General features: G+C 42.3%; 45 protein-coding genes and 2 tRNA genes (2 of these 47 running past the window's edge). 27 read left to right on the top strand and 20 right to left on the bottom strand.

What is annotated here, in order from left to right:
* The 6 genes from AC2SLO_RS12030 to rdgB form a co-directional block, all read right to left on the bottom strand.
* Positions 1-789, bottom strand: partial view of an MFS transporter gene (locus tag AC2SLO_RS12030; RefSeq protein WP_486541601.1) — the 5' portion only. It extends 426 nt beyond the left edge of the window; only the first 789 of its 1,215 coding nucleotides appear in the window; it begins with the start codon at positions 787-789; its stop codon lies off the left edge, out of view.
* A gap of 308 nt (positions 790-1,097) precedes the next feature.
* Positions 1,098-2,027, bottom strand: a complete 930-nt coding sequence (locus AC2SLO_RS12025; RefSeq protein WP_486541642.1) for an SDR family NAD(P)-dependent oxidoreductase — start codon at positions 2,025-2,027, stop codon at positions 1,098-1,100.
* A 487-nt stretch (positions 2,028-2,514) separates the two neighbouring features.
* Positions 2,515-3,792 carry an ATP-dependent protease ATP-binding subunit ClpX gene (clpX, locus tag AC2SLO_RS12020; protein WP_486541603.1) on the bottom strand — a complete coding sequence of 426 codons (1,278 nt, stop codon included), beginning with the start codon at positions 3,790-3,792 and terminating at the stop codon, positions 2,515-2,517.
* Positions 3,793-3,926: 134 nt separating this feature from the next.
* Positions 3,927-4,649, bottom strand: a complete 723-nt coding sequence (clpP, locus tag AC2SLO_RS12015) for an ATP-dependent Clp endopeptidase proteolytic subunit ClpP (protein ID WP_502318974.1) — start codon at positions 4,647-4,649, stop codon at positions 3,927-3,929.
* 430 nt (positions 4,650-5,079) lie between these two features.
* Positions 5,080-6,417, bottom strand: a complete 1,338-nt coding sequence (gene tig, locus AC2SLO_RS12010) for a trigger factor (RefSeq protein WP_486541605.1) — start codon at positions 6,415-6,417, stop codon at positions 5,080-5,082.
* Between the two features lie 412 nt (positions 6,418-6,829).
* Positions 6,830-7,489 carry an RdgB/HAM1 family non-canonical purine NTP pyrophosphatase gene (gene rdgB, locus AC2SLO_RS12005; protein ID WP_486541607.1) on the bottom strand — a complete coding sequence of 220 codons (660 nt, stop codon included), beginning with the start codon at positions 7,487-7,489 and terminating at the stop codon, positions 6,830-6,832.
* Positions 7,490-8,135: 646 nt separating this feature from the next.
* Here rdgB and sodB point away from each other — a divergent pair.
* The 6 genes from sodB to AC2SLO_RS11975 all read left to right on the top strand — a co-directional run bounded on the left by sodB (position 8,136) and on the right by AC2SLO_RS11975 (position 12,224).
* Entirely contained in the window at positions 8,136-8,765 is a 630-nt protein-coding gene (sodB, locus tag AC2SLO_RS12000) for a superoxide dismutase SodB (RefSeq protein ID WP_486541609.1), read from the top strand.
* 328 nt (positions 8,766-9,093) lie between these two features.
* Positions 9,094-9,339, top strand: coding sequence for a hypothetical protein (locus tag AC2SLO_RS11995; protein ID WP_486541611.1), 246 nt, complete (start codon positions 9,094-9,096; stop codon positions 9,337-9,339).
* Positions 9,340-9,378: 39 nt separating this feature from the next.
* A complete protein-coding gene (sodN, locus tag AC2SLO_RS11990) occupies positions 9,379-9,867 on the top strand; it encodes a superoxide dismutase, Ni (protein WP_486541613.1) in 489 nt (162 codons plus the stop codon).
* A 79-nt stretch (positions 9,868-9,946) separates the two neighbouring features.
* The gene (locus AC2SLO_RS11985) at positions 9,947-10,366 is read left to right on the top strand and encodes a S24/S26 family peptidase (RefSeq protein ID WP_486541615.1); all 420 of its coding nucleotides are present in this window, start codon (positions 9,947-9,949) and stop codon (positions 10,364-10,366) included.
* Between the two features lie 323 nt (positions 10,367-10,689).
* A complete protein-coding gene (locus AC2SLO_RS11980; RefSeq protein ID WP_486541616.1) occupies positions 10,690-11,859 on the top strand; it encodes a Na/Pi symporter in 1,170 nt (389 codons plus the stop codon).
* A gap of 83 nt (positions 11,860-11,942) precedes the next feature.
* Complete coding sequence (locus tag AC2SLO_RS11975; RefSeq protein WP_486541618.1) at positions 11,943-12,224, top strand: hypothetical protein; 282 nt, start codon at positions 11,943-11,945, stop codon at positions 12,222-12,224.
* Between the two features lie 227 nt (positions 12,225-12,451).
* On the opposite strand, the gene AC2SLO_RS11970 is transcribed toward AC2SLO_RS11975, so the two are convergent.
* Positions 12,452-13,300, bottom strand: a complete 849-nt coding sequence (locus AC2SLO_RS11970) for a DUF72 domain-containing protein (protein WP_486541620.1) — start codon at positions 13,298-13,300, stop codon at positions 12,452-12,454.
* 314 nt (positions 13,301-13,614) lie between these two features.
* Between AC2SLO_RS11970 and hemA the strand changes: the two genes are divergently transcribed.
* Positions 13,615-14,955 carry a glutamyl-tRNA reductase gene (gene hemA / locus AC2SLO_RS11965; RefSeq protein ID WP_486541622.1) on the top strand — a complete coding sequence of 447 codons (1,341 nt, stop codon included), beginning with the start codon at positions 13,615-13,617 and terminating at the stop codon, positions 14,953-14,955.
* 96 nt (positions 14,956-15,051) lie between these two features.
* Here hemA and AC2SLO_RS11960 read toward each other — a convergent pair whose 3' ends face one another.
* Positions 15,052-15,672, bottom strand: coding sequence for a rhomboid family intramembrane serine protease (locus tag AC2SLO_RS11960; RefSeq protein ID WP_486541624.1), 621 nt, complete (start codon positions 15,670-15,672; stop codon positions 15,052-15,054).
* Between the two features lie 498 nt (positions 15,673-16,170).
* On the opposite strand from AC2SLO_RS11960, the gene AC2SLO_RS11955 reads away from it, so the two are divergent.
* A complete protein-coding gene (locus AC2SLO_RS11955; protein ID WP_486541626.1) occupies positions 16,171-17,985 on the top strand; it encodes an OmpA family protein in 1,815 nt (604 codons plus the stop codon).
* Between the two features lie 189 nt (positions 17,986-18,174).
* Here AC2SLO_RS11955 and nagZ read toward each other — a convergent pair whose 3' ends face one another.
* Complete coding sequence (gene nagZ, locus AC2SLO_RS11950) at positions 18,175-19,245, bottom strand: beta-N-acetylhexosaminidase (RefSeq protein WP_486541628.1); 1,071 nt, start codon at positions 19,243-19,245, stop codon at positions 18,175-18,177.
* Positions 19,246-19,570: 325 nt separating this feature from the next.
* On the opposite strand from nagZ, the gene AC2SLO_RS11945 reads away from it, so the two are divergent.
* A complete protein-coding gene (locus AC2SLO_RS11945; RefSeq protein ID WP_486541630.1) occupies positions 19,571-21,778 on the top strand; it encodes a carboxy terminal-processing peptidase in 2,208 nt (735 codons plus the stop codon).
* A gap of 1,821 nt (positions 21,779-23,599) precedes the next feature.
* On the opposite strand, the gene ygfZ is transcribed toward AC2SLO_RS11945, so the two are convergent.
* Positions 23,600-24,340 (bottom strand): CAF17-like 4Fe-4S cluster assembly/insertion protein YgfZ, encoded by a 741-nt coding sequence (gene ygfZ / locus AC2SLO_RS11940; RefSeq protein WP_486541632.1) that lies wholly within the window; start codon positions 24,338-24,340, stop codon positions 23,600-23,602.
* A gap of 457 nt (positions 24,341-24,797) precedes the next feature.
* Here ygfZ and AC2SLO_RS11935 point away from each other — a divergent pair, with 457 nt between their 5' ends.
* Complete coding sequence (locus tag AC2SLO_RS11935; RefSeq protein ID WP_486541634.1) at positions 24,798-25,151, top strand: zinc ribbon domain-containing protein YjdM; 354 nt, start codon at positions 24,798-24,800, stop codon at positions 25,149-25,151.
* Between the two features lie 150 nt (positions 25,152-25,301).
* Here AC2SLO_RS11935 and AC2SLO_RS11930 read toward each other — a convergent pair whose 3' ends face one another.
* Together AC2SLO_RS11930 and AC2SLO_RS11925 are read right to left on the bottom strand one after the other, a co-directional pair.
* Entirely contained in the window at positions 25,302-26,237 is a 936-nt protein-coding gene (locus AC2SLO_RS11930) for an IS256 family transposase, variant Zn-binding type (protein WP_495637105.1), read from the bottom strand.
* A 204-nt stretch (positions 26,238-26,441) separates the two neighbouring features.
* On the bottom strand, positions 26,442-27,326 hold the full coding sequence (locus AC2SLO_RS11925) for a DegV family protein (protein WP_486543887.1): 885 nt from the start codon (positions 27,324-27,326) through the stop codon (positions 26,442-26,444).
* 434 nt (positions 27,327-27,760) lie between these two features.
* Here AC2SLO_RS11925 and ppk2 point away from each other — a divergent pair, with 434 nt between their 5' ends.
* A complete protein-coding gene (gene ppk2, locus AC2SLO_RS11920) occupies positions 27,761-28,873 on the top strand; it encodes a polyphosphate kinase 2 (RefSeq protein ID WP_486543886.1) in 1,113 nt (370 codons plus the stop codon).
* Between the two features lie 106 nt (positions 28,874-28,979).
* Here ppk2 and AC2SLO_RS11915 read toward each other — a convergent pair.
* The 3 genes from AC2SLO_RS11915 to cydD form a co-directional block, all read right to left on the bottom strand.
* Positions 28,980-30,199, bottom strand: a protein-coding gene (locus tag AC2SLO_RS11915) for an IS3 family transposase (protein WP_486541189.1) whose coding sequence is annotated in 2 segments (ribosomal slippage) — positions 28,980-29,863 and positions 29,863-30,199 — 1,221 coding nt in all. Because the reading frame shifts where the segments join, the coding sequence is not laid out codon by codon here.
* A 120-nt stretch (positions 30,200-30,319) separates the two neighbouring features.
* Complete coding sequence (locus AC2SLO_RS11910; protein WP_486543714.1) at positions 30,320-32,071, bottom strand: amino acid ABC transporter ATP-binding/permease protein; 1,752 nt, start codon at positions 32,069-32,071, stop codon at positions 30,320-30,322.
* On the bottom strand, positions 32,068-33,945 hold the full coding sequence (gene cydD / locus AC2SLO_RS11905) for a thiol reductant ABC exporter subunit CydD (protein ID WP_486543715.1): 1,878 nt from the start codon (positions 33,943-33,945) through the stop codon (positions 32,068-32,070). The genes AC2SLO_RS11910 and cydD overlap by 4 nt, the downstream gene beginning before the upstream one ends.
* A 667-nt stretch (positions 33,946-34,612) precedes the next feature.
* On the opposite strand from cydD, the gene AC2SLO_RS11900 reads away from it, so the two are divergent.
* The 16 genes from AC2SLO_RS11900 (at position 34,613) to AC2SLO_RS11825 (ending at position 52,541) form a co-directional block, all read left to right on the top strand.
* A complete protein-coding gene (locus AC2SLO_RS11900; RefSeq protein WP_486543716.1) occupies positions 34,613-36,211 on the top strand; it encodes a cytochrome ubiquinol oxidase subunit I in 1,599 nt (532 codons plus the stop codon).
* On the top strand, positions 36,204-37,340 hold the full coding sequence (cydB, locus tag AC2SLO_RS11895) for a cytochrome d ubiquinol oxidase subunit II (RefSeq protein ID WP_486543743.1): 1,137 nt from the start codon (positions 36,204-36,206) through the stop codon (positions 37,338-37,340). The genes AC2SLO_RS11900 and cydB overlap by 8 nt, the downstream gene beginning before the upstream one ends.
* Before the next feature lie 27 nt (positions 37,341-37,367).
* A complete protein-coding gene (gene cydX / locus AC2SLO_RS11890) occupies positions 37,368-37,523 on the top strand; it encodes a cytochrome bd-I oxidase subunit CydX (protein WP_486543717.1) in 156 nt (51 codons plus the stop codon).
* A 176-nt stretch (positions 37,524-37,699) separates the two neighbouring features.
* Positions 37,700-39,001 (top strand): glutamate-1-semialdehyde 2,1-aminomutase, encoded by a 1,302-nt coding sequence (gene hemL / locus AC2SLO_RS11885; RefSeq protein WP_486543718.1) that lies wholly within the window; start codon positions 37,700-37,702, stop codon positions 38,999-39,001.
* A gap of 513 nt (positions 39,002-39,514) precedes the next feature.
* Positions 39,515-41,035 (top strand): exopolyphosphatase, encoded by a 1,521-nt coding sequence (gene ppx, locus AC2SLO_RS11880; protein WP_486543719.1) that lies wholly within the window; start codon positions 39,515-39,517, stop codon positions 41,033-41,035.
* Positions 41,036-41,103: 68 nt separating this feature from the next.
* Entirely contained in the window at positions 41,104-41,913 is an 810-nt protein-coding gene (locus AC2SLO_RS11875; protein WP_486543720.1) for an acetyl-CoA carboxylase carboxyltransferase subunit alpha, read from the top strand.
* Positions 41,914-42,107: 194 nt separating this feature from the next.
* Positions 42,108-44,429 (top strand): FdhF/YdeP family oxidoreductase, encoded by a 2,322-nt coding sequence (locus AC2SLO_RS11870; protein ID WP_486543721.1) that lies wholly within the window; start codon positions 42,108-42,110, stop codon positions 44,427-44,429.
* A 4-nt stretch (positions 44,430-44,433) separates the two neighbouring features.
* Positions 44,434-45,420 (top strand): formate dehydrogenase accessory sulfurtransferase FdhD, encoded by a 987-nt coding sequence (locus tag AC2SLO_RS11865; protein ID WP_486543722.1) that lies wholly within the window; start codon positions 44,434-44,436, stop codon positions 45,418-45,420.
* A 170-nt stretch (positions 45,421-45,590) separates the two neighbouring features.
* A complete protein-coding gene (gene tilS / locus AC2SLO_RS11860) occupies positions 45,591-47,192 on the top strand; it encodes a tRNA lysidine(34) synthetase TilS (protein WP_486543723.1) in 1,602 nt (533 codons plus the stop codon).
* A gap of 140 nt (positions 47,193-47,332) precedes the next feature.
* Positions 47,333-48,181, top strand: coding sequence for a pyrroline-5-carboxylate reductase (gene proC, locus AC2SLO_RS11855; RefSeq protein ID WP_486543724.1), 849 nt, complete (start codon positions 47,333-47,335; stop codon positions 48,179-48,181).
* Between the two features lie 163 nt (positions 48,182-48,344).
* Positions 48,345-48,914 carry a YggT family protein gene (locus tag AC2SLO_RS11850; protein WP_495637078.1) on the top strand — a complete coding sequence of 190 codons (570 nt, stop codon included), beginning with the start codon at positions 48,345-48,347 and terminating at the stop codon, positions 48,912-48,914.
* Between the two features lie 242 nt (positions 48,915-49,156).
* A tRNA-Ser gene (locus AC2SLO_RS11845) sits at positions 49,157-49,246 on the top strand.
* A 162-nt stretch (positions 49,247-49,408) separates the two neighbouring features.
* Positions 49,409-49,485: transfer RNA gene (locus AC2SLO_RS11840), tRNA-Arg, on the top strand.
* 296 nt (positions 49,486-49,781) lie between these two features.
* On the top strand, positions 49,782-50,447 hold the full coding sequence (locus AC2SLO_RS11835) for an RDD family protein (RefSeq protein ID WP_486543726.1): 666 nt from the start codon (positions 49,782-49,784) through the stop codon (positions 50,445-50,447).
* A 237-nt stretch (positions 50,448-50,684) separates the two neighbouring features.
* Positions 50,685-51,176: a hemerythrin domain-containing protein gene (locus AC2SLO_RS11830; protein WP_486543727.1), complete on the top strand. Its 492-nt coding sequence runs from the start codon at positions 50,685-50,687 to the stop codon at positions 51,174-51,176.
* Positions 51,177-51,440: 264 nt separating this feature from the next.
* Positions 51,441-52,541 carry an alkene reductase gene (locus AC2SLO_RS11825; RefSeq protein ID WP_486543728.1) on the top strand — a complete coding sequence of 367 codons (1,101 nt, stop codon included), beginning with the start codon at positions 51,441-51,443 and terminating at the stop codon, positions 52,539-52,541.
* Positions 52,542-52,667: 126 nt separating this feature from the next.
* Here the strand turns inward: AC2SLO_RS11825 and AC2SLO_RS11820 are convergent, their stop codons facing one another.
* The 5 genes from AC2SLO_RS11820 to AC2SLO_RS11800 form a co-directional block, all read right to left on the bottom strand.
* Positions 52,668-53,402 carry a pantothenate kinase gene (locus AC2SLO_RS11820; RefSeq protein ID WP_486543729.1) on the bottom strand — a complete coding sequence of 245 codons (735 nt, stop codon included), beginning with the start codon at positions 53,400-53,402 and terminating at the stop codon, positions 52,668-52,670.
* 202 nt (positions 53,403-53,604) lie between these two features.
* Positions 53,605-53,979: a ribosome silencing factor gene (gene rsfS, locus AC2SLO_RS11815; protein WP_486543744.1), complete on the bottom strand. Its 375-nt coding sequence runs from the start codon at positions 53,977-53,979 to the stop codon at positions 53,605-53,607.
* 225 nt (positions 53,980-54,204) lie between these two features.
* Complete coding sequence (gene nadD, locus AC2SLO_RS11810; RefSeq protein ID WP_486543730.1) at positions 54,205-55,056, bottom strand: nicotinate (nicotinamide) nucleotide adenylyltransferase; 852 nt, start codon at positions 55,054-55,056, stop codon at positions 54,205-54,207.
* A 91-nt stretch (positions 55,057-55,147) separates the two neighbouring features.
* Positions 55,148-57,295 (bottom strand): phosphate acetyltransferase, encoded by a 2,148-nt coding sequence (gene pta, locus AC2SLO_RS11805; protein WP_486543731.1) that lies wholly within the window; start codon positions 57,293-57,295, stop codon positions 55,148-55,150.
* Between the two features lie 161 nt (positions 57,296-57,456).
* Positions 57,457-57,671 carry the final stretch of an acetate/propionate family kinase gene (locus AC2SLO_RS11800; protein ID WP_486543732.1) on the bottom strand. Its footprint extends 988 nt past the window's final position, so the window shows 215 of its 1,203 coding nt (coding positions 989-1,203); the start codon falls outside the window, past its right edge; it ends in the stop codon at positions 57,457-57,459.

Below are 57,671 nucleotides of genomic sequence, written 5' to 3'. Positions count from 1 at the left end.
AGCCAGTTGTCCCGTATCTAAATGGTAAGGCGTAGCGGCAAGGTGCAGGTTAATAAAGGTAAAGCAGCCGACCAGTGAGAAAAGCACACAAAAACCAAGTAAACCTGCCGATAGCACATAGCGATTGGTCAGGTGACCGGCTAGCGTTGTCAGTGCGGTACGAAACTTGGGACTGGGGATAAATTTTTTGGAGGCGGGAAGGGTCTTGGCTACCCACAGTGCTCCGGCAAAGGTTAAGGCCGCCATAATATAATACGCGATTCGCCAACCGACCCACTCATGCAGATGTCCTAAAATAAAACGCCCTGAAAAGCCGCCAAGCACGGTACCTGACACGTAATATGCCATGAGCTCAGCAATCGCTCCGCCTTTGAACTCCTCTCCAAGATAGGCAATGGTCACCACCGTAATACCGGGAACAGATAGCCCTTGCAAAAAGCGCCAAAAGGTCAAGACCTCCACGCTACTGCTATGCGCAATTAAGGCGGTAGGTACCGCTAAAAATAGTAATGCCGCCACGATAATGGGCTTGCGCCCCATGGCATCAGACAACATGCCTAAAAAAGGAGACATGATAGCCACTGCCATGACAGTCGCCCCAACCGCCATACCGACTTGTACTTCACTGGCCCCAAAGTCGACCATTAATACCGGTAAGATGGATTGGATAGAGTACACCTGTAAAAAGGCGAATACCGCAATTAGCATTACCGTGGCTTTGAGTACCCAAGTTGGTGGCGGTGTCTGAGAAGAGGTTGCCGTTTCGGTTTTAGAGGTGGGTGTTTGCATAAAGTGACCAATGATATCCAAAGCAAAAACACAATCGGCTGGCATGAGCGCAGTCGATTTGATAACTGTTAACTATCGGTTTAAAAAGAACACAACTGACGCAGAATTAGAAGCTACAGCAACTGGGGATATTTAGTTACACTGTCTAATGATGGTGCCAGACATTCAATAAAAAATACCTAATTGCCTTCAAGCGTTTAAAGTCCTCTATTAAAACCCACTATTTTATAAGGCTTAACTTAAATCGGCTAGCCTATTAATGTCTCTTTTGCGCCAATAAAATGCGTTCGATTCGTTTATTTAGCTGATTAACCCAGCTTACGCATCAGTGGATGTCTTTTTAGTTTGGAGATGGTCTTTGTTGCGCGGTTCATCACTTGCCCATAATTTGAGGGGAAAGCGCGCTGCACCAAATCAAATAATTTTGCATCATCACCAATCAGACAGCGAGGTTGATTATTGGCGACGGCCATCAATATTATTTTTGCGGCCATATCAGGGTCAAACTTCAATAATCTATTGATTTTCTCTAAACCTTTCGCCCCTGTGGTCATTCCAAGAGAACTCACACTGTCATGTTCTCTGGCATTATTAGCAATATTGGTTTTAATACCGCCAGGGTGTACAGATGTCAAAGAGACGCCACACTTTTGAATATCCAGCTCTTGACGTAAGCTTTCATTAAATCCACGAATGGCAAATTTACTGGCGTTATAAGCGGACTGGGCCGGTAGGGCGACAATACCAAACAAACTGGATATATTGATAATATGACCATGAGCTTGTTGATGAGTTTGCCTTTTAGAGTGAGCTTGTGGCTGGTTATTGGCGTCACTAACACTTTGTTTAATTAACGGTAAAAAGGCTTTGGTACCATACACCATGCCCCAGAAGTTTACACTCATGACCCATTCGATGTCCTCTATCGACTCGCCCTCGACAGTCGACGCTAAGGCTACTCCAGCATTATTAAAGATAAAGTTGACTTTGCCATGGTCTTTGAACACTTGATCTGCCCAAGTGAACACAGCCTCTTTATTTGCCACATCCAGCAGGGTTGCTGTTACCGTCACCTCATAGTCAGACAATAACTGCTCAGTTTCAGCCAGATTATCAGGATTAATATCAGCGAGTGCTAAGTCGCACCCTGTCGCCGCTAAATTTAAAGCTAGCGCACGACCAATACCAGACCCTGCACCGGTAATGGCTGCTACATGTCCTTGATAAAAGCGGTTCATTAGCGTTTGATCGACATAAGGGGCCATGAAGGGCAGGACAGGAGAGAGTCGGTTGATAAGAGTTTTTGTGGACGTAAGCTTTGTAGTCATAATTGGACCCATTAATTAAAATAATACCTTTTCTATAATATAAACTATCCTTGTTAGGCTTAATAAACCGAGTCTCTTTATTAGGCTTTTTAAACCTAATATATGTCACGTTTAGACTTGTCTTCCTCGATAGGTAAATCTCTAGATTTGGTATAAAGTAAGAATAACAATAAAGTTTATAAAATATTTAAGAGCTATTAGGCTGGTTAAGAAGTGTAAAGCGCTAGACATACTGACTATAATAGACCAGTTGCGAGACACCCACAATAAAAAACGCCTCTCTCATTGAGAAAGGCGTTCGTAAACTATTAAGTCCAATCGGCTAAATCAACCCGATAAAATGGAATAGAGCGGCGATGTCATTCGTACATTAGCCCCTTAGCTTGAAAACATTATACTAGGCGATTTTAGGTGTGACACCGTCATTGATAACCGTCTCATCAACCACTACAGATTTTGCATTTTCCATAGAAGGCAATTCATACATAGTGTCTAATAACGCGTTCTCAACGATCGAACGTAAGCCACGGGCACCGGTCTTGCGCTCCATCGCTTTATGAGCGATCGCCTTTAAACCATTCTCGGTAAAGGTCAGTTCAGCATCTTCCATCTCAAACAGATACTGATACTGCTTAACAATGGCGTTTTTAGGCTCAGTCAAGATTTGCATTAACGCATCTTCATCCAGCTCTTCAAGCGTTGCAATCACGGGTAGTCGACCGATCAGCTCTGGTATCAGACCAAACTTAATCAAATCTTCTGGTTCAACCTGCTTAAACAGCTCAGACAACTGACGGCCATCGTCTTTCGCTTTCACTTCAGCGTTGAAGCCAATCCCTGTTTTTTCAGTACGCTGCTGAATCACTTTATCAAGACCTGAGAACGCACCGCCAACAATAATCAGAATATTACTGGTATCGACTTGAATCAGTTCTTGGTTTGGATGCTTACGACCACCGTGTGGCGGAATGGCGGCAACCGTCCCTTCAATCAGTTTGAGTAGCGCTTGCTGTACGCCTTCACCCGATACGTCACGGGTGATTGACATATTCTCGCCTTTTTTACTGATTTTATCGATCTCATCGACATAGATGATACCTTGCTCAGCTTTCTCAACATCATAATCAGCCGCTTGTAGTAGCTTTTGTACGATGTTTTCAACGTCTTCACCCACATAACCGGCTTCGGTTAAGGTAGTTGCATCTGCCATGGCAAAAGGAACATCAAGCATACGGGCTAGCGTTTGAGCCAATAAGGTTTTGCCTGAACCTGTTGGACCAATCAACAAGATATTACTTTTTGATAGCTCAACCATAGCATCATCAGCGCCCAGCTTGGCTTGCTTAGCATCTTCTGCTAATTGAGCCGCTACTTTTAGACGTTTGTAATGGTTATATACTGCAACGGATAGCGCTTTTTTAGCGGTATCTTGACCGATGACATAACCATCTAAATGCTCACGAATCTCTTTTGGTGTTGGTAGCTTTTTGGATAACCAAGAGCTGGTTTGTTCACCGTCTCCCTCAGCACTGTCAATATCGCCATCTTCAATTAGGTCTGTGCATAGCGCCACACATTCATTACAGATATTTGCGTCATCGGCTGCAATAAGCTGTGCCACTTCATCTTTCTTTTTACCACAAAACGAACACTGTGGTGTTTTATCTTTAGCCATGCTTGGCGCTCCTTAATAATTACTCTAAAGCTATCTATATAAATTGCTCAATATGGTATCAGCAACGCCATTAATCAGTCATTAATGGACTAATTACCAGCATCACAGCCTTCAAACATAATGGGTTTAAAGGTTTACTTTTCGTCTTCTGGACGACGCTCTAATACTTCATCAACCAAGCCGTATTCTTTGGCTTCTTGCGCGTCTAACCAGTAGTCACGCTCAACGTCTTTTTCGATTTTCTCTAATGGCTGACCGGTACGCTCCGCTAAGATACGGTTTAGACGGTCACGGATTTTTAATATTTCACGAGCATTAATCTCAATATCCGTCGCCTGACCTTGTGCACCGCCTGAAGGCTGGTGAATCATCACACGTGAGTTAGCAAGCGCATAACGTTTGCCTTTTTCACCGGCTGCCAATAGGAATGAGCCCATGCTATATGCACCGCCCATACAAATGGTTGATACGTCAGGTTTGATAAAGTTCATGGTATCAAACATGGCAAGACCGGCGCTCACTGAACCGCCTGGCGAGTTGATGTATAAGTGGATGTCTTTTTCTGGGTTTTCTGCTTCTAAGAACAGCATCTGTGCCACGATTAGATTGGCCATGTTGTCTTCAACTTGACCGGTCAAGAAGATAACACGCTCGCGAAGTAGGCGCGAGTAGATGTCAAAAGAGCGCTCGCCACGGGCCGATTGCTCGACAACCATAGGTACTAGTGCAGCTTGCGGTACGCTAACAGTCGCGTCACGCATATCTCTTAATACGGCATCATGGGCAGCAACCAGCTTATCGAAATGAGGGTTGTTGATGATACGCTCGATATCTTGCTGGGTGTTTTGGTGATTCATAAATAATCCCTATGTTTGGTCAGTTTTACAATGTTTTAAATCGTTGTTTTTGATGTTAATGAAATTTTGGTGTTATTGAAATAAAGGCAACTAAGCTTATTTGCCGAACCCTCAATGTCTGCCTGCTTTAAGTCAATACTTAACTATCAAACGAGAAAAGGGTAGGCGGCTTACGCATACCTATATCATTGGTTTATATTTTGGGGTGTCTGGCAATAAATCAAGCGCTTAGCGCACATATCTTGCGTGATGACCCATAATTAACACATAGTTTAGCAATTTCTATAGGTCTATAGGCAAATTTCAACCTAAATAAAATCAGCAGAGACAAAAATGCCCCAACTTATCGAAGTTAGGGCACTTTTATTAAGCGTTATCCATCAGCTATTAACAGCAAAAGATTAGATGATTCATTTTATTGAAAAATGAATTACATCATACCTTGTTGTTGTGATGCTAGAAGTTCTTGATAGCTAACTTCTTTGTCAGTTACTTTGCTTTGATCAATTAGGAAGTCAACCACTTGATCTTCTAGTACGACAGATTCGATGTTAGCGCGTTGCTGTGCATCGTTTGTGTAGTATTCGATAACTTCTTGAGGATCTTCGTAGTTTTCAGCAGTTTCTTTAATGAAAGTATCCACACGTTCTTGATCTACTTTCATATCATTTTCTTCGATAATACGAGACACTAAGATGCCAAGGCGTGCAGCACGGATAGCTTGCTCTTCAAATAGCTCACGTGGCAACATATCTTTGTCGATGCTGTTAGCGTTGCCGCCGAACTGCTGCGCAAAGCGCTGCATCATTAGGTTACGCTGACGATCCACTTCTTGTTCAATCATAGCGCTTGGTACGTCAAATTCGTTTTTCTCAAGTAGCGCATCAAAGGCTGCTTGCTTAACTTGGTTGCGTGCTGCGTTTTTGATTTCACGCGTCATGTTCTTACGAACGTCTGCTTTAAGCTGCTCTACGCCGCCTTCTTTTACGCCGAATAACTCAAGGAACTCTTCGTTGATTTCTGGAAGCTTAGATTCTTCAACTTTTTTCACGTTGATTTTGAACTGTGCTGCTTTACCGGCTAGGTTTTCAGCTTGATAATCTTCTGGGAAAGTGACGTCGATGGTTTTTTCATCGCCAGCGCTCATACCTTTGATGCCATCTTCAAATCCTGGAATCATTTGGCCGCTGCCTAGTACAAGTTTAAAGTCTTCAGCTGAGCCGCCTTCAAATTTCTCGCCGTCGATAGAGCCTTCAAAGTCAAAGGTTACTTGATCGCCCTCATCTGCTGCGCCTTCTTTATCAGCAAATTCTTGACGCTGTTTGCGAAGGTTTTCGATCATAGTATCAACGTCTTCATCATTGATAGTGGCGTTATGACGCTCAACTTCGATGTCGCTGATGCCTTCCACTTTGATTTCTGGGAAGATTTCAACAGTCGCTTGATATACTAAGAATTCATCTTCAAGCTTAACGTCATCGATGTTTGGCATGCCAACAGCACGGACGTCTTCTGCTTTGATAGCCTCAAACACAGTGTCACGGATTACGTCGTTAATTACTTCTTGCTGAATACCAGCGCCATACTGGGCACGGATATGTGAAACAGGCACTTTACCTTTACGGAAACCATCAATTTTGGCAGTTTTTGCCACATTGCGGATACGGCCTTCCACTTTGTTTTGAATCTGTTCAACAGGAACTTTAACAGTCAGTTGAGTTTGATTGTCGTTGACTTTGTTAGTCGTGACTTGTAGATCTTTTGCCATGGTTATTAACCCTGTATATTAATCGTTTGATTGTAATGATAAGCAATGTCCACTTTACAACGAAAATAGACTTCGACTATAAAGTAGCGGATTGCCAAGAATATAACGCTAAACTGGTTTTAATAAATATCACGCATATTATAAAGCACAGTGGCTGCCGTGCACTCTCATTTTATCGCTTAGTTATAGCGTCAATACCGCCATTAGTAAGTTAAAACAAGGATATCCAAAGATATCGGATGCCACAGACGTCTGGCTAAATAACAGCAAAATACGCACAACTTGCTCGATAGCAAAGGTGAGTTTGGCACTGCTATAAAATTATAAAATTATAAAAGTAGAACAGTATAGTCTATCAGCCAGTTAATGTAAAAATAAAGTAAAAATTGCGCACCTACATGGCCAAAATTGGCTAAAAATCTGCTAACTGCGCCAATAACTGCTTCATCGCATGGCCGCGGTGACTGATTTGGTTTTTGGTAGCAGGGTCAAGCTCGGCCGCACTTTTATTAAAATCTGGCACATAAAACAGGGGGTCGTAACCAAAGCCGTGCTCCCCTTGAGGTGCCTCTAGTATCTCACCTTGCCACAAGCCTTGCGCAATAATGGGTAGCGGGTCATCAGCATGACGTACCAACGCTAGGACACACACAAAGTAGCCTTTAATAAGCTGGTCAGGATTTGGCTGTCGAATAGGTTGTAAGTTGTCAATTAACTTAGCATTATTCTTGGCATCATTGCCATGAACACCTGCATAACGGGCAGAGTGAATACCAGGGGCGTTACCTAACGCAGGCACACATAGACCAGAGTCATCTGCTACCGCAGGCAGTCCGCTAATACGACTGGCATGACGTGCTTTGATAATGGCATTTTCTACAAAGCTAAGACCATCTTCAATCGCATCTTCTATATTAAGCTCACCTTGAGGGATAATATCGATATTAAGATTGGCCTCGTTAAACAAGCGCTTAAATTCAGCCAGCTTGCCTTTATTGTTACTGGCCAGTACCCATCGTACAGTTTGTTGTGGAGTAGGGTTGGTGTTGGGTTTATTTAATGATGAGGTCATAAAGCTATCCTATAGTATCAAAAGATATTCAAATATTGGCGAGGAGCTGTATAGGTTGTATAGAAAGGGGCCACAATTAATTCAAGCTACTGTAAGCCACTTCGAGCTATTTTGAACCACTTAGTTGTCTGGCCGTTATCTAGTCATAGATAACAAACTATGATTCTATTATTGCCATATTTAAATGAAATCTCAGTTAATGATTGATTTTATTTATCATAGTGATTAATAAATTAACGCAGTGATATAACATTCGGTAACTGAGTTTGCCGCATTGCTTTGCTATAGTATATAACAAGACTTAGTAATCAAACTTTTAACAGACACTCATGTAACCACTTAGTACAGTTAAGTGGAATAAATGATGTTTAAAAAGTATTTGAGGATAAGGATGTGGGCCTAATTGATTTATGCCAATAAAGGATTAAGTCTGCATATGTAGCAATTTAATTATCAGATATTGGCTTGTCTGTTTGAAACAGATGGCTAAGCGAATAGTTTGATAATTAACGAGTTGTACGATTTTAGGATTTTAATAACAACAAGCCACTTTAGCCTTAGTTGTTTACGACGAGTATGTCGCCTGTTCGAATATTGGCCTACTCTGAATAGTCAGTAAGGTTAAACCAGCCAAGGATAAAATAATATGTCAAATATCACATTACCAGAACTACCTTATGCAAAAGACGCACTTGAGCCACATATCAGTGCAGAAACTTTAGAATTCCACCATGATAAGCATCACGCTGCCTACGTTAACAAGCTTAATGATTTGCTTCCTGGTTCAGGTCTAGAAGGTAAAGAATTAGATGAAATCATCAAAGCAACGGCTAAAGATGACAGCAAACAAGGTATGTTTAACCAAGCTGCTCAAGTTTGGAACCATACTTTCTACTGGAACTGCATGACTCCAAACAATGGTGGCGGTGAACCTACTGGTGATCTTAAAGCTAAAATTGAAGAAGATTTTGGTTCTTACGACAAGTTCCGTGAAGAGTTTAAAAATGCAGCAACGTCTCAGTTTGGTTCAGGCTGGGCATGGTTAGTTGCTGATTCAGTGGGTGGTAAACTGTCAATCATGAAAACGGCGAACGCTGATACGCCACTGGCTCATGACAAAACAGCAGTATTAACCTGTGATGTTTGGGAGCATGCATACTATATCGATTATCGTAACCGTCGTCCAGATTACGTGGATACCTTCCTTGATAAATTAGTAAACTGGGACTATGCCAATGCTAAATATAAAGGTCAAGACGCAGGTGTTGAAGAGTAATTTACAATAAAGCTTATTGTTTAAAAGACTTATTTTGTGAAATATCAGTCTTTTAATTATTAAAAAAGGATGCTTCGGCATCCTTTTTTGTTTTCTATCATTCATACAATAGTCGAATGCCATATACCCCATCTACCAGCCTATAACTCAATATTTAAATAATAATGATTTTCATTTACATTTTATAAGAATCAGGTTAAGGTATTTTATGTTCCAATTAAAACTATCTTAATGACCTATGAGATACCGAAATGACTTAGCGTCATTTACGCGGTATAACCACCTAAGACTCACTATTTCCTTAAACCATTAGTATGGAATAAACCTTATGAAAGAATCAGCTGGTAGTAAAGTTTTAAATAAACCCAATGTACTCAATTCGTTTCCTACAGCAGTGATGGCTTTGTTTACTATCGTCTTCACGACGAATAGTGCAATGGCACATCCTGGCCATGATCATACTGCGAATGAATCTATGCTGATGCATGTACTTTTTTACGGCTCCATTGTTATTGCTTTAGCCGCCTGTATTTGGGTAGCCTATCGTCAGTTTACTAAGCAAAAAGACAAATAGAACTCAAATCAACGTTTAACTATTTATAAGGAAGTTAATATGTTACATACGCTATTACAAAAAATGGATAAAGTGCGTGCTTTTCCAACCCTATCAGCACATTGTGATATTCCTTGCGGTATTTATGACACGACTCCGGCTCAAATCTTCGCGTTAAGTGTTTTACGATACTGTCATCAGATTGATAGTCTCAGTGACAGCCGTGAAGATATGGCTAAATTTATTCGGTTAGTTGAAAGTAAAGAGAAACATGCTGAATCAGTTAAGCATGAGATACGCATTATTTGGGGTGATTATTTTAAAGGTGAGCTACTTGAGAAATATCCAAATATTCATAAATTAACGCATGATATTATGCTAGCGGGCTCTGCAGCTAAACAGCACCTCAGTGTTGAGAAAGCCGAGAAATTAGTTGAATTAGTTAATGAATTTTCTGAAACCTTTTGGGATTCAAAAGGGGTAGAGACGTATCGAGCGATTTGTCCTTATGAGCCAAAAGTCGAAACGGTTTATCCTAAACTAGGCTAAACGTGTTGTTTCTTTAGCGCAAGCTAAAAACTTATGAAGCTTAAGGTTATGAAGCTAAAAACTTATGAAGCTGAGAGTTATGAAAGTAACTGGAAATAGTATGCACCCGACTCTTGAGTCGGGTGCATTTGTATTGATATGGCACTCAAAATATCTTTATGAACAGCCGCACTTGATTGGCAAGGTGCCATATTTTGGTCAGCTTATATTGAATACTATGACTCTTAGGGCAGGCCATATTGTGGCTGTCAATCATCCAAAATATGGTCAGATAATTAAAAGAATAGTTCAGATTCAAGTGCAAGCAGAGCCGCCTATCGGGTCTAAGAGTCTTAATAAAAATCAACTAAGAGTTAGCCCCTATTATAGTCACTCTGTACGACTAAAACTAAGGGGTGATAACTGGGATGAAAGTGTCGGTATGGAAGCTTTGGGTTGGGTAGAAATTAAAGATGTCATTGGGAAAGTAATTTGTAAGGTAAGTCCAAAGAGCCATTGATTAAAAATCAATGACTCTTTTTTTAGATTTCATTTTAACTATCATTCAGTAATTAGCTCGATAATCGATTCTATAACACATAGTGTATAAGTCCCATATAAATGTCTACTATTGATAACTACTCTCAAGTTCTTTAAAATTATATTGTCTAAATTTAGTTAAACTATGTGATGTTTTATTTAGTTTTTATAAAAAATGTAACTATGGTGTAATAACCCTAATTTATAATCCGATTTTTAGTTTTGTTAAAATCATCAATTGACGTTATATGGTTTCAGGCTAGCCAGAGTAACTCGATAAATATTATTCATTAGGGAGTTTTTATGTCTGAAGCTATAAGCTCAATACCTAAACAGGGCGGCAATATGGCAGCTCGGTGGGTATTAGTTGCTGCATTAGTATATACGTTGATTTGTGCCGTAGGCATGATTGGTTCTGGCTTTAAAGGCGCGACGGCTGGCGAAGCAAAAGAGTTGTTTGCTTTTGCAACGAACCCATTTATGGGTCTGATAATCGGTATTGTTGCCACTGCTTTGATTCAATCATCTTCAACCGTCACCTCGATTATCGTTGGATTGGTTGCAGGTGGATTGCCTGTTGAACTGGCAGTTCCAATGGTGATGGGCGCTAATGTTGGTACATCAATTACCAATACGATTGTTTCGATGGGGCACATTACCAATAAGGAAGAGTTCAAAAGAGCTTTTGCCGCTGCTACGATACATGATTATTTCAACTTACTCTCCGTGGTCATCTTCTTACCGCTTGAGATTATGTTTGGCTTCTTAGAAAAAATAGGCACTTATTTTTCAACATTTATCGTGGGTTCAGCAGCGACAGACGGTGATGCTGTTTCCGTAGGATCATTTAACTTTATTAAAGCCGCTACTGCCCCTGTTGTTAATCTATTTAAACACCTGACAGGTGTACTCGATCAACCGTTAGCAGGTATAGCGTTAGCCCTTTTGGGTATTACACTAATATTTGTATCGATTACCTATATCGGTAAGTTATTAAAACAATTAATGGTAGGTAAAGCCAAAGATATTATGCATACCACAGTGGGCCGTGGTCCGATTAGTGGTATAGCTTCCGGCACCATCATTACTATTTTAGTTCAGTCTTCATCGACCACAACCTCATTGATGGTCCCTCTGGCAGGCTCAGGTACGTTTAGTTTAAAACAAATTTATCCTTTTACTTTGGGCGCAAATATTGGGACCTGTATTACAGCACTCCTAGCATCTTTTGCAGTGGAAGGTAATATGCAAGCTGCTGTAACGATTGCATTAATTCACTTAACCTATAATGTGATAGGCGTCGTGGTTATTTATGGTATCCCTTTCTTGCGTGACATACCTTTGAAATTAGCTGGCTGGTTGGCAAACTTTGCCTCAGAAAAGAAAGTATATGCGTTAGCTTATATACTTGGGGTGTTCTTCGTTATTCCTCTTTTATGTGTTGGTGTTTCATATTCAGTAGGGTCAATGTAACAGAGGTAATATAGCCGATATAACTGTCGTTGATATCATGTCACACTGCACATTTATAATTTAAAGTTAATAGGATGGAAAAAATGATGGATGCAAGGGATAAAAGTACAACAGAACAAATAAGCACCTTAGATTCTATCGCAGAAAATGTCGCTATCAAATCTTCTGAGGAAATTAATCAGCTCATTAAAGAGACGGAAGAGACGCTATCAGCATTGATGGAGGAGCTTAAACGTCGTCAACAAGATAACATGCATAAAGAGATTGATCATCTTGAAGAATATATGGAAGAGGCGGACACCAGCTTTAAGAACTTAAGAAAGTTTATTGCGATGGCACTTGCTGAAATTCGTGGTGGAAAATAGGTAAAGTATTTTCCTTAAATTAGCACAGACGTATTGAAATTATGTGATCTTATCTATAGTCTTAGCCAAACTAAAGAGCTACAGCGTTAACCTCACTAAGCCTACTAGAGTAGTACTTGCACTCGGTTGCCTTGTATCTCATTTAGTTGCCTATGACTATATTATCGGTATATGTATTATTAAAATAAAAAATCGCTGCGTTGTCAGCGATTTTTTATGTTCTTAATTTATAAAACCTTAAAATTGAGCGCCATTAAAGCCTCTCTTAGCATTGCAATGTTGTAATAGGCATGGGCATTGGTAGAGTTTTGGAAAAAGATATAAAGCTCATCAAAGTGTTGGCGCTGATTGGCTATTGCTTGCGCCCAAGCCTGCATCTCCTCTACTGAATAACGGTAATCATGGCGCTCACTGGCTGACATTGAATCCCACCAGTTCAAATTATTACCATGCATACGCAAGTAGCCAGTGCGTTTAGCACCTTGTTGAACTGTAGAACACTGAGACGTTTGGGTAAATAACAATCGTGATTGTGGTAATCCACTAACTTTGGGATAGTCGACACTACACCAAATAAGCCCATGCTTTTGGAAGCTGTGCTCTACTTGCGGGATATGCCAACTGGCATGGCGAAACTCTATCGCTAGGGGATAATCAATGAACCAATCGGTTAATTTAGCCAAATACAGACGATTTGAAACCGTTCTGTCAAATCCATGCGGAAACTGAATCAATAAAGGCGCCAGACAATCGGCCTCAATAATAGACTGCAAAGCTTCTATAAAGGCTGAGGCATGTTGCGCAGTTGCCGTTTGAGTATGGCTAAAATCTTGATGCAACTTTACCGCAAATTTCACTTGACCGTCAGACTTTCTAAGCATCCCCTCAAACGCTTTGTGACCTAGTGGCGCATAAAAGGTACTATTAATTTCAACGGCGCCATAATGTTTGGCGTATTCTGCTAAAAAATCTGTCTTTTTTGTACCCATGGGATACAGTGTACCCAGCATATCGGTATCGCTATATCCACCGGTACCCAAATAAACGGTAGGCGTTTGAGAAAGTGTCTTTGTCATAGGTTACCGCGTCAGAGTTATAGGCCAAAAAAGAAGATAGGTTAATATAATAATAAGCGGCCTTTAGCGTGTATTTATTAGCTCAATCACACTATTATATCGGATTGAACACAGTATCCGTGATTGCATATGCATTCGATGATATAATTCACGGTTTAATACATTAATTGTACTGGGGCGTTTTCTTATTCGTCCTTTATAATTGATGCGCACGCCTTATTACCTATTAATATAATCCATCTCGTGGACAATCATTGTCAGATTGTGCTCCTTTATTGAAACGGTTTAACGTCTATTAAATTGGTAGAGTTTACATGAACCTTGTTGTCATCGGTGTTAACCATAAAACAGCCCCCGTTGCTTTGCGCGAACGGTTGGCTTTTGTGGGCGACGACATTCAGGCCGCGCAAGCCCAATTACAGAAGATAACCGCCGGTAGTGTGATTATCTCTACCTGTAACCGTACCGAAATTTATGCGCTTGCACCCAATACCTATACCGCGAATGATCCGGCATATGTTACACAATCGGCGCAGCTAAAGACCGTATCGGCTACTGCACTTGCTGAGCAACTTATCAATTGGCTGGCTGAGTTTAAAGGCCTGCCTGCCAATGAAATACGTCCTTATTTATATGACTTTATTGATGGGCAAGCGCTAACCCATTGGCTGCGTGTAGCGGCCGGTCTGGACTCCATGATTTTGGGTGAGCCACAAATCTTCGGTCAAATTAAGCGCACCGTTAGCCAGGCCAAAGAAACTGGCTACTTGACCAATCATTTAAATTGGGTAGTAGAACAGATATTCGCAGCAGCCAAACGTGTGCGTAATGAGACGGATGTAGGTACACAAGCCATCTCTTTAGGATTTGCTGCGGCAAAATTAGTTACTCAGATATTTGATAAACCAGAAGATACGACCTTATTGGTGATTGCTGCTGGCGAGATGAATCGTCTGGTCACTCAGCATATTGCCGCGCTGGGCGTGCGCCGTATTCTGATTTGTAATCGTACCCCTGAGCGTGCTCAATTATTGGCAGAAGAGCTGCAGCGGCCGGGTTTGACTATCGAGGTGCATCCGCTTACTGTGCTAGACACGTTATTGTATCAAGCCGATATTGTGAGTAGCTGTAGTGGGAGTATGGATATGCTAATCGATAAATCCATGACCCGTAGCGCACTCAAAAAACGCCGTTATAAACCAATGCTAATGGTTGACTTAGCAGTACCAAGAGACATTGATTCAAAAGTTGGTAAGCTTGATGATGTGTATCTGTACTCTATTGATGACTTACAGCATGTGATTGCCGGTAACTTAGAGAAGCGTCGTCAAGCTGCTGTTGAAGCGGAGTTATTGGTCAGCCATTTGGTGGTTGAGATTGAGCGTCGCTATCAAGTACGTAAAGTCGGTCAAGACATTCATGATTATCGTCAGTTAGCAGAGCAAAAAGCGGAAAAAGTACTACAAGAAGCCTTGCATCAATTGAGAAATACAGACGCACCGGCAGAAGATGTGTTGACTGAATTAACCCGACGCTTAACTCAGACGCTATCTCACGCACCCTCATTGTTAATGCGCCGTGCTGCGCGCGATGGCGACGCAGAAGCACTGGATATGGTGATTTCTGGTCTAAAAGAAGCGTACCGCGCTAAATAAATCGTACACATTAAAAAGCCCGTCATTCAATTAAATGACGGGCTTTTTAATGTGTGATGTTTTAAATTATCAAAACGTCGCAAGTATCAGTGTGTTTTAGAAGCGCGGATGTAATAACGCATTTAAGAAATGAGGAATCACATTGGGCTCAAGTAATATAGTTGCTAACACGCCGAACGCGCCGCCCCATAAATGCGCAAGATGGTTCACTGATGAGCCGCCTTTATTATTGGCATACACACTATAGGCCACATAGGCAATGGCGAAGACAATCGCAGGGATAGGAACGACGGCAAATAAATACAGCATACTCCAAGGCGCCATCAAGATATAGGCGAACAAGATAGCAGAGACCCCACCTGAAGCACCTAGACTACGGTAGCGGGGGTCATCTTTATGCTGTAAGTAGCTCGGAATCATCGCTGCAATAATCGCAATCAAATAAACGGCAATAAATCCAAAGCCGCCTAAGTATTGATTAAAGAATCGTTCGACCACACGCCCGAAAAAGTACAAGGTAAACATGTTAAATAATAGGTGTGAGCCATCGGCATGGATAAAGCCATGAGTAATGAAGCGATACCATTGCCCCTTATTAACCGCAGGCGGATAGAAAATCAGTCGACCCATCAAAGCGGTATTTTGCCATGCTAAAAAGCTAATAATGACCGTAATGGCAATAATTAGCGTCGTATGGTTACTCAATAAACTGTTCACTGTTATTCCTTAGTACATTTAGATGGGTATAAAGCAGTTCTTAATACTGTTTGTTATCGTATCTCAGGTGTATTATATAGAGTAACAACTGCGTCGACAGCCTTAAATGGTGGTGTTGTCTATATTTATCATGGTTTCAATTTATAGTTTTAGCATGAATTATTATCAGTTTGTCACCAATTCACATGTCTGTAACACGGTTTAACTGATAATTTACCTTAATATAACGGAGTTGTTTTCAAGATAGGGTAGTGTAGTACACAACTGCGGTAAAGAGGTAACTCTCTCGTATGATTTGGACGCTTTATATATTAATTATCGTGCAATTGTGTATTAATTAACGTGTAATAAGGATAAATTCAACAGTTTGTTGTGTTTAACTAATTATAAAAAGCACGGGTTATACATCGTTTATAAAAGCAAAGCGGTTTATAAAAGCAAAGCGTAGGATGAGGGAAATAAATTATCGTATATTTTTAATTTTTTAGGAGGATTGTTATGGATATTATTGGTCATTTAACGCGTACAGTAACGCCTGCGGTACTAGGCGACAACCGTACCCCAGAAAACGAAAATTTATTACAGCAGTTCTATGCTCTTTTTGTGAGCAGCTTAACTGATCAAGAATCATATGGTCGTATTGGCGATCAAGAAGTTCGCGGTGATGATAGTGGTTTCTTTGATCGTTTTTGGCATGATGAGCGTAAAAGAAATAGCTTAACGCGTGAACTTTCAACAGCAAACCACGTTGATAAAACAGAAGCTCAAGCTTTAATGTCAACTGCATCACCATTAGCATTTAACGAGATTAAAAGCTTAGCGGGTACTACGCCAGTGCCTCAGTTCTTGCGTGATAACCTATCTTCTTATCGTGATCATATCCCTGCATGGGCTGCGATGAGTGGTCTAGTACCAGCAGGTTTATTAGCGGCAAACAATGCTAAGAAAGAAGCACCTGCTGCTGCAACTACGACGACTACTGAAGCGCCGAAAGCAGCGACAGCTGCCACCACTGCTGCTGCTCCAGCTGGCGCCGCTGCTGCTACCTCTGGAACCGAGCCAAAACCAGGTCATCGTATCTCTGATACAACAAGTACTGAACCCCTTCATCGTAAAGAAGAAGAGGGCGGTAGCTTCTTAAAAGCATTATTACCTATTATTGGTTTAATTATTTTAGCAGCGCTAGCTTGGGCACTATTAAAAGGTTGTCAGGACAATCCAGAGCCTGTAGCAACGCCACCTCAGCAAGTAGAGCAATCTGCTGAAAATGCAGTCGTTGCTGATAATGCAGAGGTAGAGCCTGCCGTATTATCTTTATCGAGTGGTGAAGGTAATCAATTATATGCTTGCCGCATAAGTGCAGGTAATGACGCTTTAAACGATACAATCATGTCTTCAATGAATGAAGTGTTTGCTGATGAAGCCGATAAATGTCGTGCTGATATTGATGACAACTTTGCAACTGATATGCCAGCCGCAGAGTACTTAGGCGCAATTTTACCGCTTATTAAGAATACGCCTAATGCGAACGTTATTATTAAAGGTGAGGACATCATAGTTAACTCACCAGATGATGCGCAACTACAGCAATTGGTTTCAGACTTGAAAGCAGCAGCGCCTGGTCTTAATGTTATGGCTGAAGGTCCACTTGATTTGCAAGGTGAAATTGATCGCAGTATCACCGAAGCGAATGCTGGACTTGATGCATTAGGAGATAACCCAGAGCCTCGTGACGTTGCACGCGCATTAAGTCGTCAAGTGGTTAATTTCGAATTTGATGATTCTGCTATCCCAGACGTTAATAAACCTGTTCTAGACCGCGCTGTAGAAATTATGAAGAAAACGCCTGATATGGAATTATTGATCATTGGTCATACTGATGCAATAGGTACCAATGAGTATAATATTCCATTATCTCAGCGTCGAGCTCAGTCTATTAAAGACTACATGGTTTCTCAAGGTGCTGATGCTGATCGTTTAAAAATTAAAGGTATGGGTGAATCTGATCCAATCGCGACTAATGAAACGGACCAAGGTCGTTTCCGTAACCGTCGTATTGAATATGTCGTATATGATGAGTCGATGGGTCAAGCCGATGAAAACGGTATTGTGGTAGCACCAGATTCAGAAATTCGTGAAACTGAAGTGAAAAATAAGGGTACTTCATCTCCTGAAGCTTCTGCTCCTGCGGCCACTCATGACGATGGGTTAGAGTTAGATCCTGACTTAAACCTATTAGATGATAATAATGATGATTTAATGCCAGATGGCGATGATCATTTATTGGTTCCTGAGTCTGATACTGCACAATAAATATCATCATTCCACTAACTTAGAGTAGTTTAAATAAAAATACCGTCCAAATTGGGCGGTATTTTTTTGAGAAAATTAGGAACTATGTATAACCCCTAAATATCAATATTTGACGAGGGAGGCTAACGCTGTCCTTTTCAGTTTACCTAAGTCTTTAGTGTTTGAATCGGCGTGTTTATACGGACGCTATTATTTTAAATAATTGGTCGGATCTTTATCTAAATTAGCGGTTATAGACTCCTTAAAAAAAGCCTCACTAATATTGTGCTTAGCTTGCGCCCAGTAATCAAACTGAGCACAGGTAGCCTCCAAACTTCCTTGCCACTGTGGAATGATACTACGCATGGTATGTAAACGCTGTTGATTGGGCTGTGGCAATTGCTCCGCCATCTCAATGGCTTGGATGGCGGCAGTGCGGTCATTACAAATCAGTGCCATATCACAACCTGCACTAAGCGCAGCAGTGACTCTCGCTGTGATATCCCCTGCAATATGAGCCGCTTTCATAGACAAATCATCTGAAAATAAAACACCTTCAAAGCCTAACTGCTTACGGGCGATGTCCTGTAGCCATGTTTTTGAAAATCCAGCAGGTTTATCATCTATTTGCTTAAAGATAACGTGTGCCGGCATCAAAGCATCCAGCCAAGGTAGGCATTGAATAAAAGGCTGTAAGTCAATTTGTTTGATTTCGTCTAAACTGCGTTCATCAATCGCATCAGCCACATGGGAGTCTGGAGCTATTGAGCCGTGACCTGGGAAGTGTTTGCCTGTAGTTGCCATACCGGCAGTTTTCATACCGCGCATAAATTGAGTAGATAGCGCCACAATGGCTTCGGTACGCGCATGGAAACTGCGGTCGCCAATAACTTTACTGACGCCGTTGATATCAAGTACCGGTGCGAAGCTAATATCAATCCCCACAGCTATAACCTCAGCTGCCATTAAATAGCCGCAATCATAGGCCAACGATAAGGCCTTGATGGGATAGGTATTGAATAAATCACCTAATTTGCCCATGGCAGGAAGCGGGGTAAAGCCTTGACGCAAACGAGCAACGCGGCCGCCTTCTTGATCGGCACCAATGATAATATCTGGCTTTATTTGGTGAATCTCATCACACAGCGCACGGACTTGCTCAGGCGTCTCTACATTACGAGCAAACAGAATAAGCCCGCCCACCTCTGCTCGACTTAATACTAAGCGGTCCGCCTCAGTGAGCTTGGTACCTGCTACATCAATCATTAATGCCCCGTACATACGCCACCCCATCTTTTAAAGTGTTTTAAGCTAAAAGTTAATCCGTTATTATTACAGTAAATGAGCCCAATACCAACCTTATCGTGAGCATCACTATGGATGCTATTAAGCATCTTGTTATTAGTGGTTGTTAGAGCAGGGAAGACGCTTGAGGTTGGTAAGTATAATTACTTGCCTGATATTAACCATGAATGCTGTGATAAATAGGCTCTAAGATATGCAAAGGTAAGAATGCATATACAGTTTTAGACAGTCAGCAGTGGTTTGTTATGCTAATATCGAGGCACCATACCCATAATGTAAAAAGAATAAGCGAGAACATTTTATGAGATTTCAACCAACACAGCTGGTGCTCGGTGCTGCCGCAATTGGTGTCGCAGGGATAGTCTTTTCACACAGTTACTCTGAAGCGGTTGCCGCAGATCATAAAAACTTCAAGGTAACACCAGAACAACAGTTAACGACTCGCCAAGTCGCTGCTTTGCTTGATAGAGCCCATTATTCTAATCAGCGTCTTGATGAAGAGATGGGTCGTAAGATCTTAGCGATGTATGTTGATCGTTTAGATGCCAATCACACGTTATTTCTGCAATCAGATATCGATGAGATGACTCGCAAATATGGGTCAAAATTTGCCTCATTATTAAAACGTGGCGACTTAAGTGCAGTGCAAGATATTTTTAATCGTTATACGCAGCGCTCAAATGAGTATTATGATTTTGCTGATAAGTTCTTGACAAAAGAGATTGATCTGCACCGTAATGATTCGGTGGTGTTAGACCGTGAAGAAGCACCAAGATTTAAGAATGCCGCAGAGCAAAAAGCCTATTGGGAACGTCAGTTAACGCTACAGGTTATCAATCTAACCTTGGGTCAAGAAGAAGATAGAGCACGTGATAATCTGTATCGTGAAAACCCTGAGCTCACCAAGGGCAATGATTTAATTTTAAATGAAGACAGAAGCCCTGCTGAAATTCTATTAAATCGTCTGCATCGTCAGCAAGAGCAGTTAGATCGTATTAAGAGCGACGAGATCATGGAGTCAGTACTTAATAGTGCGACGCTGACCTATGATCCGCATAGTAATTATTATGCGCCGGTACAAGCGGTAGAGATGCAGGTTCAGTCTAACTTGCAGCTAGAGGGTATTGGCGTATCGATTCGTCCCTATCGCAAGAATCCAGATTATACTCAAATCGTAACACTGGTTGATGGTGGTCCTGCGGCGAAGTCGGGACAGATTCAACCGAATGATTTGATTATCGCAGTTGCTAAAGACGGCGAGAAGCTACAAGACGTGGTGGGCTGGTCGACACGTGAAGTGGTGTCTTTAATACGTGGTGAGCGCGGCACTGATGTGATTGTCAAAGTAAAACAGCCCAATAGCCCTGACGCAGCTGCTCGTACTATCGTGATTACTCGTGATATAATCGAGCAAGAAGATGCGGGTGTCACTCATCGTGTGATTACGGTCAAACCGGAAGGCAGCGATGAAGAAAAACGTATTGGTGTGTTAGAGATTCCAAGCTTCTATCTAAACTACCGTGCGCGCCGTAGTGGTCAAAACTACCGCAGCGTGAGTATCGATACGCAAAATGAGCTGAAAAAGCTGAACAAAGAAAATATCGATGGTCTCGTGGTTGATTTACGAAATAATCCAGGTGGCTCATTAGATGAAGTCGCTAAAATGTTGGGACTGTTTATTAAAGAAGGGCCTTTAGTTCAGATTCGTGATAACCGAGGTAATGTTCAGGTTTATCAAGATGAAGACGGCGGCAAACAGCTGTATTCAGGCGATATGGTGGTGATTACCAACTTAGCATCAGCATCAGCATCAGAGATTTTTGCAGCAGCGATTCAAGACTATGGCCGCGGCTTAGTGGTGGGTAGCACCACAACCGGTAAAGGTTCAGCACAAGTTCAGTTAGATAGCTTGGCATTAGGCTCAGCAACATTGACCCAGCGTAAATTCTACCGAGTGACCGGTGGTAGTACCCAGAATAAAGGTGTTGTTCCTGATGTAGAGCTGGTAAATATCTATGATGGTGCCGAGTTTAGTGAGCGCGACCAGAAATATGCGATGGCTTGGGATACCATTCAGACCTCGCCTTATAAACCTGAAGGCAGATTCAGCAGCGATACGCTAGCGACGCTTAACCAGCAATCCAAAATCCGCCAGACGACGAATCCTCAGTTTGTCTATTTAGACACATTGAATAAAATCCGTGATATGGAAGATGATAAGAAAGCGGTCGTGCTTAATATTGACAAGCGCCGTGCGCATCAGAAGCAAGTAGAGCAAAAAACGCTGCAAGCAGAAAATGCCCGTCGTCAAGCTGAAGGTAAGAAGCCTTATCGAAGCTGGACTGAGTATCAAGCAGCGACTGAGGCCTTATTTGAAGAGCGCAGTCGTATGAAGACAGGTGAACGTCCTAAGTTGCCAGAGAGTGAAGTGTTTGTCACCGAAGCAGCCAAGATTATGCTCGAGGCTAACAAGCTTAAAAAGCTCCAAGAATTACGTGACGCACGATAAGTAAGTTTGGGTTAATCCACCTTAAGCCTATCTCTTAAGCTTAGATAGTCCAGTCCCAAATGGCGTAACCACTCAAGTTTTATTAAACTTGAGTGGTTTTTTAGCTTATTTTTAGTCAACTATTTTGTTTTAAGTATTAAAAATCACTTTATTTACCAAAATCTGAAAGATTATTTATGTAACTGTGTGTGGTTTTTTTGCCTATATTTCTGGCTTGTTTTTGACCAAGAGTTTGTCTGATTCTATATAGAATAAGGCTTTAGGAGTTTTAATTCATTGATATCATTATATTTTATTTTTGAACTTTCTTAAAAATCACGCTTTTGTAAGCATATGCTTACACCACTAGACGCTATAGCGACTTACATAGTCTTACCTAATTTGCGATTATAGCTTTACGGCATCAAGGATGATGACTCAAAGGATTGAGTGCTTAACGTATCAGCTTAGGTTGATAAAGAAAGTTTCCGTATTAGGGATGAATAGCTATGTATAGGTTGGATGTATTTCTAATTTGAAACCATAGCGCTTATGAGTCAACTATCTAGCTTGATAGAAGGCCATAAGTAAAGTAGGGACACATGACCAGACATCAAAGACGATGTTTAGGGCGCAACACCAGAGCAGGATGCTCGCTATTATTCGCTCATCTAGGATGGAAGTGGGAATAATAAATAGTTAGGATGACAAACAATTAAAGCCGCATAGCGAAAGTTATGCGGCTTTGTTGTGTCTGGAGAATTTGAAGAGGCTAAATAAACGTTCAAATAAATAGTTTTCAAAATGGATTTTGGCAGATGATTTATTTAGCAAATATTTTATTTGAATATAAATTTAGCAGGGTTCTACCGCCAAATATAAGGCAGCTCATTACCTAGCCCTTATAGTCAAAGGTTTAAGCTAGCATAAGTTGTTAAAAACGCAATAAAAGTTTGGCCGAAATAACTCAAATGTAAGCATATGCTTACACGACTAGACGCTATAGCGACTTACATAGTCTGATGTAATTTGAGACTATAGCTCTACGGCATCAAGGATGATGACTCAAGGATTGAGTGCTTAACGTATCAGCTTAGGTTGATAAGAGAAGCTTCCGTATTATGGATAGGCCGCTATTGCTAGATTTTAATGAAAATTGGAATCGTCACGATAGCATCTATGAACAGAGTGTCTAGATTGATACTGTGTCATGGGTTAAGCAAGGATGCATGACTGTGATAACGCTGCTAGGATGGACAGGATTATCACAGTAACGGTATGAATAGAGCAGGATGCTCGCTGTTATTGGCTATACTAGGATGGTGTAGAAAACAACAGAGCTTTGGATGGCTTATGATAAAAGCTGCATAGCGAAAGTTATGCGGCTTTGTTGTGTTTGGTAGATAATAAATCTTACGATAGAAGCGACTGTTGACTTATAGGTGAAATAGGCCAATCAAGTTTGATAATCATCAGCTTAAAGTATTGGCTAGTAAGATAACCTCTACAATCAGGCCGGTAGTGCCATCTGTGCGCTTATTGGCTTTAATATGACCCTGATGCGAGCCAATCACTGCATGGCTGAAGTGTTTAGGTAATCACGAAAGGTGCTTAATTTGATAAATGGTTGGAAGATAAGCTCGGTAGGGTACTGACTATAAAATGATCTTTTGTATAAACTAAGCGTACGATATTCGGTATCCGTTATTGATATGGATAGAAAATTAACATTGAAATTAGTAATTAAAAAAAGCGACATCTTGAAAAAGATGTCGCTTTTTGCTTTATTTCAATTAGCGATGCTCTAAAAGCAGTCCGTTATTAACAGTAACAATAAGCGGGTTATTCAGCGTTACGTGCCACGTCGGCCTGAAGGGCAGGCGGTAAGTCTATTACCTGTAAATCTGATTCTTCTATTTTTTCCGGACGGGCCACAACTAATGCTTCAAATCCGCCTTCGGTAGCAAGGGCATTGACCACCTGAATTTTATCCAAACTCTCACCAGCTTCTGGCACATCGCCTTCGCCTTTCACGCGGTGCAAGAACGCTTTCGGTGATGCTTTGAAGTAGATGCGCGCAATCACTTCTTGGCCTAAGTAGCAGCCTTTATTATAGTGTACGCCGTCACGTTGATGTAAACGCAGCTCTTGTGGTTGGAATTGACCTCGCGTAGCCTCTGTAATCCAGTAGTTACCGGTCGCAATACTGCGCGCCATCCACTGCTCTGGATCATTTTTATCAGCATCGAGACTAAAGCTTGGTTTTTGGGTCTCATCGCCCTTATCTAATACGCAAGGATAGATATCGACAGGTTCTGAAAGGGTCGCTTTATAAAAGGCGCCGTATTTTTTGAAGTGGGCTTGAAACGCTTCTTCGCAATCAGCACTAATCACGATATCAAATTGATTTTCCTCTAGTTTTTTTACCCAAAGACCGAAATCAATACGGCCTTTGATATTGGCAATGGCAGTCGGACGATAATCTGCATCTAATAGTTTAATATTAACAGTAACTTGGCCTTGCAAGAATTTGGCAGCATCTTCGCCTTGTAACGTCATTTGTTTGAATGAAACCGTTGTCATAGTGTATACCTTTTTATTATCGAACAAAGATGGTTTGAGTGATTCTGTAATAGGTTATAGGAGTACTAGTATTTGCTATTTGCACAGCTTTTGAAAGGCAGCTTATTTTATTTAAATTTTAATGGCTAAACATAGAGTAAAGCAGGTAACTGGATTGATAAAGTGTCATCTTGTTTATAGTGGATTGATTAGGGTGTTGCGCGCATATTTCAATGATGAGCAATTGACTGGATGTCTCTTAATTGAAAGTGCGGTTAATAAACTGGCTAGGTAAAGCAAATTTGGGCGTGGTAGGGTACAATATAGGGGCATAAATGACTTACGTTTTCTATTTAATTGATGAGTATTCGGACGTGGTTTTACAACGGTAATTGTTTCTTTGAGTCTAGATGGCCGGTAACAATAAGGCGGCTCAGAGACAACCGTATAAAATGATGTCCCTACCAATGAGGATAAAATGAGCTTACCTAATTGCCCAAGTTGTGATTCTGATTTGACCTATGAAGACGGCGCTTTATTGGTGTGCCCAATGTGTGCCCATGAGTGGACCGCTGAAGAAGCCGACAATGCAGCATCAGAAGAATCAGAAGCTGTGATTCGTGATGCGGTTGGTAACGAGCTGCAAGATGGCGATGCAGTGACTGTGATTAAAGACTTGAAAGTAAAAGGGTCATCAACTCCGATTAAAGTGGGTACCAAAGTAAAAAGCATTCGCTTATTGCATGACGCGCCAGATGATCACGACATTGATTGTAAAGTCGATGGTTTTGGCCAAATGAAATTAAAATCATCGGTTGTGAAAAAAGCATAATTATTATTCCAGCGCTTTAGCTACTAATAAAAAGGCCTCGTATTTTAGATACGAGGCCTTTTTTAGTTAATAATGTATAGCAAATGATGGTGTAATGGACAAAATTCAGGCTAAAAACGAGCGGTTAGTCTCTAATGGACAAAATTCAGGCTACCCTTCAGAGTATGTCATTAAAAAGTTGTTAATAAACTTAAGCTTACGTTGTTTATTGAGCCCATTATGACTACTTAATTGTCGTTTTAACTCGCTAAACAAACCTTCTAGAGAATTAGTTGTATTTGGAATGTTTAAGTCATCTAATTTTCTAGAAGTGAATAACCAATCACTATTTACTCGCAAGCTTCTATAGGCACTTCTAAGACGCTTATGGGTGTACCAAGTCTTACCAGTATCTATATTGGTACTACGTTCATTTAAGTAGTCCTCATGAGTTAAATACCATCTATCCAAGTCCTGAATGAACGTTGTCTTATCATAATCCTTTATATTTAAAGCTAGCTGTCTAAGTGCAATACTTGCGATATTTTGAGGCCTACGAGTTAAGTATCGAGTGATGATCTGTAGCTGATGAAACTGGCACATTTGTATCGGTATATCTTTAAACAAAGCATTAAGACCTCGTCTTCCATCGCAAGTAATGCTAGTGATATCAATGCCTTGTGATTTTATATGCTCTATTCCCAGTTTATACAGAGCGTTGGTCTCATAGTGAATAATACGGTGGTGTAATACCGCTTTGCTTGTATAGTCGAGAAATACCATTAAGCCAAATGTTCTACCAAAGTAGGTCGTGTCCATCACTATGTTGGCACGAGTAGGTAGCTTATTAAGTGACTTTATCTCAATAGTATCTAGTCGCCTTTGTATGGTCTTTATGCTACAGCCATACTTATGAGCAAGTTGTTTATAAGTCTGTTTACCTTGAGTATATTCTTGCCACAAAGTTGTATTATTGAGCCGCCTGCCACCTAAAAACTGCCGATTACAAACAAGGCATTTGTACTGCTGTTTCCCTGATTTATAACCATTCTTTTTCGTGTGTTTTTCACCACAAAAAGGGCAGTTTTTTGATTCATGGCTTTCAATCCTTGCAAATACTTATAGTATATAGCTTTAAAGGGGGTGTCAGCCTGAATTTTGTCCATTATACCCAAATGATTTATAGTTGCCATCAGGTAAATGAGGTACAAGGCAACTGAGTGCAAGCACTACTGTAGTAGGCTTAGCGAGGTTAACACAGTAACGCTTTTATATGGCTGTGACTATAGATGAAGTATGACGCGCTGAATATCACATAGTCGGACACAGGTTAGCAGCGTAAGGTATATCGCCTTCAAATACACATAAACCCAGTCCACTTGGGCCATGGTTTGCCAGTGAAATTGACGATACGGGCAATACCGCAATTTTTTCAATCCCTGTTTTTTGCTTTAACATCTGCAAAAAGCGGGCGTCCAAATCAGGACGACCAGCACTTAACATATACGCAAAAGAGTCTTTACGCTTTACCGTATCACTCAATTGCTCAATTACGTAATAAAAGGCCTTGTCAAGTTTGCGAATCTTGATAATCGGCAGTACTTCACCTTCATCAGATACTTTAAGTACCGGCTTAATACTAAAGAAAGTCGCAAAGAATCCTGCTGGAGCAGATACTTTTTTGTTCTTAATCAAATAAGATAAATCATCTGCCACAAATAGCATTTTGTGACTGCCACGAATCGTATCCAAACGTGCAGCGATATCTGGCATAGTATGACCTTGCTGCATTAACCGGTCAGCCTCTAGCGCTAACAAGGCCTCGCATGCATTTAAATCTTTGGTGTCATAAACGTAGACATCCATGCGGTCTTTAAAGGTCTGTGCAACGCGGCTGATAATGTTATAGCTTTCACTAACATGTGAGGAGAGCGTGGTGATAAATACCTCTTTAACACCCTGCTCATGCAATTTACTAAGCTGCATCGCGACTTCTTCTGCAGGGGCAGGCGAGGTGTGCACAGGCGAGTGGCTGACCTCGTTCATTAAGCGCTGTAGACGGGTACTATTGATGTTTCTGCCATCAGTAAATTCGACATTATTAACGTGAATACGTAAGCGAATAAGCTCGACATTATGTTTGATATCCATATCATCAAGCCCAGAGGAGGATGTACTTAAAACCTTGCGACTCATACTTGGGCACCTAGTATCTTTATGGCGGTATGCTTTTAAAACAAAGCATACTCTAATTTTTGAGCATTTTACAAATGCATTATTCACTCGATTATAGAGGGATAATTAGGCTTAGGATAGTCAAAACCGCAGTTAATTGTAGGGACAACAGTCATTTAGCACAGAATAAGAGTTTGTTTATACTTATTGGAAGGTGAAAGTGATAACTAATACCTGTTTTTAGATGCTCAACAATCAACATAAAGTCAATAAGAATATAGGAATAACACACAGATTATAGGAATACACATAACTTTTTTAAGGTGTTATTTAGTATTGATGAAAAACAATTAATGGGTCACGAATTGCCGCAGATAACTGACCTGATTATTGCTATACTTAATTTAAAGACAGCTATTTTAGTATAGTATTTTACTTAATAATGGGAGCGGAGTATGTCAAAGAAATCCAAAAAGCCTGAGCAAGTTTCGGACGAGTATGTCACTAGTGAAAAAGACATCGAGAAATACGAAACCAAAAAGAAAAAACAAGGCAGCCGTATCAAAACCAAAGAGGTAATTGATCAAGTTATCCTCAAGGACTTGGTAGAAGGTAATATTGAAGGCATCTCTGAAGACCTACAAGCACTGATTCATGATGCCGCTCCTGATGATTTGGTTAAGCTAAAAGATTTGTTTGCCAAACATGCACTGGCCAATCAAGTGAAAACGGGCAGCAAAAGAGACGATGAGCTGTCTGATAACTGGCGCGAGGGTGGCTATCCTTACAAAAATCGCTTGTCGCGCAAAACTTATGAAAAGCAAAAGTATCACTTGCAAGTAGAGCTGTTAAAGCTACAGCGCTGGGTACGTGATACCGATCAAAAAGTTGTTATCCTCTTTGAAGGTCGTGATGCGGCTGGTAAAGGGGGTTCAATTAAGCGCTTTATGGAGCACTTAAACCCACGTAGTGCGCGCGTTGTAGCACTAGAAAAGCCAACAGAGCGTGAAATGGGTCAGTGGTACTTCCAGCGTTATATTCAGCACTTACCTTCAGTCGGTGAGATGGTGTTATTTGACCGCTCTTGGTATAACCGTGCTGGCGTTGAGAGGGTAATGGGTTTTTGTACTGATGAGCAATACCAGACCTTTATGAAGCAAACGCCAGAGTTTGAAAAGCACCTGATTGACTCAGGTATTCATCTTATTAAGTTCTGGTTCTCAGTGAGCCGTGATGAGCAGCGTCGCCGTTTTAAGCAGCGTGAAGCGCATCCATTAAAGCAGTGGAAGCTGTCACCAATTGATATGGCATCACTGGATAAATGGGATGATTACACCCTAGCTAAAGAAGCGATGTTCTACAATACAGATACTGCTGAGTCGCCTTGGATTGTGATTAAATCTGACTGTAAAAAACGTGCGCGTCTAAATGCTATGCGCTATGTGTTAAACAAACTTCCGTACGATGGCAAAGACAAGAAACAAGTGGGTAATGTCGATCCATTAATCGTGGGCCGTGCTGGTGCGCTTTATGAGCTTGGAGAAAAAGAAGACCTTGCGGTTGAATAAACGCTAGTTGTCTTAGTCTACTGCTTAAACAGTCTATGATTTTGTCTCGTCCTAAAATAGGTTGATGATTTAAAACAAGCCAGATACCCCGTGTATCTGGTTTTTTCTATGCAGAACACCCATAACTTTGATGAAACTCGAAAGGCGTTCTCATATTCAAACTTAAATGCGGTCTCATATGATTATAAATATAAACCGACTCATCAACGAGCACTCTTAGCTCATCTAACGTATTACACTGATGAATTAAAAACTCATCCTTTAAAATGCCATTAACGCGTTCAGCTAAAGCATTTTGATAACAGTCATAGCCATCTGTCATAGACGGTCTAATGTTGTTCTTCTCAAGCACGTCTTGATACTCTTTAGCACAATACTGTAAACCTCTATCAGAATGATGAATGGCATCATGCTGATAGCATCTTGATCTAACCGACATATCTAATGCTTTAACCACTTCACCAACTGGCATCGTATCACTGACATGATAGCCCATAATTCGTCTTGAATAAGCATCTGTCACTAAAGATAGATAATGCGTACCTTGCCTTGAGCGCACATAGGTTATATCTGCAACTAAGGTTTGTTCTGGTCTGACAGGCGCTGGTGCGTCTTTCGTTAAGTTAGGATGCTTTTTCATCCAGTGCTTGCTAAACGTCGTTTTAGTATAGCTTCGTCTAGGCTTTACTAATAGTTTGTGCACTCGTAGATAGTCAAAGAATGCATCACGACCCATCTTTATCTTTTGTGCGATAAGTTTAGGTTTGATCAGCCAGTATAGCTTTCTGCCACCTAATCGAGGCATAAACATTCGATAGTCTTGTACCCACTGCTTGATACAAGATAGCTCTTGCGCTCTTTTATAACGACGCTCCCGATACTGGTAAATAGCTTGAGGGCTGATGTTTAATATACGACATCCTTCGGCTAGACTCATTTGCTTGTCTTCTTTGAGTTGCCAGAGGATGTCGTAGGTGACTTTTTTATTTTGTTGACTCCGTTTGTACTCTCTAGCGCTTCAACTATCTTGCCAAGTAGTAGCGTACGTTTTTTTTCATCAGCCAGTTGTCGCTCAAGTCTTTTTATGATTTGGGCTGGGGTTTCTTTGTGTGGCATTCTTAGGCTCTTTGGCGGTGTATTCCAGTCTAATGTACCATGTTTCCTAAGCCAAGTTAGGACGGTACTACGTCCTTGTATGCCATAGTGCTTTTGGGCTTGTTTGTAGGTCATGTCGCCTTTTTCTACTTGCCCTACCACAGCTAATTTAAAGCCTAGTGTGTAATCTTTCTGTGTTCGTTTAATCCTTGATCTTTCTGCTTTGTCCATTTATAAGCTTCCTTTTCGTAAACTTATTTTAGGACGGGACATTTATATAAAAAAAGCCTCCTAATATATTAGGAGGCTTCTTTTATGGAATCGAACAAAGGTATTATTGTTAGCGCTAGGTTAAGTTAAATGCAAAGTTTGGTGTGGCCCCATATCCCATTCATGATGGCTAACGATAATTAAAATATCATTTTGTTGGTGAGTGCGGACACTTTGCCAGACTTGCTCTCGTGTCTGAACATCAAGACCGGCAAAGGGCTCATCTAATAGTAAGACCCGATGCGACTTTAAAAGTAGCCTTGCTAGTGCAATGCGCCGTGCTTGACCACCTGAAATCGCAGTACCATATTCACCTAAAGGCGTATACAGTCCTTGCGGCTGTGCAACCAGCCAATTGCCCAAACCAACTTTATCTAACACCTCAATTAATTCTGAGTCACTGGCATCTGGCTTACCCAAGCGTAGATTAGCCGCCAAACTTTGATCGAAGATATCCAACTGCTGCCCCAAATAGCCCAATTGATCTTGCCAATCATAATCAAACCAAGATTGACCGTTTAATAACACCTCACCTGAGAGCGGGGCCAATTCACCTGATAGCATGAGTAACAGTGTCGATTTACCGCAGCCGGAAGGCCCTTTAATCAAGAGTGGTGTGCCAGAAGTGATATCAGCGTTGACATCTTGTGCGCCAACAAGCGCTGTCGGGATTTTGGCGGTGACTTGATTAAGCTGAGCATGAAGTGCGCCCTTAGGCAGAGGTAAATCATGATGTTGACGATGACTATCAGTAGAGGCTTGGGTGGGATCAACATTTTGGTTAAGTAGCGCATTCAATCGCTCTTTTGCGGCGATGCTATTGCCAAGCGCCAGATAATGCTGCCCTAATGGTACGATAATCTCTTGAATACCTAACAATCCTAAAGTTACGGCCAAAATGAGAGGCACATTAATCTCAGCTGTGAACGAGCCCTGCGTCATATGGAGAATGGCAAATAACACGACCAACACAACAGCATAAAACAGCCACTGAATAACAAGCATATAAATAGAACGCAGCTTTTGCGCTTGCCATTCAAGCTGTTGCAAGTGGTCGTCTTGTTTCACATAGCCTTGTGTCTGAGGATGCCACTGTCCCCATAATAATAGCTGCGTAATAATCGCTAGCGGAGAGAGTAGCTGCTGCCGGCGTGATTCAGCAACTTGGGACAAGACTTTGGCATGGCGAATACCGCGAAGCGTCGATAATAGAGGTAGTGCTAGACTTGCCGCTAATAAGCTGTAAATAATTAGCTTGGTAGCAGGGTTAACCGGCAACGCCCAACCAATAAATAGTGCTAACAGCAGTACAGACAAGCTGCCAATAAGCCAAGGCGACACCACACGTAAGATAAACTCATCGAGCTTATCAATGTCACTCACCAAACGGTGCATATATTGTGAGGTCTGCAGCGTATTACGTTGCTGAGTTAACGGCAAAGCGGCTAAGCGTTTAAAGAATCGTAAACGCAGCGCTTTTAATAAGTTGAATACCGCATGGTGGGACACCATCAGCTCGCCATAGCGCCCCGCAGTACGTGCCATGGCGAGCATACGAATGATGCCAGCCGGTAGCATATAGTTAAAGCTGTGCGAGCCCACGGCAATGAGTCCGGCCAAGGCAGCACCCGTGATAAACCAGCCCGATATCATCAGCAGCGCAATCATCGAGATAGCGGTCACCAGTCCAAGTAGCCAAGAGATGAGCCATAAATCAAATGAGGGCTTAAACATATCGCGTAAGCGGAAAGTCGGCGACTCTGGGGCAGCAGATCTAGAAGGCTCAACTACTGAGGATTTAGCTAATGGTTTATGAACCTTTGGATCCGTCATCGTTGCTCTCCTTGTACAGCGGCTTTTGGTAGAGACAGCTTAACCACCTTATCTAACCAATTTAGCTGCTCGTGAGCATGCGTTACCCAAATGACGGTCTTACCGCGGCTGACCTCTTCTAATAACTGGTGAATATGCTGCGCTGTATCGGGGTCTAGATGCTCGGTTGGCTCATCAAGCAGCCATAAGCTATCGTCTCGTAGTAATAATTGCGCAATGCCTAGGCGCTGCTGTTGCCCGCCTGATAAGCCCTTGCCACGCTCGCCAAGTTTGGTATTTAATCCCTCAGGTAACTGCTCAATCAGCGACCACAGCGATACTTGCTGTAATACGGCAATTAACTGCTCATCACTGGCATTTGGGCTGGCAAGACGTAAGTTTTCAGCGATGGTGAGCGGCATTAGCGCTACTTGCTGCGCAAGATAACCCATATGTTGACGTAATTGCGATTTGCTGACATCGAGTAGGTTAATATTACCAGTCGTTGAGTTGTTCTGGTTAGAGGGTGATGAAGCTTGGATCGTCTTTGAAGTGACTAGGTTTATCTGACCTTGATAGTCGACAAAGCGCATAATGGCTTGTAGCAAGCTTGATTTTCCACTGCCACTGTTGCCGATTAAAGCCACACGCTCGCCTGCGTTTATCTCAAAACTGATAGGCGCTAATCGAATACGCGTTAAGCTTGGCTGCGCAGGCTGATCTATAGCAGCCGGCATGTCTTCTGTATTCACCTGTATGTGTGTGGTCTCAGTACTGTCTATATTGATTACAGGCGCATCAATACGAACCTCTGAGAACTGCAAGCCAAAGGCGTGTGATAAATCTATATTGGATGTTGATTGGGGAGCTTGTTGCTCGGTGCTCAGCTGAGCGGCTTGAACAATAGGCAGCAGACTTTGTACCGCGCCTTCTGCTTGAGCTTTGGCATGGTAATCTGCGCCCAATTGACGTAGCGGCGCATAAAACTCTGGTACTAATAATAGGATAAATAGTGCGCCGAAATACGGAACTGGCACGTGGCCTTTATCCCACGGCAAAATACCCATCAGGCCAAAACCAAGATACACCGCTACCAGAGCAATACTCAACGCGGCTAAAAGCTCTAACACTGCGCCATTCAAAAAGGCGATTTTTAATACATCCATAGTGCGGCGGCGATAATCCTCGCTACTATTGGCAAGATCGCGCTCTGCAATGTGTATCGCTTGCAAACGTTTAAGTGTCGGCATACCGCGTATCCAATCTAAGAAGCGTCCACTTAATTGCGACAGCGCTTCAAATTGTGCGGCACTTTTACGTGCGGTTAGATGACCGATTAAAATCATAAAAATAGGCACCAATGGTGCAGTCATAAACATCAGCGCTGCGGCAAACTTACTTTGCCAAGCCACGGCAATCAGCAGAATAATCGGAGTGCTCACCGTAACTTTTTTTTGTACGCTAAAGCGGCTAATAAACCCATCTAGTGCATCGGTCTGATCAATAATTTGACTTGATAAACTACCGTCATTGCCAAAATAACGTAAGTTTGGCCCCAGTGTGGCCATTGTCGTCAGTAAAGACTCTCGTAATTCACCGCGAACCTTTAAACTGGCTTTTGTACCCAGTAATTCACGCCCTGTGTTAAGCACTGGACGCAGCATAAAGCAGAAAACAAGTCCCCAATACCAATTTAAAGATACCCCTGTAGATAATGGTTGCTGCTGAAAATAATTATTCAGCCAAGTGCTAAACAGACTGGCAAGTAGCCATGCTTGCCAAACAAACATCAGACAACTAATAATCGTCAATAACCAAGCCATGTTCAGTGCTCGACGTACCTTATTAATTAGCTGTTTTAAAAAGTCTTTTTCAGCATGAGAAAGTGTTGCCATAGGGTTATCTGTCTTAGGTAAGGGAAGCGAAAGTTACGAGATACAAAAGGTAAAGGAGGGGAGTAAAAATTAGGTATAAGCTTATGTAAACATTCTAAGCCTTACAGCAATGAAAAGCCAATAGCTGACAACCTCCTTATCAAAGTGGAAACACAAGCGTATGATTTAATAGTATGGCCTAGTTTGATATCACCGATAAATTAGGCTAGCTATGATGGCTAAAACAATCACGTTAAGATATTATAGGGTTAATTAAACCCATAGTTATATTATGGTTTTATTAATATTCTCGCAGTCAACTATTTCTTCGAAAAATATTAATTATTAGATTTTATCAATTAATAAGCTATACCTGAGTATATTATATATAATAGTATACAAATAATTTATGACTGTCTCATCTGCTAAAAAGTGGATAAGTCACAGATAAAGTCGTTTATATTTATAGGATAATTTATTTGCTGGCATCTTTTGGGTTCACAAGATGTTAAAAATTATGGGTAATGCAGGATTAATCGCTCAACTGATTTAATAGTACGTAAAAGCGGATGAATAGGGATGTGAGTCATAAATGTTGCCATCATTGATGACGGCTTGCTTGTTACTGCCTTGTACTATGTCAATCAAGTAATGATGTGGCTTAATCCTTCTTTTTAGGAGGTTTGGTATGATTACTGAACATCTCGTTGATATATCCCGTTTGCAATTTGCGGTGACGGCACTGTACCACTTTTTATTTGTGCCTCTGACATTAGGTATGGTCTGGATTCTGGTTATTATGGAATCAGTCTATGTCACCACAGGTAAGCAAATCTGGAAAGACATGACGAAGTACTGGGGCAAGCTCTTCGGTATTAACTTTGCTTTAGGGGTGACCACTGGGATTACGATGGAATTCCAGTTCGGTACCAACTGGGCATACTATTCACATTACGTGGGCGACATCTTTGGTGCACCGCTCGCTATTGAAGGCCTTATGGCATTCTTCTTAGAATCAACTATGGTTGGCCTTTTCTTTTTTGGTTGGGATAGATTATCACGCACTCAACATCTGATAGTCACCATGTTGATGGCACTGGGTACTAACCTTTCAGCGTTATGGATTTTGATTGCCAACGGCTGGATGCAAAGTCCGGTTGGGGCAGAGTTTAGTTATCAGACCATGCGTATGGAGATGGTAAGCTTCTCTGAAATCCTATTCAACCCAGATGCGCAAAATAAATTCGTACATACGGTCTCTGCCGGTTATGTGACCGCTTCTGTGTTTGTGTTGTCTATTTCTGCGCTTTATCTATTACGTAAGCGCGATGTTGATTTTGCCAAACGTAGTTTCCAAGTGGCCTCGGCTTTTGGTATCGCCTCTATCTTAAGTGTGATTATATTGGGCGACGAATCTGGGTACTCAATCGGTGCGGCTCAGCAAACCAAGATGGCAACCATTGAAGCCATGTGGCATACCGAGCCTGCACCAGCAGCCTTTAACCTAATTGCAGATATCAATGAGGAAGAAGAGAAAAACGATTGGCAAATTCAAATTCCTTATGCCATGGGTATTATAGGTACCCGCTCGTTTGATAAAGAAATTCCTGGTATTCACGACATTAAAGAAGTCAACCGCGAGCGTATTCAGCACGGTATCGTCGCAGTTGGCTTGCTCGAACAGCTGCGTGAAAATCCGAATGATGACACGCTAAAAGCTCAGTTTGAAGCAGTAAAAGACGACTTGGGCTTTGGTTTATTGGTTAAAAAATATACTGAAGATGTCTCTCAAGCCACGCCTGAAATGATTCAAAAAGCAGTGGATGACACCATTCCATCAGTCAGACCTATGTTCTGGTCATTCCGCGGTATGGTGGGTCTTGGCTTCTTAATGTTGGCACTGTTTGCAGCAAGTATGTGGTATACCGTCAAGGGTACCTTCGCTGAGAAAAAATGGCTATTAAAATGGGCGGTGGTTATGCTACCTGCACCTTGGATTGCCATTGAGCTTGGTTGGTTCGTTGCTGAGTATGGTCGCCAACCTTGGACTATTTATGGCGTGTTACCGACCCATTTATCAGTGACTAACTTTAGCGTAGCCAACGTATATGGCTCATTAGCAGGCTTTGTTGGTTTCTACACTATTTTACTGATTATTGAAGTTTATTTGATGGTCAAATACGTGAAGTTAGGCCCTGCAAGCTTAGGCACAGGGCGCTACGACGGCGAGACACCACGTGATGTCACACCGGTTGGCAGCAAGAAGGAGGTGGACCATGTTGTTTGATTATGAAACGCTAAAAATGATTTGGTGGTTACTGGTCGGCGTCTTATTGATTGGCTTTGCTATCATGGATGGTCATGATATGGGCGTGTGTACGCTGCTGCCTTTTGTGGGTAAAGATGACGACGAGCGCCGTGTGATTGTCAATACGATTGGTCCACACTGGGAAGGTAACCAAACTTGGTTTATCACTGCCGGCGGTGCGCTATTTGCAGCATGGCCAATGGTTTATGCGCTAGCCTTTAGTGGCTTTTATTGGGCAATGATGGCGGTGCTTTGGGCGTTGTTTTTCCGCCCAGTGGGCTTTAAATACCGTAACCTAATTAAAGATCAAAGATGGCGTAACGCTTGGGACTGGGGCCTGTTTGTTGGCTCATTTATCCCTGCCGTGGTCTTTGGTGTGGCGTTTGGTAACTTATTCTTAGGCGTGCCATTTAGCTTTGATAACACCATGCGCTCAACCTATACCGGTAGCTTCTTTGAGTTATTAAATCCATTCTCTATATTATGCGGATTGGTGAGTGCGACTATGCTTATCATGCAGGGCGGTACTTACCTTGCTCACCGTACTGAAGGTTTGATTCAATCACGTACGGTGAGATACACCATGATGGCAGCATTAGCGATGGTGGTATTATTCGTCGGTGCAGGCTTCTGGATTCAGTCAATCGATGGCTATGCTATTGTTTCTCAGATTGACCCCGCTGCGCAGCCAAACCCATTAACTAAAGAAGTGGTGGTACAGCCAGGCGCTTGGATGGCGAACTATGAAACCTATCCTTGGGCATGGGCATTCCCAATCTTGGGTGTGGTAATGCCATTATTAAACATGGCGCTGTTAAAAATCGGCAAAACATTAACGGCGTTTGTTACTTCTAGTATTGCGGTGCTGGGCGTAATTATGACAGCGGGTATTTCACTATTTCCGTTTATTATGCCATCGTCATCACATCCTGATGCCAGCTTGACCATTTGGGACAGTGTTTCGAGTCACTTAACGCTCATGATTATGTTGTACGTGGTGGTACTACTGCTGCCTATCATTGTTTTCTATACCAGCTGGGCGTATAGCGTCATGCGCGGTAAAGTAACGGTCGCTTATATCCGTGAAAACGATCACACAGCGTATTAAACGCACGACTAATTTTAGGAGAACACTATGTGGTATTTTGCATGGATATTGGGATTGGGCTTCGCCGTATTACTGGCGATTGTCAATGCGATTTGGCTTGAGTATGGGCAAGATCGTATCGATGCCTTCCATCCAAAACCTAAAGAAACCAAAGATCCAAATTTAGAGAAAACGCCTAAATAGGATTTAGCATTCCAATAGGTCTTATAAAAATAAGGCTACAAAGTGGGCTCATCAGAGCCCGCTTTTTTTTGTTAAGATAGTCACCATAAGTGCTATCCCCATTTTCTAGAGTCGTAACCTTTATAATCAAAAAAGATAACAAGGTTTTTATTCATCTGTTAAATAGAGTCATTATTATGAGTACTAAAAACGAACAACTATTCTTACAAGCCAAAAAACACATTCCAGGCGGCGTAAACTCGCCAGTACGTGCCTTTGCCGGTGTCGGTGGTACGCCTATCTTTATGCACAAAGCGGCCGGCAGCAAGATTTATGATACTGAAGATAATGAGTACATTGATTATGTGGGTTCGTGGGGTCCAATGATTTTGGGTCATGCGCATCCAAAGGTCATTGATGCGGTGAAAGCGGCTGCCGATGATGGCTTAAGCTTTGGTACGCCAACCACGTTTGAAACCTCGGTTGCTGACACCATCTGCGATATCGTACCAAGCGTTGAGATGATTCGTATGACCAGTTCTGGTACGGAAGCGACCATGAGCGCAATTCGCCTAGCACGTGGTTATACCGGCCGTGACAAGATTGTTAAGTTTGAAGGCTGTTACCATGGCCATTCAGACAGCTTATTGGTAAAAGCTGGTTCTGGTATGCTAGATATCGGTGAGCCCACGTCACAAGGCGTGCCAGCCGACTTTGCTAAGCACACCATTACGCTGCCTTATAATGATCCACAAGCAATCAAAGACTGCTTTGAGAAGTGGGGCGATGAGATTGCTTGTGTGATTGTTGAGCCAATCGCTGGTAACATGAATATGGTTGTACCAACTCAAGAGTTCCATGACACCCTGCGTGAGCAGTGTACCAAAGGTGGTGCGGTGCTAATCTTTGATGAAGTGATGACAGGATTCCGTGTGGGTCTTGGCGGCGCGCAAGCTTATTTTGGGATTAAGCCAGATTTGACCTGTTTTGGTAAAATTATTGGTGCAGGTTTGCCAGTAGGCGCCTTTGGTGGTAAACGTGAAATTATGGAGTGCATCGCTCCGATGGGCGGCGTGTATCAGGCTGGTACCTTATCAGGTAATCCAATCGCCATGCGTGCCGGTATTGCCATGTTTGAAGATTTAACCGTTGATGGTTTCTACGACCAAGTCGCTGATAAAGTTACTTATTTAGTCGATGGCATTCAAGCTGCTGCAGAGAAGCACGGTATTGAGCTGCGTTCAACGAAGCTTGGCGGTATGTTCGGTTTGTTCTTTGTGAAAGGTGCAGACGTGCAACTACCTCAAAACTTTGATGAAGTCACCGCTTGTGACATGGATAAATTCAATACTTTCTTCCATGGCATGTTAGAGCGCGGTATTTATCTGGCACCATCGGCTTATGAAGTTGGCTTTATGTCATCTAAGCACTCAGCAGAAGATTTAGATGCGACCATTAAAGCAGCAGATGACGTATTTGCTGAAATGGCTGCTGCCTAGCGTTGTGTCAATAATTTACAAATAAGAGACATACGTTAAAAACGCATGATTCAGGACTTGGCTTGATACAATATTTAAACCATATTGAGCCAATTATTGATGAATGACAGTAAGCAATATCATCTAGATTAATACGAGGTCTTTCTTATCCTAATTGGGTTTACCTAATTAGGATAAGGAGGGCCTTTTTACATTTAAATCGCTTATTCTGAACGATGGTTAATCATAACAAAGGTTATACCAAGTGCAGCAAGCCAACATAACGATATATAAGCTCACTTGCGCCTGTTTGGCATAAGTGATTTAATGCTAATAAGCTTTTCAACTGTGTTTAGTCAGGCTATCTTTGTTAAAATAGGCGACAGATTTTTTATGGATACGCATTTGTTGAATTGTCTATACATGTCTTATTAACCTCTGAGTCATTAAAGACAAAAATGTGTATTATGGAACCCATTATATAGCCGGCATTGATGCCTGCTACTCTATTAATTTAAGGTAATAAACGCGCATATGCCTAATAACTTCCTAGCGAATAATGAGCTTATGGCAGCCATTGATATTGGCTCTAACAGTTTTCACCTTGCGATTGCCCGTCTTGACCATGGTGAGGTTCGTAAAATCGCGTCTATGTCTGAGAAAGTGCAGTTAGCAGCAGGCTTAGATAGCAATAAGATTCTTAGCGAAGAAGCACAGCAGCGAGGTCTAGATTGCCTATCACGCTTTGTGGGCAGACTTGATTCAGTATCAGCAGACAGATTGCGTATTGTGGCAACCAACGCATTGCGTCAAGCAAAGAATGCCGACGAATTTATTAGACGCGCCAATGAAATCTTGCCTAAGCCGATTGAAATTATCGCTGGCCGCGAAGAAGCACGTTTGATTTATCTGGGTGTATCACATACCAATGCCTCTAGCGATAAACGCTTAGTTATTGATATCGGTGGTGGCTCAACCGAGTTCATTATTGGTCAAGAGTTTGATCCTCTGCTTACTGAAAGTTTGCAAATGGGCTGTGTGGCGTTCACTCAGCGCTTCTTTGATTCAGGTGATATTGATGAGGATTCGTTTAATGATGCTATCGCTGCTGCCCGTAAAGAAGTGCTCGGTATTAGTGGTACCTATCAAAAGACAGGGTGGAGTAGTGTGGTCGGCTCTAGCGGTACGATCAAAGCGGTACGTAATGTGTTGGTCTCGAAAGGCTGGGCCGATGAGCAAGAGCGTATTACCTATCAAGGCGTTAAAAAACTACAAAAAGAATTGATAGATATCGGACGCGTTGAAGATATTGAGTTAGAAGGCGTGAAAGAGCACCGTAAAGCAGTGTTCCCTGCTGGAGTTGCTGTGCTACGAGCGTCGATGAAGGTTCTGGGGATTGAAACCATCGCCTATTCGGATGGTGCGCTACGTGAAGGGGTAATGTACGATATGCTTGGGCGCTTTGCCAGTGAAGATGTGCGTGACCGCAGTGTACAAGCGCTTATCGTGCGTTATTCAGTGGACAAAAAGCAGGCAGAGAGAGTCGTTAAAAGCAGTCAGCAATTGTTTGAGCAAGCACAAGAGGCGCTAGGACTAAGCAGTGAGGACAATGATTTACTGCGACGCACCGCCTATTTGCATGAGATTGGTCTTGCTATTAGTCATAGCAGCTATCATCATCACAGCGCTTATTTACTTGAATATTCGGATATTCCTGGGTTTTCGCAAGTCGATCAATTGCGCATGGCGCAGCTGGCGCGTACTCATCGCCGTAAGCTTAAAACCGAGAACCTAGAGCAAGCAAAGTCTATTGGTGGTGATTCGCTGGTGTATTTGAGTTTGCTGTTGCGCTTAGCGGTACTGGTGCATCGTAGTCGCAATGAACACGATAAAAGCGTGCTAAAACTGGTTATTAACGACCCTAGCGATTGGCAGATTAATGTCGCTTCTGACAGCGAAGAGTATCCACTATTGGTCTCTGATTTAAATGACGATGTGGATCAATTCAAAAAGTGGGGCGTAAAGTTAAGCATTGTCTGTGAAGCGAGCGCTTAACACCTACCGCTACCGGATTTAATGATTACGAATATTAATATAAGAACGATAAAAACTAAGGACGTATCATGAGTGCAGTTTGGGACAGTGTTAGCTTAGCAAGACATGCCAAGCGCCCTTTATTTATGGATTATGTAGGGCAGCTATTTACTGATTTTGATGAGCTACATGGTGACCGTGCGTTTGCTGATGACAGAGCGGTCATCGGTGGTTTGGCACGCTTTAACGGTGAACCGGTACTGATTATTGGTCAACACCGTGGCCGTAGCACGCGTGAGCGTATCGCACATAACTTCGGCATGGCGTATCCAGAGGGCTATCGTAAGGCGATTCGTTTGGTCAAATTAGCTGAGCGTTTTAAATTACCGGTGATGACCTTTGTGGATACGCAAGGCGCCTATCCTGGCGTTGGTGCAGAGGAGCGCGGGCAAGCACAGGCGATCGCAGAGAGTATCGCCACCTTTAGTAGCCTCAAAACTCCCATTATTGTGACCATTATCGGTGAAGGCGGTTCAGGTGGTGCGCTTGCCATCGGGGTGGGTGATAAGGTAAATATGCTGCAAAACAGTATTTATTCGGTCATCTCACCAGAGGGCTGTGCTTCTATTTTATGGAAAACAGCGGAAAAAGCACCTGAAGCATCTGATGCGTTAAAGCTTAATGCTGATAACCTATATCAGCTTGGTCTGATTGATGCCATTGTTGATGAAGGCGTTGGTGCTCATATTGACTCAAAACTGGTCATGACTAATTTGCAGCAATTGCTGACTGAGCAGCTAAATGAGCTGAAACATATAGATACCGAGCAATTGGTTGAGCAGCGTTATGCACGGTTAAGAAGCTTTGATTCGACAGTCAGCCTCAGTCATCCCGCTTAGCTGATCCTCTTATTTAATTTTAAAGACATGCCCTAGCGCATGTCTTTTTTGTGAGCATTGGTTTTTGTTTTTCATATTGTATGCAATTTGCTAAACAATGTACCGCATTCCCATATTTGACTTATACTGGTTATATTACTGTTTTTTAAAACTCTATATTTTTAAAATCCCATACGTTCATTTACGAGGTCGTTATGCGTAAAATACCTGTTTACAATCATCCCGCCGCTGGCTGGTCAGCTTTGCTTGACTCTAGCCGTGTTCTGATGGATTACAAAGCCTTCTTACGTGGTAGTGTCAGTGTGCTTGGGAGTAATCAGCCCAAAGGTGGTTTTGATTGTCCAGGCTGTGCATGGCCGGATCACAAGACGCATAAGACCATTGATGTGTGTGAGACAGGGATTAAGGTATTGGCCAGTGAGACCATGACCAAACGTGCCGACGCCTCGTTTTTTGCCAAGAATCCAGTTAAAGAGTTACAAAAATGGTCGGGCTATGAGCTTGAGCAAGCAGGGCGTTTAACGCAGCCGATGCGTTATGATGGCAAACAAGATCGCTACGTGCCAATAGCTTGGAGCGATGCATTTGTGCGTATTGCTGAGCAGTTAAAAAGCTTGGCATCGCCTGATGAGGCACTGTTTTATACTTCAGGCCGAGTGACCAACGAGCCGGCTTTTATGTATCAATTGTTCGTACGCTGTTTTGGTACCAATAATTTACCGGATTGCTCAAACATGTGTCACGAACCGACCTCTGTGATGTTATCAAAGCAAATCGGTGTTGGTAAAGCTACCGTGGTGCTCGAGGATTTTGAGCAAGCAAAACTGATTTTAATGTTCGGTCAAAACCCAGCGACCAACCATCCACGTATGCTTGAGATGTTAGCGCATGCGCATAGTGAGGGTTGCCGTATTATTTCTATTAACCCCATGCGTGAGCAGGGTTTACAAAAATTCAGAAACCCTCAAAAAATCACACATATGGTGGCCGGTTCAAGCGACGATATGGTTGACGAGGTTATTCAAATTCAAATTGGCGGTGATGCGGCGTTACTCACTGGCCTAGCTAAATGGCTGATTGAGAATGACAAGATTAATAAGCCATTTATTAACGAGCATACTTCAGGCTTTGATAATCTAAAAACATGGATTGAAACACAAACGTGGGATGATATCGAGCAAGGCTGTGGTATCAAACAAGCAGACATTGTTGAGCTTGCAAAACTCGTTGCTGATAGTCCAGCAACCATTTGTACGTGGGGTATGGGGATTACTCAGCACGTTCAAGGCGATGATAACGTAGCCATGGTAACCAACTTATTATTGTTAATGGGCATGATAGGAGTAGATGGTGCAGGCGCGTCGCCAGTGCGTGGGCACTCAAACGTGCAGGGCGATCGCACCATGGGTATCCATGAACGTCCAGCCAAATCTTTGCTTGATAGCTTAGAGCAAGTTTTTAATCGTCCGATGCCGCAAGAGAATGGCTATGATGTGGTGCAGGGCGCTCAGGCCCTGATTGAAGGTAAAATCAAAGCCTTTATGGGTATGGGTGGTAACTATTCGGTAGCCGCTCCTGATAGCAAGGCTATTCAACAAGCGCTTACCAATAATCAGCTCAATGTCTTTGTGGCGACCAAGCTTAATGAAACCATGTTATACCCAGGTGTGGATAATATTATCCTACCTTGCCTAAGCCGTACTGAGAAATTTATTACCGCCAAAGGCAATCAGTTCGCCACTATTGAAGATTCTATGTGTCAGATTGTACCTACAAAAGGTACCTTGTCACCCATTAGCGATCAGCTCAAATCAGAAGCACAAATCGTAGCCGGTATGGCAATCCATTTGTTTGGTTCAGACACCGATATTGATTGGCAAGCGATGAGTGAGGATTACGACCTAGTGCGTGACTATATTGCCAAGGCCATTGATGGTTTTGAGGACTTCAATACACGTATTCGTGAACATGAGCGTGGTTTCCATTTATATCATCCGGCGCGTCATCGTGAATGGAATACGCAAACGGGTAAAGCACAGTTTGAGGTCCCTCATTATCCGATTACTTATGTGGCTAAAGAGATGCAGCAAACCACAGCAGCGCATCATAATGATGGGGCAGATAAAAAAGACACCAGCAGTAAACGGCAAGGTGGTAAACAGCAGGCGATTTGGCAATTTACCTCAGTGCGTAGTCATGATCAGTTTAATACCACTATCTTTGGTCATGAAGACCGCTACCGTCAGACTAAGCGCCGTGATGTGTTGTTTATGCACCCAGATGAGATGAGCCGTATGGGCTGGAAGGAAGGCGATAAAATTACTGTGACGCGCAATGACAGTCACGGCAAACCGCGCCGTCTAGGGCCGTTGGTATTAGCTCAAATGGACATTGCTGCTAATGCAGTCGCTGCGTATTATCCTGAGTGTAATGACTTAATGGACTTAGACAGCCACGCGCCTGACTCCCATATTCCTTCTTACAAGTCCGTCACTGTGATGCTAGAGCGGTGTTAACTTAATGATAGCTGCTATTAAAGAAGAGCCTGTTTGTGATGAGCCGATGAGTGTTGATGCTTTAAATCAGCAGCAGACACCGTTGGCACGCACGCATGTGACTCAGCGTGACTATTATCGGCAAGATGGCTTGGCTTTAAATGATATTAATCACAATCAAAGTCCATTTGATGCGGCTTGTTTGTCAGAAACATTGGCGGTAGAAGCGGCCGTTGCTATTGTGATTAATGGCATTCATTATGCGGTATTAATGGCTAGCCCCAGTGAGCTTGAGTACCTTGCATTAGGGTTCTTGTTTAGTGAAGGGTTGATTCAACACAGCCGAGACTTGCTTGATTGGGAGATTACTCACATAACGAGTGCTTTGGATTTGCAGAAATTTAGTGGTGGCAGCGTGGAAGAGTCATCGACGCTTGAAACGCTTGAGAGGCTGCAACAGCAATTGCAGGATTATGATGCCTATGTGGTAGAGCTGACTTTAAATCAGCGCAGCCATCAACGGATTCAGGCACAGCGTCGACAGTTAGCCGGCCGTACTGGCTGCGGTATGTGTGGTATGACAGGGCTGAGTCAAGCATTGCCCGATTTAAGCGACTATAAAAATCCGATAACTAACAGGCCGTCTCTTGGGCAGCTATTGAGCATACGTCATCAAATAGATGCGGCTCAAGTTACTCATCAATTGACCGGTGCAGTGCATGCGGCGGCTACGTCGTATCAAGGTCAACTGTATCTGTTCGAGGATGTTGGTCGCCACAATGCGTTAGATAAACTAATCGGCTGGCAATTACGCCATCAGGCTGATGTTGATTGTGTGGTTATGACCTCAAGGCTGTCTATTGAGCTGGTACAAAAGGCAGTACGCTGCAAGCTGCCTTGGCTGGTGGGGATGTCGGCTCCGACCAGTACTGCGGTACGTGTGGCACAGCGTTATGGGTTGGGACTCGCAGGATTCTTAAGAGACAATAGAGTGACTTATTATTCTAATTAGCTGTCTGTTAGAAACACCGTTTTTCTAGAATAATTTTGTTGGTCATGGCTAACATTTATCCTTATCCAATGCTGCTTGTGCTTTTCTCTTATTTATCACACGATAATCTATAAGCGCACTCCTTTTTCCCTCTTTATTTTAGTCTCTTATTTGTTAACGATACTCTTTATATGACCGCTACAGATGCTTTATTCCAAGCTTTGCTTAACAGTTTTCAACAGTATGCCGATCATTTAAACGGTAAGCGGATATGGCTAGCATGTAGTGGTGGACGTGATTCGCTCAGCTTAGCATTGGTTTGCCGTCAGTTGTTCGATACTGGTCAACTGCCTTTTTTGCCGCAGCTGCTTCATGTAAATCATGGCATGCAGGAGGCTAATAGTGCTTGGGCGCAGCAAGTTGAGCATTGGTCGCGACAAGCAAAGATGCCATATACAGTTTTGTCCCTGCAGTTGACTGAAAAAACAGAGCAGGCAGCACGGCAAGCACGTTATGCAGCTATGATGGATGTTATGAATAACGATGACGTATTGCTATTAGGTCATCATCAAGATGATCAGGTAGAGACCGTGCTGATGCGCTTATTTAACGGGGCAGGGGTGACAGGGCTTAGCGGTATGCAGGCATGGCGTTATAAATCTGCGACAACGAGTATGGCCAATAATAATATAGGTCATCGGTCTTGCACTACCAAAGGCGTTTATTTGTGGCGACCTTGGTTAACCGTCAGCCGCACACAGATTACAGATTATGCTCATTTGCAGCAGTTAGACTATATCGATGACCCGACCAATGTGGGTCATGATTTAGAGCAAGCTAGTAGCATAGATGATATAAATGATGAGGCACTCAATGACAGAGCATGGCTGCGTAGCGTGTTAATGCCACGGATTTTGCAGCGTTATCCTCAGGCGAATGCGTCAATCTCTCGTAGTAGTCAATTGCTTCAAGATGCCAGCGGCATTGTTAGTAAGCAGGTACAGACAGATTTACAAGCGGTTTGTCTTACTGAAGATGATTGTCAGGGAGTGCTAGACATTGAGCGATTACACTATTTATCTAGTGCTCAGCAGTCGGCATTAATGCATGCTTGGCTGTCGCCAACCCAGACAGAGCTGCCACCATCGAAGCGTCTGGTTGATGACGTGTTAGTGTTGAGTGCGCGTAATAATACAGATCATCAAACCAGTTTGTATTGGGACAGTGGCGCATTTCAATATGAAATTCGTCGTTACCAACATAAGCTATATCGCCTACGTAGCCCGTATATTGATTGGCTGCAAGTCCCACCTGATACCCAACATATCGACCTTAATAAAAATAATATTGAAAATACCCCCAACGATATTGGTTTAAAGTCAGCTAATAGGCACTTAGATATTCATTGGAGGCTGCAGGGTATTCAGCCATTAGCAGCTGCTGTATTTGAGGCTTTTAATACAGTAAGCCCTATAAATCAGCTGTCACCATCAACTATTCAAAAAGTGACACTAAAGTTTGAGCCATTGCCCCGCAATTTAAAGGTATCGCTGGCAGGACGGTCAGGGCGTAAATCAGGTAAGAAGCTACTTCAGGCTTTAAATCAGCCTAGCTTTATGCGTCAATCCGTCGCATTATGCTCGCTTAATTTAGTTGCAGATGATGGCACTACTTCTATAGTAGACATGCCTTTATTTATTGTTACTGCTGATGCGATTACCCTTTTAGAGAGTCCTTTGGTAAATCCATTAAAGGATATAACTACCAATCATCTACTGAGCGTCACTCGATAAATGCGCTGATTGCAGCAACATAACCGGCAAAGTGTTGTGATACACTAACCCTCATGACCACAAAAGGCTGACTATTCAGCAGCCTAGTCTCACTTAAAATAATAAACGACTGTATTCGTATTCATTAAAAGGAGTGGAAGATGTCACAACTTAAAGGTAAAAAAATTAGCTTTATTGGCGGCGGCAACATGGCTCAGGCACTGATTAGTGGTCTAATCGGCCGTGGTATTAAGCCAAATGATATTACGGTTGCTGATCCATCAGCAGATATTCGCGATAACTTAAAAAGCCAGAGTATTAACACCGTAGACCCGACTGGCAATACAGAAACGGACAATTCACAGATAGCGGTTCAGACCGCTGATGTGGTGGTATTGGCAGTGAAACCACAAGTAATGAGTAAAGTTGTGGCAGATTTTGCTGATGTGCTTGATAACCAGTTGGTTATCTCTGTTGCTGCCGGTTTATCAACCGATAGCTTAAGCAAAATGTTAGGCGGTTATCAAAACATCGTCCGTGCTATGCCAAACACCCCAGCGATGATTCAAAAAGGCGCAACTGGTCTTTATGCCACTGACGCCATTAACGAGACTGACAAACAGCTTGCCGGTGCTGTGATGGCAGCGTCTGGTCTTATTAGTTGGGTAGATAGTGAGGAGCAGTTACACGCAGTGACCGCCGTTTCAGGGTCAGCGCCTGCGTACTTCTTCTATATGATTGAGTCAATGATTAGTGCTGGTGTTGAGCTTGGTTTGGATGAAAAGCAAGCCGCTGCATTAGCGATGCAAACCGCACTGGGCGCGGCACAAATGGCCATTGCCAGTGATGAAACACCAGCTGAGCTTCGCCGTAAAGTGACCTCACCAAATGGTACGACTCAAGCGGCTGTAGAATCACTACAAAAAGATGACTTGGGTCAAATTATGAAAAAAGCGATGCAAGCATGCTACGACCGCAGTGAAGAGATTAGCAAAGAGCTCGGTCAGTAACACCCCACATCAAACTGTTTATTTTAACAATAACCTTTTGACATCAGCTAAGCAGATAACGCCCGTTGTCTGCTTAGTGTACAATACGCTTGTATGTTTATCAGTCGATGAGATATTTGTTGATAAATCGCCCCTAAAAGTCACATGAGTAAGAGTATGTTGAATGACTAGTTCTTTAATCCCCTTATTTAACATGATAATAAGCTTTGCTATGTTGCTTATTTTCATTCGTTTTATGTTGCAGTTCGCAGGCTTTGAGCGCAACAACCCATTAGTTGAGCCTGCCTATAGAGTTACCAGCATTGTTGATGTGTTTGGGCGTATATTCCCTACTGTAGGGGATGGACGAGTAAGCTTAGCGGCAATCGTACTTTTATTTTTGTTAAAGCTGATTGATATTTCAGGAAATGCGGCATTATTAGGCTATGGCTATTCGCCTATTAAACTGTTTTTTACTGGAACCTTAGATTTGATTTTAAGCTTCTTGAGGGTGGCGCGTTATTTAATTATCGGCTCTATTATTATTAGCTGGATTGTGATGTTTACCCAAAAGATGCATCCAATGATGGCGATTATTGTCCAAATGGCCGAACCAATCTTAGCGCCATTTCGCCGTATTACCCCAAATCTAGGTATGCTTGATTTGTCACCGATGATTGCTATCTTTGGTCTATTATTGATTGAGATCTTTGTGAATATTATCGCGCGTAACTTATTGCCGATGCTGGGTTAATCGATTTATTAGTCAATTATTTATAATAATTTGCACTAGGCTATTGAATAGCAGGTTTTTGTAGAAAACGAGTATTGCTAAAGTTGAAGAATAGAGCCTAAATAAGCAGTGATTTGTACTAATTTCAATAAACTACGAAATCCGGCTTGCAAACTCATTTTAGTTTGATATAATACTCGCCCACAACATGAGGTAACTAGCTCCTAGAGATAACTACCAAAAGTTGTGATTTTAGCAGTTACGGTGAAGTGGGTGAGTGGCTGAAACCGCACCCCTGCTAAGGGTGTATACGTTAACGCGTATCGAGGGTTCGAATCCCTCCTTCACCGCCATTTTTATTGATTAATCTCGAAGTGATTTTCAATCAGATAACTTCGAAAATAATTAAAAAAAATATTGACTACTAAAATTATATGACTATAATAGTCATCCTGTTAACGGCAACCAACATTGCTTCTTAACAGAATAAGTTAGACATTATCATCAGATAATATGCGCCTTTAGCTCAGCTGGATAGAGCACTTGGCTACGAACTAAGGGGTCGGGAGTTCGAATCTCTCAAGGCGCACCATCTAACCTATATCAAATTAATCGCCCATGAATGGCGGTTTTTTTTATGCCTGTGTGTTTTGTAAATACGTGCGGCACCTCTTATACTCTCCTTACCCTCCTGCTCGCAATCTACTCTATATTTAGTTTATCTTCTCTCGTAGTTCGCTATTCAAATATTGTTTTTATTATCTGTCTATTTTGCTTCTTCAATGATAGACAAGCTTATAACGGGTATTGTCTGTCAGTTCGGCTAAAATACGCTACAATACATCATCTTTATCATGTGTTTGCCAATATCAGGTTGTCTGTATCGTCATGTCTAAAAACAAGCTATCGCGTCGTCCCAAAGCCACTGCCAATAATACCAATCAATCATCACTGCGCCCGACTGGTATCGAAGGGGTTAGTATCTCTGGTGAGCCGGAAATTGCTAGAGCCAGTACTCGTGTTATCGCGATTGTCTATGACGGTATGCTGATTTTAGCGTTGCTGTTTTTGGTGGGTACGGTATTGACCGTACTCGGTACTATGATGACGATGGAGACGGGCGTGACCTCAGATGAGGCACAAACTCTGCCTCAGTGGTATCAAAACTTAGTATTAACGCCGGCCTTTATTTTAACTTTGATTGGCTTTTATGGTTTGTTTTGGCGCCGGGCTGGACAGACGCTAGGCATGCAGACATGGCGCTTAAAAACAGTTGATAGCAATGGCCAGTTATTAACCTGGTCAAAGACGATGCAGCGTATTTTGGCCGCCTGTGTAGTGCCGCTGCTCTGTGGTCTAATTGGCTACTTATTTCATGGCTCACGTAGCGCGATGTTGGCCAGTGCCTTTTTTGGTTTGATTTTTAATTACGTATTTTGCCTATTTAATAGCCGTGGCCTTGCAGTACATGACATGCTATCAAATACGGTGACTTTAAAAATGCCGAAGATTCATCATCAAAGCCTACTTAAATCGCTTCGCAAGAAAAAGTAGATTGAGCTAAATCTATAGCTTAAATCTCAATCACTTAACATGCTTCTCTAATCTATCGGTATAGAAAGTCGCCAACGCAAGCCATTCCCAAATAAGAATGGCTTGCGTTATTCACATGCCCACACAAAATATATGGGAAGCATGACAGTATTGGACCTGCTGTAGCCTTATAATAATCTAATAACACCGTATTGATTTAATTGAGAGTTAATTTGAGAGTTATTAGAGGAGAGAGTCATGAGTAAACAAAACGAAAATAAACAAGATAATGTGAATCTAGATGCAGATATTTTCACCGCATTAATCACCCAACACGATAAGCAGCGTGACCTATGTGATAAGCTTGAGAGCGAAAAAGATCATAAAAAATGCCAATCTATCTATGAAGAATTAAAGCTTGAGCTACAAGCACATGCTGCTGCGGAAGAACGTCATTTGTACATCCCAGTGATGCAGCATGACGACGGCCTTGATTTGTCGCGTCATGCGATTACTGAGCATCACGAAATGGATGAGTTAATGGGCACTATGGATGATGGCCGAATCAGTGAAGAGACGTGGGATACGACTTGTGAAGATTTAATTGAAAAGGTGCGTCATCACTTACAAGAAGAAGAAAATAAGTTCTTTAAAGAAGCACGCCGTATTTTAGATGATGATTTGCAGCAGCGATTGGGTGCCTTGTATCAAGTAGAGCATGATGAGTTTCTTAAGAACCATGAAGCCTAATAAGTTAGGCAATAGAAAATACAGTAAAGTATAAAATAGCGATTTAAATCTCATGTGAATTTAGCTCGCTATTTTTTTTTATGATTAGCTATCAATAAAAAACCCACTGCTGTGGGTTTTTTATTGTCTGTTTATAATAAATTGTAACGACCGGTCTAATTGCACTTTGATTTTTAGAAAACTTCTTCATAATAGGGCCTATCTAAATTCTAAATTTTGGATTTATAGCTTTTTATAGTTCCCGCAAATACAGAGGAATCAATCATGGCACACGAAAAATTATTCGAATCGATTACTGTTGGTGCAAATACCTTGAAAAATAGAATCTTTATGGCACCGTTAACCCGTCTACGTGCTGTAGAGCCTGGCGATGTACCAACTGCTTTAGCTGCTGAATACTACTCACAGCGTACTGGTGCTGGTCTAATTATTGCTGAAGCGACTCAGGTATCGTTTCAAGCAAAAGGCTATGCTGGCGCACCTGGCGTGCACACACAAGACCAAATAATAGCGTGGAAAGTAGTCACTGATGCGGTACATGCCAAAGGTGGTAAAATTGTGCTGCAGCTGTGGCATACTGGTCTGGTCTCGCATGACAGTGTTCAGCCAGAGGGCAAAGCACCTATTTCAGCGTCTGATGTTGAGGTGGGTGTCCGCACCACGTTACGTGATAACCATCACAATCCGATTCGTGTTGAGGCGACCAAGCCGCGTCCAGCTACTGAAGAAGAAATCAAGCAAGTCATTGCTGACTTCGCTCAGGCCACAAAAAATGCCAAAGAAGCAGGCTTTGATGGTGTAGAAATCCATGGCGCACATGGTTATTTATTACACCAATTCTGGGCAGAACACACCAACAAGCGTACCGATAACTATGGTGGCAGCCGTGAAAACCGTGCGCGTTTGATGCTAGAGGTGATTGATGCTTGTGTTTCAGCATGGGACAAGGATCACGTCGGTATCCGTATTTCGCCACTTGGTACGTTCAATAATGTCGAAGCCGGCTACAATGAAGACGAAGCCGTTTGGTTGGTTGAGCAAATCAACAAGCATGGCCTGATGTACTTACACTTATCTGAGCCAGATTGGGCAGGTGGCACTCCTTACTCAGATGACTTTAGAGCCAAATTGCGTCAAGCCTTTACCAATACGATCATCGCTGCTGGTGGTTATACTGCAGATAAAGCAGAGCGAAACATCAGCGAAGGTTATATCGATGCCGTGGCCTTTGGTCGTGACTATATTGCCAACCCAGATTTGGCTGAGCGTATTCAAAAAGGCGTTAAGTTTAACGAGCAACGCCCTGAAAGCTTCTATGGCGGCGGTGCAGAGGGATATACCGATTATCCTTTTATGAGTGAATAAGGCTCAGTCGCTAGTAAAAATAATGACTGTCGAATTATTCTCATTTATTAAGTCAAAAAAACGCCATGCTAATTAGCATGGCGTTTTTAGTTCAAACAGTATTTATTAAATAGACGACATTAATGGTTAGCTAGAAGGGTGCTGCTCGAAATAGCGCATCAAGCCATTTAATAATAAGTTCTCGCTAATATGAATTGGCTGAACGATATGCTGCGCTAGGATAGAGGCATCGCCACCAGTTAAGATAAACTCGTAGTTGGGATTGCAGCGAGCGATTTCATTAATAGCGCCCACAATGGATAATAAAATACCACGGTGTACTGCATCTGCGGTGGTGGTACCTTGAGTAATGCTATCAAAAGTACCTGCAACGATGCTAATTTGCTTAGTACCAGAGAATAACGCCTCACGCTGCAAATAAATACTGGGGAAAATATAGCCACCAATATGATGCGCATGATCGGTTAAGTCGATGGTCAATGCAGTACCGCAGCCGACGATACATTGATGCTTTTTGCTGTCGACTGCGCCTAATATTTGTAGCCAGCGGTCAACGCCTAATTGATTGGCATCATAGTCACTGGTGAGTAGGGGGTGCTGAGCATCAACATGTACAAACTCAAAAGGCACGCATAAAGTTGCTAATGACTCTGCCACTTGAGCATTGACCTGCTGCCCAAGTACTGAGGAGACGCCGATAAACTCAGGCGCAAGGTTGGCAAAGCGATCGGTCAAGCCAATGAGTAGCTCGGCAGGGGCCTGTAAATGCTGTTTGGCATCACAGGTAATGATTTGACCTATGTCATCGGTCAGCCAGTATTTAAGGCGGGTGTTGCCTAAATCGAGCCATAGCTTTGCCATGTATCCGCTCCCAATTGATAAGTTAAATAAATAGGCATACTGCTACTGTACCCAAAATTATGTAGTAGCGATTTTAAATTCTCCCACAACATTTTAAAGTTGCTGAACTGTAAAATGAAGTAGTCTTTCATATGACATAAAAAAGAAGACGCCTATCTGGCGTCTTCTTTTTTGGAGCGTATTTAACAGAAGCTAATCCATCTTAGCGTTCGCTTAAATCACGAGCAACCAACTTTTTAAGCTCTTCAGGTGATGACCATAGGCCTTCTAGGTCATAGAACTCACGGGCCTGACGGGTCATGATATGAACAATCACGCCGCCTAAGTCAACCAAAGTCCAATCGCTGTCTTTTTCGCCTTCACGGCCAAGTGGCATAAAGCCTTCTTTTTTAGCCGTCGCGCCTAATTGATCAGCAAGCGCATTAACATGACGCTTTGAGGTACCTTCTGCGATAACCATATATTCCATAACGTCTGTCAATTCAGAAACATCCATTACGGTAATGTTTTTGGCTTTTACTTCAGTTAGTGCTTTTTGAACCATATCAAGACAAAACTGTAGTCGCTCGTCGCTCATTGGTGCTTTTTGTGTCATTTCTATCGTCATAATTTTCCTATAGGAAGTTGTCTTTTTGATGTGGGCTAAGCCCGTTCATCAAAAAGGGTGTTCAAGTATTTGGGTGCGTGCCGATTTGGATAATCAGCGCCGTCATAAATTTGGCATACGACTTATTGGTTAGTGATTTAGGGGCAATATAGAGGTTTGTAGCAATGAAGTTGCGAGTCTCTGACAGTCATTAACTCAATTGGCGTCGTATAAATTATTTTTCATGATATACGAATAAACAGGGTGTGGCAAAGTAGATTTTACGATATCTGTCTGAGCCTGCATCAATGCATCACGAATACCGCTACTAGATATGGGTTTGACACTGTGCGCATCTATATAGATGCAGCCGTGGGTGGCATATTTCAAGTCTGTACTTGAAGACACCACAGCCGATTTTAATTTTTCAGGTAATAAGTCAGCAATCGCTTGTTTTGATTGTAATTGGTCACGAGGTATCACCCATAGGTGAGCATAATCTATTAATTTATCCGCATCACGCCATTTTGATAGGCTGGCAATATTATCTGCACCAACGATAAAGATCAGACTATCTGTGGGAGTAATTTGACGTAAATATTGCAGCGTATCAATGGTATAGGTAGGCGGTGTTTGCCAAATCTCATACTCAGATACCTTAAATGCTGAGCGGTGTTGTGGCTCAAGATTTTTTATCAGTTGACTAATGGCAAGCTTTAGCATGTTTAATCGGTGCTGCGGTTCTGTACTTTTTGTCTTTAGAGGGGAGCGCGGCGTGGGCATAAAATACGCCTGCACATTAGTAACAGATGTCTCCGTTGCTAGTTGATAATAAACGTGGGTAAGCATAGCAATATGGCTGTTATGAATGGGGTCGAATGAGCCGCCCAGATACACCTGTATGGACGAAATGATATCAATGTTATTAACTGTGGTATCCGTTTTCACAAGTTTTTCATCTAGTGCATTTGATTGCACAGGCGGTGACAGATTTGAATTATTGACGCTCATTAATACAATTTCCAAGAATAATTGATTGATAACCGCTTTTAGAGCTTTAAACTTCAAATAAAATGGCCAACAGTAACTGCTGGCCATTTTATCTTTTATTGATTCAAGCAGGATATACCAGCTTTAAATACTGCTATTAATAAACCCGTTAGACATCAGGGCTGCTTGCTTGAATAGCAGTCAGAGCAATGGTGTATACGATATCGTCAACCAATGCACCGCGTGATAAATCGTTCACAGGTTTGTTCAAGCCTTGTAGCATTGGGCCAACACTCACTACATTTGCGCTACGCTGTACGGCTTTATAGGTAGTGTTACCCGTATTTAGATCAGGGAAGATAAAGACGTTTGCTTGACCCGCGACAGGTGAGTCTGGTGCTTTTTGCTTACCCACACTTAACACAGATGCTGCGTCATATTGTAATGGACCATCAACCATTAAATTAGGCGCACGTTCACGCACAATACGTGTCGCTTCTTTCACTTTTTCAACATCGGCACCTGTACCTGATGCGCCTGTTGAGTAACTAATCATGGCCACTTTTGGCTCAATACCGAACGCTTTGGCCGAGGCGGCTGATTGAATCGCAATCTCTGCAAGCTGCTGCGCGTCTGGGTCCGGATTAATCGCACAGTCACCGTAGACCACCACTTGTTCAGGCAATAGCATAAAGAAGATAGACGAGACTAACGAATATTGCGGTGCAGTTTTAATCAACTGGAAGGCTGGGCGAACTGTGTTTGCTGTGGTATGAATCGCACCTGATACCAGACCATCTACTTCATTTAAGTGTAGCATGGTGGTACCAAGAACCACGTTATCTTGTAGCTGAGCGGCCGCTTGGTCTGTAGTGGCTTTCCCTTTACGTCTTTCGACAAAAGCTTCGATATATTTATCAAGTTTGATTTTGGCAGGATCTATGATCTCGATATCCTCTGGCAGCTCAACCCCACGGTTCTTAGCTACCAGTGCTATCTCTTCCGCGTTACCAAGCAGCACACATTGGGCGATGCCGCGGCTCTGACAAATCGCAGCAGCTTCAATTGTCCGTGGCTCTTCACCTTCTGGTAATACCACACGTCTTTTATCTTGTTGAGCTTTTTTGACCACTTGATGGCGGAAAGCGGATGGCGATAGACGCGGAGTGTAATCACGTTCAAAATAGGATTTCAACCAATCTAAATCAAGATGAGCCGCTACAAAACGAGTGACTGTTTCTGCACGTTCCAAATCGTCTTTGGGTATCTCATTGCTGATGGTGGATAAGTTTGTAACCGTTTCCAGACTGTTGGTATCCACACTCATAACCGGCAAGCCTGTCTTTAAAGCAGGTTTACACAGTTCAATTACAGTGTCATTAGGCACAATGCCTCCGGTTAATATGATACCGGCCATTGGGATGCCATTGATACTCGCCAGCGCTGTGGCTAATAATAAATCATCCCGATCGCCTGGCGTAACCACCAAAGTGCCACGAGTGAAGATTTCGCCTACCCTTGAGATGGTACGAGCAGTTAAGCTGGTTTTTAGTATTCGGCGCTGTTTAGCTTCTCCTTCATTTAGCCAAGTGGCATTTAATTCTTGTGCAATATCCCATGTACGAGGAACGGACAAGCTGTTACTAAAAGGCACCACCCCAATTAGGTGATAGTTTTCAGTAGCAAAACTAGGTGAGTGCGATTGCATGGCCTTAATGAAATTTTCATCCAACTCAAGAGTAGCTTCACCCGGTGCAACAGGTTGGGTTTCAAAGGTATTTGGCACGTTCTTAGCACGCATTAAGATACTGCCTAGAGTACGCTCACCAGTTAACCCACCGAAGATACGGGCATGGACATCTAATTTATCAGCCAACTGTTTGGGGTTATCCAGATCCGCCATACTGACAAAAATAACCTTGGCATCTAAGGCGGTCGCCAATGCAAAGTTAACTTGAGAAGCATAGCTGACTTCTTCAGTAGGGACCAACCCTTCGCAGATGACGACGTCATAATCGCCATTTAATTTATCGTATTTTTTGACCACTTCTTCCATCAAGTCATCGACATTACCCGCGTTCATCATGCGCTCTACACGCTCGCGTGGGATAGACTTTGGAGGATCGAGATCAAATGCTAAACGCACTAGATCGCTCGAACTGTCTAAAGTGTGCTGTGAATCATGCGAATCATCTTGCAAAAAAGGTTTAATGAATCCTGCCTTCATGCCCAAATAGTCCAAGGCTTTGATTAGACCCAGACCTGCAGAAGTTAAACCAATACCCCGGCCAGTAGGAACTAGCAAAATAGTTTGCATAAACGAATCCTTATTAGTTCATTATATTATTTTAAGTTTTTGCAGTAGTTTTTATAGAAGCCCATTGTTAGGGAGACTCATGTTATAGAAGCGCCTGCTATACAAGCGCATGTTATAGATGTTTACTTGTAAAAGACGCTAACTATTATAGAGGGTTATTTTTACAGACCTAGTACTTCCCTAGTTTCTTCAGCAATCTGGAATTCTTCATCAGTTGGGATAACCCATAGCTCATATTTGCTTGATTCGTTATGGAAGCTGTCTTCAGCACCGCCATATAAATTGGTATTCTTTTCTTGATCCACGCCCAAATCAAAGTGGCGCATGACCTCAAGAATACGCGAACGAATCGTGGCTGAGTTTTCACCAATACCGC

Source organism: Psychrobacter sp. CX14, assembly GCF_057396205.2.
Note: the sequence above shows the minus strand (reverse complement) of the source record. Positions and strands in the feature narration are given on the sequence as shown.

Coding starts and splice junctions, on each gene's coding strand:
- AC2SLO_RS12025 (WP_486541642.1), bottom strand. CDS start 2,027: ATGAACCGCTTTTATCAAGGACATGTAGCAGCCATTACCGGTGCAGGG.
- clpX (WP_486541603.1), bottom strand. CDS start 3,792: ATGGCTAAAGATAAAACACCACAGTGTTCGTTTTGTGGTAAAAAGAAA.
- clpP (WP_502318974.1), bottom strand. CDS start 4,649: ATGAATCACCAAAACACCCAGCAAGATATCGAGCGTATCATCAACAAC.
- tig (WP_486541605.1), bottom strand. CDS start 6,417: ATGGCAAAAGATCTACAAGTCACGACTAACAAAGTCAACGACAATCAA.
- rdgB (WP_486541607.1), bottom strand. CDS start 7,489: ATGACCTCATCATTAAATAAACCCAACACCAACCCTACTCCACAACAA.
- sodB (WP_486541609.1), top strand. CDS start 8,136: ATGTCAAATATCACATTACCAGAACTACCTTATGCAAAAGACGCACTT.
- AC2SLO_RS11995 (WP_486541611.1), top strand. CDS start 9,094: ATGAAAGAATCAGCTGGTAGTAAAGTTTTAAATAAACCCAATGTACTC.
- sodN (WP_486541613.1), top strand. CDS start 9,379: ATGTTACATACGCTATTACAAAAAATGGATAAAGTGCGTGCTTTTCCA.
- AC2SLO_RS11985 (WP_486541615.1), top strand. CDS start 9,947: ATGAAAGTAACTGGAAATAGTATGCACCCGACTCTTGAGTCGGGTGCA.
- AC2SLO_RS11980 (WP_486541616.1), top strand. CDS start 10,690: ATGTCTGAAGCTATAAGCTCAATACCTAAACAGGGCGGCAATATGGCA.
- AC2SLO_RS11975 (WP_486541618.1), top strand. CDS start 11,943: ATGATGGATGCAAGGGATAAAAGTACAACAGAACAAATAAGCACCTTA.
- AC2SLO_RS11970 (WP_486541620.1), bottom strand. CDS start 13,300: ATGACAAAGACACTTTCTCAAACGCCTACCGTTTATTTGGGTACCGGT.
- hemA (WP_486541622.1), top strand. CDS start 13,615: ATGAACCTTGTTGTCATCGGTGTTAACCATAAAACAGCCCCCGTTGCT.
- AC2SLO_RS11955 (WP_486541626.1), top strand. CDS start 16,171: ATGGATATTATTGGTCATTTAACGCGTACAGTAACGCCTGCGGTACTA.
- nagZ (WP_486541628.1), bottom strand. CDS start 19,245: ATGTACGGGGCATTAATGATTGATGTAGCAGGTACCAAGCTCACTGAG.
- AC2SLO_RS11945 (WP_486541630.1), top strand. CDS start 19,571: ATGAGATTTCAACCAACACAGCTGGTGCTCGGTGCTGCCGCAATTGGT.
- ygfZ (WP_486541632.1), bottom strand. CDS start 24,340: ATGACAACGGTTTCATTCAAACAAATGACGTTACAAGGCGAAGATGCT.
- AC2SLO_RS11935 (WP_486541634.1), top strand. CDS start 24,798: ATGAGCTTACCTAATTGCCCAAGTTGTGATTCTGATTTGACCTATGAA.
- AC2SLO_RS11925 (WP_486543887.1), bottom strand. CDS start 27,326: ATGAGTCGCAAGGTTTTAAGTACATCCTCCTCTGGGCTTGATGATATG.
- ppk2 (WP_486543886.1), top strand. CDS start 27,761: ATGTCAAAGAAATCCAAAAAGCCTGAGCAAGTTTCGGACGAGTATGTC.
- AC2SLO_RS11910 (WP_486543714.1), bottom strand. CDS start 32,071: ATGACGGATCCAAAGGTTCATAAACCATTAGCTAAATCCTCAGTAGTT.
- cydD (WP_486543715.1), bottom strand. CDS start 33,945: ATGGCAACACTTTCTCATGCTGAAAAAGACTTTTTAAAACAGCTAATT.
- AC2SLO_RS11900 (WP_486543716.1), top strand. CDS start 34,613: ATGATTACTGAACATCTCGTTGATATATCCCGTTTGCAATTTGCGGTG.
- cydX (WP_486543717.1), top strand. CDS start 37,368: ATGTGGTATTTTGCATGGATATTGGGATTGGGCTTCGCCGTATTACTG.
- hemL (WP_486543718.1), top strand. CDS start 37,700: ATGAGTACTAAAAACGAACAACTATTCTTACAAGCCAAAAAACACATT.
- ppx (WP_486543719.1), top strand. CDS start 39,515: ATGCCTAATAACTTCCTAGCGAATAATGAGCTTATGGCAGCCATTGAT.
- AC2SLO_RS11875 (WP_486543720.1), top strand. CDS start 41,104: ATGAGTGCAGTTTGGGACAGTGTTAGCTTAGCAAGACATGCCAAGCGC.
- AC2SLO_RS11870 (WP_486543721.1), top strand. CDS start 42,108: ATGCGTAAAATACCTGTTTACAATCATCCCGCCGCTGGCTGGTCAGCT.
- AC2SLO_RS11865 (WP_486543722.1), top strand. CDS start 44,434: ATGATAGCTGCTATTAAAGAAGAGCCTGTTTGTGATGAGCCGATGAGT.
- tilS (WP_486543723.1), top strand. CDS start 45,591: ATGACCGCTACAGATGCTTTATTCCAAGCTTTGCTTAACAGTTTTCAA.
- proC (WP_486543724.1), top strand. CDS start 47,333: ATGTCACAACTTAAAGGTAAAAAAATTAGCTTTATTGGCGGCGGCAAC.
- AC2SLO_RS11850 (WP_495637078.1), top strand. CDS start 48,345: ATGACTAGTTCTTTAATCCCCTTATTTAACATGATAATAAGCTTTGCT.
- AC2SLO_RS11835 (WP_486543726.1), top strand. CDS start 49,782: ATGTCTAAAAACAAGCTATCGCGTCGTCCCAAAGCCACTGCCAATAAT.
- AC2SLO_RS11830 (WP_486543727.1), top strand. CDS start 50,685: ATGAGTAAACAAAACGAAAATAAACAAGATAATGTGAATCTAGATGCA.
- AC2SLO_RS11825 (WP_486543728.1), top strand. CDS start 51,441: ATGGCACACGAAAAATTATTCGAATCGATTACTGTTGGTGCAAATACC.
- AC2SLO_RS11820 (WP_486543729.1), bottom strand. CDS start 53,402: ATGGCAAAGCTATGGCTCGATTTAGGCAACACCCGCCTTAAATACTGG.
- rsfS (WP_486543744.1), bottom strand. CDS start 53,979: ATGAGCGACGAGCGACTACAGTTTTGTCTTGATATGGTTCAAAAAGCA.
- pta (WP_486543731.1), bottom strand. CDS start 57,295: ATGCAAACTATTTTGCTAGTTCCTACTGGCCGGGGTATTGGTTTAACT.